A 53,378-nucleotide genomic window follows, 5' to 3' on the forward strand; every position below is an offset into this window, starting at 1 on the left:
CAGTTGAATTGGCTGAAACAGTTGAAGGTTATATCCGTGTAGCTGACATCTCTTCAGAACGCATCGAAGATGCATCTACTGTATACTCAGTAGGTAATGCAATCGAAGCTAAGTTCATGGGTGTAGATCGTAAGAACCGTTCTATCAGCTTATCTATCAAAGCGAAAGATGAAGCTGAACAGAAAGAAGCGATTGCTACTTTGAACAAGCAAGATGAAGTTGTAATGAGCAGCGCAATGGCTGAAGCTTTCAAAGCGGCTCGTAAGTAATCGAAAATCGTCTGTTGTATGGGGAATTCCTCCCCATTAGGCGACTGTGTTTGGCTTGATAATATGGGATAGCTAAGATGACAAAATCTGAACTTATCGAAAAACTCGCCACTAGGCAGTCGCAACTGTCGGCGAAGGAAGTGGAAAGTGCAATCAAAGAAATGTTGGAGCAAATGGCAACAACATTAGAAACCGGTGATCGTATAGAAATCCGCGGATTTGGTAGTTTTTCACTTCACTATCGTGCACCACGTATGGGTCGTAATCCAAAAACAGGCACCTCTGTTGATTTGGAAGGCAAGTATGTACCGCACTTTAAGCCGGGTAAAGAACTGCGCGAACGTGTCGATGTTGTTAATCCTTGATTAATGACTGAATAAAAAGCCTCCTTTTGGAGGCTTTTTTATATCTAATGACAGTCAATGCTGGTCAGCCCAGTAAATTTCTTGGATAATCATTATATTGATACACCTTCATGGAGAATAGCGTGAGATCATTTATTGTTGTTGTACTCGTTGGATTGTTGTTTGTTTTAGCTTTATTATTTGGTGCTAAAAATGAACAAGTCGTCACTTTAAGTTACTTTATTGCTGAAGGGCAATATCGTTTGCCTATAGTACTTGCCGTGGTCTTTTTCTGCGGGTTTATTCTCAGCTGGATATTTGCAAGCTACCACATCATTAAGCTAAAACTTGCGTTGCGTAAAAGTAACAAAGCCCTTAAAAAGTTTACCGCTGTAGAGGCAACCAGTGTTGCTTTAACGCCTAAGGATCAAGTCGTCTAGTATGCTAGAAATCTTGTTCTTGTTATTGCCTATCGCTGCCGGTTACGGATGGTACATGGGACGACGCAGTATTCGTCATAGCGATAGCCAGCAGAGTAAAAAATTAAGCCGAGATTATTTTACTGGGTTTAACTTTTTACTGTCTAACGAGTCTGATAAAGCGGTTGATTTATTTATCAGCATGCTTGATGTTGACGATGAAACCATCGACACCCATTTATCGTTAGGTTCGTTATTTCGTAAACGGGGTGAAGTAGACCGTTCAATACGTATCCATCAGAACTTGATTGCCAGGCCCAGCTTGACCAACGAGCAACGTGACATCGCGATGATGGAGTTAGGTAAAGATTATATGGCCGCTGGGTTTTATGACCGCGCCGAAGAAATCTTTAGCAACTTAGTCAGTCAAGATGACCACAGTGAAGAATCAGAAACACAACTTCTGTTAATCTACCAAGTGACTAAAGAGTGGCAAAAGGCCATCGATATCACTAAGCGTCTACCTCGAAAACGCCAACAAGTGCTTAAACACACCACGGCACATTTTTATTGTCAATTAGCTGATGAAGCCAATAACGACGCTGACAAAATCAAAAAATTGCACCAAGCGATTAAACAAGACGCTCAATGCGGTCGGGCTTGGTTAACCTTAGCTAAAATTTATCTTGATGCTGGTCAGTTTGAGTTATGCAAGCAGGCGATCCAACAGCTGAAATTGGCCGATATTGATTTATTTGCTGATGCCGTTTCAATTGCAAAGCAAGTGTATCGAGACACCCAAGATCCAGAAGGTTTTAACGAACTGCTTGCAGAGGCCATTGCCGACGGCGCAGGTGCCAGTGTGGTTATCGCACTTGCCGAGCACAAAATAAGCCTTAATCAACATCAAAGTGCTGAAACCATGATGCTCGATAACTTATATCATCATCCGACCATGAAAGGGTTTCAGCATTTAATGCAATTGCACATTAAACAAGCTGAAGATGGCCAAGCGAAACAAAGTTTATCTATGCTCGAACAGCTTGTTGAACAACAAATTAAATTCCGTCCTAGTTACCGCTGTATTGCCTGCGGTTTCCCCTCTCACGGTTTATATTGGCATTGTCCATCATGTAAACAGTGGGGCAGCATCAAACGGATCAAAGGGCTCGACGGTGAATAATTTTATCATTACCATTTAGATACCCTATAATAAAGGCATTAAAATAAGCTATGGCCGCTGGAGTTCCAATGACGAAGAAATCAATTGTAGTCGCCCTCGATTATCATAATAAAAATGACGCATTGACCTTTATTGATAAACTTGACCCAGATATGTGTCGTCTAAAAATCGGCAAAGAGATGTTTACGTTATTCGGGCCAGATCTGGTTAACGATATCCATAATCGTAACTTCGATTTATTCCTAGATTTGAAATTCCATGATATTCCCAATACGGTGGCAAAAGCCGTTACCGCCGCCGCTGATCTAGGCGTGTGGATGACTAACGTGCACGCCAGCGGAGGGCTTGCCATGATGCAGGCCGCTAAACAAGCTTTGGTGCCATTTGGTCAAGATGCACCATTGTTGATAGCCGTTACCGTATTAACATCAATGTCAGATGAAGACTTAGTCTTACTTGGCATCAATGTCCCTGTATTTGAACATGTATTGCGCTTAGCAAAACTGACTCATCAAGCTGAGTTAGATGGGGTTGTGTGCTCCGCTCAAGAAGCTAAATTGCTTAAATCATCATTTGGACAAGACTTTACCTTAGTGACACCGGGTATTCGTCCCGCAGGCAGTGATACTGGTGATCAACAGCGTGTCATGACGCCACAACAAGCTATTACAGCGGGGTCAGATTATTTGGTGATTGGTCGACCAATTACTCAAGCTGTGGATCCATTAGCAGCGCTTAAGGCTATTTATCAATCACTGCATGTTTGATCCGTTCTTGTTGTAAAAGCATCATTGAAAAAGTTATATTTTCTGTCTATGTCGTCAGCAAAATAGACTTATCTACATCAACAAAAACACACAGAAATAAGGGATGACTATGTCTGATAACACAAGGTTTGATAACACAAGGTTTGATTACACAGGTAAAAATGTGGTGGTGGTGGGTGGCACCTCTGGCATTAATCTGCAAGTTGCCATTCAATTTGCAAAAGCCGGCGCGAATGTTGCCGTTGCGAGTCGCAGTCTTGATAAAGTAAACGCTGCGGTTGCGTTACTCAATCAAGCTAATCCCAGAGCGAATCATTTAGGCGTGAGTTTTGATGTACGTGACAACGATGCGTTAACCATTGGCTTTGATAAAATCGCCGCTACATATGGGCACATTGATGTACTGGTAAGTGGCGCGGCGGGTAATTTCCCAGCCAGTGCAGCAAAGTTATCTAATAATGGTTTTAAATCAGTTATTGATATTGATTTAATTGGCAGTTTTCAAGTATTAAAACAAGCCTATCCACTGTTATCACGTCCCAACGGCAGCATTATTCAAATTTCAGCCCCGCAAGCGTATATCGCGATGCCGTTGCAAGTGCATGTTTGCGCCGCCAAAGCCGGAGTCGATATGCTAACCCGCACATTAGCGCTAGAGTGGGGAGTTGAAGGGATCAGGATTAATTCTATTGTACCTGGCCCCATTGAAGATACCGAAGGCTTTAACCGTTTAGCGCCCAGTGATGAATTACAACAACGGGTCGCTAATAGTGTGCCGTTAAAACGCAATGGCAAAGGCCAAGATATTGCCAATGCGGCCTTATTCCTGGCATCTGACATGGCATCATACATCACAGGTGTCGTGTTGCCTGTTGATGGTGGTTGGTCATTAGGTGGCGCCAGCACTGCTATGACTGAGTTAGGTGACATGGCCGCAAAGCAAGGTTTATAAAACTCAACAAAATTAAAGGTAAATAACATGGCCAATGCATTACAAGATCAATTGCTTAAAGCAGGTCTTGCCAGTAAACAAAAAGTTCGTGACGTAAAAACTCAAAAAAAGCGTAATAAAAAATCAAAGATAGATGATGGTAGCGATGCATTAAAGCAACAAATCGCCGAGCAAAAAAATGCTCAAAACCTCAAAGACAAAGCCTTAAATGAGCAGCGTTTTGCTGAGGCATCTGAAAAAGGTCAAGTACGAGGATTGATCACTGAGTTTTCTAAATTCGCTATTACTGTGGGCAAAGATGCCGAGATTAAGTTTAACTTCACCTTAGAAAACAAGATCTATTCCGTTTATATTACCGATAAAATTCAAGCTGATTTACTTAACGGCACCTTGGGCATTGTCCGTCATGAAGAAAAAAGCTACATAGTGCCGCATAAACTGGCAGAACGAGTCAAGTTACTGGTACCACAATGGTGTGGCTATTTATGGGATAAAGCCGCTAAAGATTCAGTAGAGCAGGTGAGTGATGCCGACGATCCTTATGCTAACTACGCCATCCCTGATGATTTAATGTGGTAAGCATTATCCCCAAGACTCCTTAACATGCTTGTTTCAGAGCTCCCATAGGGTAACTTAACAAGGCAGTGATTAAAGAGAATGGTTACTGCCTTTTTATTATCACTATTGCTAAATCCCAAGTCCAAGAACTTAGGTTATACAGCTTAGGCTATAGAACTTAGGCTATAGAACTTGGGTGATAGAAGTGAAGCATCCTCGAAAGACGAAATCCGCCTAAAACCTAGCAGATCGCAGGTTGCTCTAGCTACCGAAAGTGGCCTATTCCTAGAATCTTGAACACTGTCACTTCTCGACATGCTGGTTCCTGTATATCGAGGTTGTTAGGTATAGACTGACAGGGTGTTTATTGCTGCCGACTTTCACTTTAATAATATTAAAATAGTTGTAGCAAAGGCTAGGCAAGTAAACGATGTCTCATTTATAGATTACCCTTTTTTTATCTTCCCTATTGGCATTTCTGCCTATATTAATTTTTACTGCCATTGGCTTTGCACCAATACTCATTCAGCTACACTCATAAGGATAATGACAGTCCATACTGAATGGCACTTCGGAGTTGAATTCGGGAGGGTTAACCACTTGATACCAAGAATGACTTCAATCTGTTCTTAATGACCATTGATGATGGTTTCTTGCTTAGCTTCAGCCCTAGGGACCACTCATATCTTATAGGTTTTGGTTCATTGTTTGACGTATTTTGGCGCCATTCGCCTAGGTCCATTGCTTATTATCCGTTTTACTATCACAGCAAACATCGGATAATACAGCGTTTTTTTGCAAAGAATACGCATTCCACAACGAATATCGTCATAGCAGGATCCTGTTTGTTACACCGAGCCAGCGCCATGATGGCCTTGACGTTGAAATACTAAGCAAACCAAAAGCGTTGTATCAGGAAAAAGAAATGAGCATGGTGAACTATGGTCAAAAGAGAACGACGGACAAAAGATGAGTGGAACGGCCAGACAATTGGTGAACTTGAGTTAAATCCAGAGCGGCACAAAGAAGTTACTTAACAATATAGCCAACAACTGCCATAAAAAACACCACTAGTTCGGATCTTTTTTGTATTTTTATAAAGTGGCTATTATTTCATCTTTTAGCCCTTCTTTGAGTTCTACCATTTTCGTTAACCGAAGATCTCTTTAATATTCAATGTGGTCAATGGGTTATGTATCAAATGAATATTATGTCTTATCATCTTTTATAATCATCATTCGTTTGTAGAAATCTAGGTGAATTATTAACTCAAATATTACATTTGTATTTTTTCGATTACATCACAAACTACGATCGCCTCCTGTGTCAGAATAGGGTACTTATTTTTCAAAAAATCATAGAATTATAGAATAATATGAGATGAAAAATATGACGATTTAATAATGGATAGAGAATTTTAAAATTACATAATATTATTTAGGAGGGGGAACAAAATGACAATACTATATTACGATTGCTTTTCAGGAATAAGCGGCGACATGAATCTAGGAGCAATGGTAGATGTAGGAGTCGATTTTGAATATCTAACTGAAATGCTAAATAAATTATCAGTCAAAAATGAATTTTATTTACATAGATCCAGAAAACAAAAAATGGGAATAGAAGGAACAAAGATTGATGTGATTTTAAATAAAGAAAATCATGAACATACCAATCATTCACATGAAGCTAAACATACCCATCATCATTCACATGAAGCTAAACATACCCATCATCATTCACATGAAGCTGAACATACTCATCATCATTCACATGAAGCTGAACATACTCATAATAATAATAACGCCGATGATCACCATCATAAACACCAACATAGAAATCTAGAAAGTATCAAGAAAATAATTAATGATGCTCCATATAATAAAAATATAAAGACGTTAAGTATCAATATGTTTATGGAGGTGGCTAAAGCAGAGGCCAAAGTTCATGGTAAAACAATTGAGGAGATTCATTTTCACGAAGTTGGAGCCGTCGACTCAATAGTTGATATTATAGGTGCCGCAATATGTTTTGATTATTTGAATGTTGATAAAATTATTTCATCCTCTGTAGAACTAGGAGGAGGTTTTGTAAAGTGTGCTCATGGGGTTATACCTGTACCGGCACCTGCAACTGTAGAGATTTTAAAAAATACTCCTGTAACATTGGGGAAAGTTAATTTTGAAACAACGACGCCTACAGGAGCTGCAATATTAAAAGCTAATGTAAATGAATTCACAAGCAAATTGAATTTTAATATTATAAAAACAGGATACGGATTAGGGACAAAAGATTTTGATATTCCAAATATGCTCAGAGTCTATATTGCAACGGAAATTGAAGAAGAAATTGGTAAATCAAGTACTGTCAAAGAAGAAAATAACGATTTTGATATAGAAGAACAAATCATTATCGAAGTTAATATAGATGATATGAATCCTGAGCTGTATGAAGCTATTGAAGAAAAGTTATTTGATAACGGTGCCCTAGATGTATATAAAACAAATATATTAATGAAAAAAAACAGACCTGCTATAAAACTTACCGTGTTAACTACAGTCGAACTTCTAAACAAAATTGAAAATATTTTATTTATGGAAACAACTACTCTAGGAATTAGAGAGTATCCTGTAAAAAAGAAGATGTTAAAAAGAACTTTCGAAAAAATCCAAACTAAATTTGGAGAGGTGGATATTAAAAAAGGTCTTTTGAATGGCAAGGTTGTTAAAATAAAGCCTGAATATGAAACTTGTAAAAAATTAGCAAAAATAAATAACGTTTCTATTTTGGATATATATTCAGAGGTGTCAACGTTAATTAAGTAAGAGACGATTATGAATAAAGGTAGAATATATCAAGACGTGTCAGATTCAATTTTTATGGAGAAGGTTATGAGTGAAAAATATATAGAATTAGTTAGTTATTTAAAAGGGTTGAAAAGAGTATTAGTAGCATTTTCAGGTGGTGTAGACAGTACTTTTTTGCTAAAAGCAGCTAAAGATGCGTTAGGCGATAATGCAGCCGCCGTCACAGTAAATTCACCATATATCCCAAGCTGGGAAATAGAAGAAGCAAAAGAATTTACAGAAAAAATGGGAATAAAACATGACTTTATTAAAGTTGGGATTATAGATGAAATAAAAAATAATCCTAGCGATAGATGTTATCTATGTAAAAAAGCTTTATTTTCTATGATTAAAGAAAAAGCTATAAATGAAGGTTTTGATTATGTAATCGATGGAACTAATCTTGATGATATAAAAGATTACCGCCCTGGAATTAAAGCCTTAAATGAATTGAAAATTGTAAGTCCTCTACTGGAATGTAAAATCACAAAATCTGATGTTAGGGAAATGTCAAAGGATCTCAACCTTTTGACTTGGAATAAGCCGGCCGGTGCATGTTTATTGACAAGAATTCCTTTCGATACGAGGCTAGAAATTGATGATATTAATAGGATAGAGAAAGCTGAAAAGTATTTAAGAGATAAAGGTATTGCTGCTGTAAGAGTCCGTTCTCATGGAGATCTGGCAAGAATTGAAATAGACCCAACAATAAGAGATCAATTATTTAATACAGATTTTCTAGATGAGATATCAAGAAAGTTAAAAGAATATGGGTTTAAGTACGTAACTATAGATGCAGCAGGTTATAAAATGGGAAGTTTAAATAGCTAAGGGGTATTTTAAAATGACTGAAGTTGAAATTAAAAAAATATTAAACGCAATTAAAGATAGTGATTTAAGTGTTGATGATGCTTTTGATAATCTAAAAGAACTTCCATTCAAAGATCTAGGTTTTGCTATGATAGATAATCATAGAGAGATCAGAGTAGGTTGTCCTGAGGTGATCTACGGTGGTGGTAAGACTACTGAGCAAATAAGAGAAATTATTAAATTTATGCTTACCAAAAAAAATAATATCTTAGCAACGAGAGTAGGCGATGAAGTATATGAAGCTGTAAAAGATCTCGATCCTAGATTAATGTATAACAAATTAGGACGAACTATTACCCTCGAATTAAATGCCATTAAAAAGACAGAAGATTATATTGCTATTATATCAGCAGGAACATCCGACATTCCTGTGGTTGAAGAAGCAAAAGAAACAGCTCTTATTCTTGGAAATAAAGTAAAAATTATAAATGATGTTGGTGTAGCCGGAATACATAGGCTTTTTTCAAAATTAGATGTGATTAGGAAGGCAAAAGTTATTATAGTTGTTGCAGGCATGGAAGGAGCTCTTGCTAGTGTTATAGGTGGACTGGTAGAGAAACCAATCATTGCTGTTCCGACAAGTGTAGGATATGGAGCCTCACTAAATGGAATCGCTGCACTACTATCAATGCTCAACAGTTGTGCTAGTGGCGTCAGTGTTGTGAATATAGATAATGGATTTGGTGCTGCATATAATGCAAGTATCATCAATAAATTGTAATGTAATGTTAAAATATGTGACGGTGTACTTAACAATACTTATTGCTATAGTTTACAATTCGTTAGTTTAAAAATATTACTTTTTATTTATTAGGAGGATTTACTTATGTTTCAGAAAATAAAAATGCCTTATGCTAAGAAAACTGTAGAGATTTCAATAGAAAAAAAATATCTTCAAGCAGTATTAATACCACAAACTGACGAATTTGATCCAAAAATGACTCAAGAAGAAATTGTTCTAAAATCTTTAGAGAATCCGATTGGCACAAAAAAATTATCAGAATTAGCCGTCGGAAAGAATAAAATTGTATTTGTTACCAGCGATCACACAAGACCACTTCCTAGTAGAGTAACTGTTCCATTGATATTAAAAGAGATAAGGAAAGGTAATCCAGATGCTGAGATAACTATTCTTATTGCTACAGGATTTCATCGACCTACTACTAGAGAAGAATTGATTTATAAAATGGGAGAAGAAGTAGTTGATAATGAAATAATTTGTAATCACATATCAACTAACGATGAAGATCAAGTATTTATGGGTACTCTGCCTTCTGGAGGTGACCTTTATTTAAATAAATTAGCTATGGAAGCTGATTTATTAATAGCTGAAGGATTTATCGAAGCCCATTTCTTCGCAGGATTTTCAGGTGGAAGAAAAAGTATATTACCAGGCATAGCTTCAGCTAAAACAATAATGTATAACCACAACTCAGAATTTATAAGCAATCCTAAATCTAGAACTGGGAACCTTGAAGATAATCCTATCCATAAAGATATGATATACGCAGCTAAACAATCTAAATGTGCATTTATCCTAAACACTGTAATCAATGGTGAAAAAGATATAATTGGATGTTTTACCGGAGATATAAGTGAAGCACATCTCGTAGGGTGTAAATTTGTTGATGATTTAGCTGCTGTAAAGAAAAATATTGCAGACATTGGCGTAACAACAAATGGCGGCTATCCTCTAGATCAAAATATATATCAAACTGTCAAAGGGCTAACTGCTGCTGAAGCCACTACAAGAGAAGGTGGAGTATTAATCGCACTCTCATCTTGTGTTGATGGACATGGAGGAGAAGGATTCTATAATAGTGTCGCATCAGCAAAAAATGCTAATGAAATTTTGGAAAAAGTAGCTAACATCAAAAAAGAAGATACTCTTCCTGACCAATGGGAATTTCAAATTTTAGCAAGATTATTATCTAAATATACAGTTATAATTGTAACTGATGAATGTGACCCTAAAATAATAACAGATATGCATATGGAGCATGCCTTTACTTTTGATGAAGCATTAGAAAAAGCGAGATCAATTGTTGGTAAAGAAGCAACAATTACAGTGGTTCCAGATGGCGTGGCTACAATTGTAAAATAAATAGCACTGCTTTATATTTTATATAAACCTCAACATTAATGTTGAGGTTTTTTTATGAGAAAAACAATAAAAAATATATCTACTATCGCAACAGGTTTAATTTTTTCCAAACCCAAAGCATTAAGAGGTAGGTAGATGATATCACCAACTAACCGCTTATTTTTATTCCAGGATATCAATTTTCTTTTTGAATATAATGATTTAAAAGATTAAAAGATGCGGATGTCGTGCCTTGTATGACTGAGTACATAGGGTAACAGGCATTCCTAGCGGAACAGGTCGTCAAGGATTTAACCAGAAAATCTGCAGACGCAGCACGGGAACCATCATGATTAACTGCAAGATAGCATTCCACTTACCCAGAAGCTGCGTCCGACGTCACGTCAACTACACCTTGTCTTGTCATCAGCGACCAGAATTCAACTAACGACGGCAGGCCTAGGTTGGATTATTTATTGTGGTCCCACATTACATTGGATTCCCCCTTGACTGCAGCCCTGAGCAATTCGAGTAAAGGCATGGCCCGATGCGACAGACTGACGGTCGGTGCGCCGTTATCGTCTTCCTCGTCTTTCATAGATGCTTTTGGCTCTGGCAACTGCTCGAGCGCAGCCTCCAGACTCACCAGCGCTGGCTGAACATCTTCTGCATAAAGAGCACTGGGAACCGTACCGCTGTGCCCCATCATTTTAAGCAGCCGAATCGCCACGTCACCAAACATCGTTATGTCCCCGTAGGCAGGACTGGAAAAAGTTACTAGCATAATTGCTTCCTCTCTATTGAGTCGTTCACTTATTGGGATAGCTTCAGCCCTCCAATACTACAATTGGATTACAGCATCTTTGCGCACCTATTATCCTCTCAAGTTTGACAGTCTTTAATGGACTTGCGACTTAGACAGGTATTAATAGGTTGCTCTTACCGTTTATGCTGCATCATTGTTGTAAATAGGTAAAGCTATTCATTTTTTTGGTGTCACGAGTTAACTTGGTAAATTCAATTTTTAAATTGAGGTGTTGTACCCAAAGCTGATACAAGGTTGTGATTAAGCATGGAGGAATTAAACAAATTAAGATAGAGGAATAATAAGGAAATATAATGAAAAACAGATCGGTACCGCTGTGATCGCCAGCGCTATTTGCATGCCAAGCATGGCCACGCTAGAGGTCGATGTATACATGGGTATCGATTAACACACCACGACACTAGCCAATACTAATTCAATCACAACAAGTGCGGATGGGCCGAATATCGAGCCACGATATAGAGGTTTACACAACATTGTTCATTACTACTATCAAGACGGTAGCCGCGCGGGCACCTGCGTGAGCCGTTTTCTTGCCACCATGCGGCACTTATGTCGTTGCCACTGAACATCAAGATCGAGTACTTGTGTTCGCGCACCGCGCCGTTGTTTCAAGTCTTTTAGTTTTATGCCTACGCTAAAGATCCTGTCTATGAAGCAAGGCGCAGTTCACCGGATGCTTACGCATGTTTTAGTGGTGAACGTTCATCAACATGACCGTTAGGTGTTATTCGGTAGGATCATAATTAATCTTGTTCTAATTCGGGATGTACCTGCTTTGCCGTTAACGCAATCACTTGTTGGCAATATGCTAAGTGATGACGAATCGTATCGAGGTATTGTGATGCTTGATAGTCAATTAGATACCAATTACTGGCTTGAGTTTCTGGGTATTGGTTATAAAACAACGACTCGGCCATGATTAAGTCGCTTTGGTTGGCGTAGGTTAACCATTGCACGCTGGGTAAATTACTCAGTGCGGCTAACAATGCATATTGCACATCAAGATTGTCTGGTTGCTCAGTGGTCACTTGCAGGGCTAAACGCTGGGCGACGACAAACTTCGGATCGGTGTTATCGGGCGTTAATACTTGATTTTGACGGCGGCGGACTGCATCACTTAATAACACTTCAAATGGGTTAATTTCAACGGGCTCTGTCGTATTATCGTAAGTAAATGCAGTCGTTGCATCATCTACAAACAATTCTGGCCACTGAATATTATTGCTGGTGAGTTGCAAACCTAAAGCAATACGACGCTCACCTAACCAATTATGCACCATACAAGGTAAATACTCAGAAGAAGGCATTTCTGCGGGTCTTGCTAATGAAGGTAACAAAGACATACGTTGTACATTGACCTGTTTTGCTATCAGCGCCATTAATAAAATAGTCACCAATCCAGAAGAAGGCCAACACTTAAGTTGCGGGTCGAGTGTTTCACTCACTTCGGTTAACAATGACACTAATTGATTGTTATCTGGGCTGTTACTGACAACGAAGGCTTGACGTGAGCCTAGATAAGGGCCGTTACAAATATTAATCACCTTATCGGCCTCATGTTGAGTCCCGTTAAAAATGAAAGTATGTCCAATTTGGGCTGGCTGCCAATCACCCATTGAATTGCCTATGACAGTGACCTGCTGATAGTGCTCAGATAAAGCTGATGATGGGCCGTGTTCTTCATTAGGTGTATGCATAAAAGTGCGGTTCACTATTGTTAAATATCAGGGCTGTTTATCTCTCGTGTTCGATGCGGTGAGTAAGGTCAACAGATCTTAATCAAATAAGGTGCTAATTCTGTGAGCTAAGTAGTAATTGTAACTCATTGGAACCTTATTGGGTTGAGAAACATAAACTATCGGCATTAAGGTTTGGCACGAGTCGACATGGGTCAAATTATGGTTAGATAATTGCTAAAAAGCTTTTCCTTTTGTGACACTTTAGTATAAATTAAAACAACTGTTTTAATTATTCGTTTAAGAGACTCTTATGAACCCATACCAAGCCCCGTTAAAGGACATGCAATTTTTATTGGAACAGGTATTTGATGCACAAGCTACGTGGGAACAGCTTCCTGCTATGGCAGATGCTGTCGACATGGATACCGCACTCGCCATTCTAGATGAAGCCAATAAGATCAGCCGTGATCTGCTTCACCCTTTAAATCGCAGCGGTGATGAGCAAGGAGTGGTTCATAAAGGCAACGACATTATTACCCCTGATGGTTTTAAGGAAGTGTATCAGCAGTTTTCTGAAGGCGGTTGGGTCGGTCTATGTGGTGAGCCTGACTTTGGCGGCATGGGTATGCCCAAAATGCTCGGTGTATTAGTTGATGAAATGGGCTATAGCGCCTGTAACTCATTTACTTTGTACAGTTCACTTACTGCAGGTGCTGCATTGTGTATTAATGCTCATGCAAATGATGAGTTAAAACAAACTTATTTACCCAATTTATATACTGGCCAATGGGCTGGTGCAATGGACATGACCGAGTCTCACGCAGGTTCAGATTTACGCGGTATCCGCACCAAAGCAGAACCTATTGATGATGGCAGTTATTCGATTACCGGCAATAAGATTTTTATTACCGGAGGCGATCAAGATTTAACAGAAAACGTGATCCATTTAGTCTTAGCCAAACTGCCTAATTCAAAAGGTATTTCATTATTTTTAGTGCCTAAAATCAGCGTTAATAGCGACGGTAGTTTAGGTGAAGCCAATGGGGTGACGGTAGGGTCTATCGAACATAAGATGGGTCTTAAAGCGTCTGCTACTTGTGTGATGAACTACGAGAATGCCAAAGGCTTCTTAGTGGGTGAGCCCAATCGCGGTTTAGTGTGTATGTTTACTATGATGAACTACGAGCGTTTAGCGATTGGTTTGCAAGGTTTAGGTAACTCGCAAGCGGCTTATCAAATGGCCAGCGATTATGCCAAAGATAGGTTACAAGGCCTTGCTGCTGAAGGTTCCGCAACCGGTGCAACGTCAGATGCGATTATCGTCCATGGCGACGTGCGTCGTATGTTACTCACTATTCGTGCGCTGACAGAAGCGGGCCGTGCGTTATCGGTTTATACCGGTAAGCAGTTAGATTTAGCCAAATATGCTAGCGGCGATGTGCAAGCTAAAGCAGCAAAATATGTTGGTTTACTCACTCCGGTATCAAAAGCATTTTTAACAGATCGCGGACTAGATGCCACCATAATGGGCCAGCAAGTATTTGGTGGTCATGGCTATATTCGCGAAACGGGTATCGAGCAGTTTGTACGTGATACCCGCATTGCGCAGATTTATGAAGGCACTAACGGTATTCAAGCGATTGATTTCTTAGGGCGTAAAGTTACCGGTGATAACGTGGCAACCTTGACGCAATTTGCGGCTGAGGTGAATGCCAGTCTTGCAGGCTTAACTCACCCAAGTGTTGAGCATAAAGCCATGGTAAACCAAGTGTTTGATGAGTTACTGACCACAGCTAACTACATTAACGCTAACAAAAAATCACAACCAGCATTAGTTAATGCTTGTGCCGTCGACTTCTTAGATGCCTTTGGTTACGCGGTATACGGTTATTTTTGGTTATTGATGGCTGATAGAGCTTCAAACCATGAAGACCCGTCTTTTGCTGCTCAGAAGCAGTTTGTGGCTGATTTCTATATGGATAAGTTGTTATCAAAAGCTCAATATCATTTATCACAAGTTAATCAAGGTGATAAATCGATTATGGCCATGCCAGCAGAAATGTTCTAACGGTTTTATTTGGATTGTTCAGCTACAAAAAAAGCCTTCATTTGAAGGCTTTTTTTATCAGTGGCGTTATCTCATGGTTCATCATTGTTACAAGCTATGTTGACGCAATCCATCCTGACGCCAACTATGTCAACGTCGGATTGTGTAAATGATGTCGATAAAAATGATGGCTGTGCCGCAATAACTGCTTAGTCATAACGACCTAGCATGACCATCCCGTCATGATTATTAATCTAACCCGAGACTGATTATTCTCTCAAGTTGTGGTTACTTAGTCCGTTTCCAATAAACAAATGCCACGATAGCCACTAACATAATTGCTGGGCTGAGCTGAGCGAAATGATGAAACAAGCCCATGCCACCATGTCCCTCATGTGCCATCGCAATAGTTGGCATAGTGGCAAGGATAAAGGCAATTGATAAATATTTCATGGTGTAGTCCTTCTTTTTTTAAAGTTACTCGGGTTATTAGGTTAGGGTATTTTAATATTACTATTAGTTAAAAACTTACGTGTCCATAACGAGTTGCATTAACATCATGTCCTCACCGTCAATCACTTTGGTGTGATTTGACTGGCAAACGGGGCAAATAATAGTTCGTTCATCGACTTGCGATTGCTGTTGGCATTGATTGCACTGCAAAACTAATGCTTGAATATTGATGATTAATTTTGCCTGGTGACAAATACTGTCTAATTTAAACGTTTCAAACGCTTGAGACAGTAGGGCTGGCTCAACGCCACTTAACACACCAATTTTCAGTTCAACTTGCTCAATCCGTGTGGCTTTATGTTCCAAAGCCAGTGCTTCGCATTGTTCCATTAGTGACATCACAATCGAGTATTCGTGCATTAACAGATCCTTGGCAGTAATTCACCTTGCGGTAAATCTAAATAGCGACTGCTACCCCAAGGCGTCTGCAACACCACTTTGCCAGGATGACTCTCAGTCACTTGGCCAATAATAGCGGCGTGTTCGCAGTGGCCATATCGCTGCATAACTTCAATTGCGCCTTGGGCTATATCCATTGGCAGCGCCATAATAAAGGTGCCCTCATTGGCTAAGTCAAAGGGTTCAAAGCCAAATAACTCACATAAGCCTTTCACTTCGTCACAAATAGGAATGCTGGCTTCCTCGACGTTAATGCCAATCTGCGACGCTTTAGCCCACTCATTTAACACTGCAGATAATCCACCTCGTGTGGCATCACGCATTGCATGCATTTTGATATTGGCAATCAACAGTTGCTCAACAATGGGCCATAAGGTATCGCAGTCACTGCATAAGTCAGACTCAAGCGTTAAGCCATCACGGGCCATTAAAATTGCCGCGCCGTGGCGGCCAATATCTCGAGAAACAATAATGGCGTCGCCCACTTGCAAATTACGTGCTGAAATATCGGGATTTAAAATACGGCCTACGCCAGAGGTGTTAATAAATAGTCCGTCGGCACAGCCTTTAGGCACCACTTTAGTGTCGCCACAGACAATTCGTGCGCCAGACTTATGTAATTCAGCGGCCATGCTATTGACTATGGTGTTGAGGTCATCCAGCGGAAAGCCTTCTTCAATGATAAAACTACAACTTAAGTATTCTGGTTGCGCCGCCATCATGGCTAAATCGTTTACGGTGCCAGCAATCGCTAATTTGCCGATATCGCCACCGGCAAAAAATAACGGTGACACGGTAAACGAGTCGGTAGTAAAAGCAATGTGACCACACATGTTCAATTTGGCCGCGTCTTCTTGCGAGGTCAAAATAGGATTATCAAAGGCTTTAAAAAACAGATCGTGAATGAGTTGATCCATTTCTTTACCGCCACCACCGTGGCTTAGTTGAATTGTTTTTTTAGTTGGCATGACTCACTTCTCCATAGCGGTAATAGGCATTACACGCGCCTTCCGAGCTCACCATACAGCTGCCAAGCGGTGTTTGCGGTGAACAGCCTCTACCAAACACTTTGCAGTCTTTAGGGTTAGCCAATCCACGTAAAATATCGCCACACATACAGGCTTTATGATCATCAATTTCGGTTGTGGGTAAAACTTTGACATAAATGCGCTCGGCATCGCGATGATGATATTCAGGGCGCAGTGTCAGTGCCGAATTAGCAATAGGACCTAGTCCGCGCCAACGAAAGCTATCACGAACCATAAAATATTTGTCGACGAGTTGTTGAGCGGCTAGGTTGCCCTCATAACTCACGGAGCGACTATATTGATTATCAAGTTCAGCTTTGCCGGCGACTTTTTGGGTCACAATTCGTAAAATAGACTCCATAACATCCACGGGCTCAAACCCTGATACCACCACAGGTGTTTGATATTGATCAACCGTAGATTGATAGATTTTGGCACCGCTAATCACGCTCACATGCGCCGGACCAATAAACGCGTTCACTTTACTGCGACTATCAGACATCACTGCATCAATGGCAGGTGGCACTAGCACATGGTTAATATGAAATAACAGATTATCAATTTTCAACGCTTCAGCTTGTGCCAATAAGGCGGCGGTCATTGGTGCAGAGGTTTCAAAACCAATGGCAAAGAAAATGACCGTTTTGTCAGGGTTATCTCGGGCAATCGTTAAGGTATCCAATGGATCGTATATTGGCCTAATATCGCAGCCTTTAGCGCGAAACTGCGCCAAGCTGCCCATTGAACCCGGTACTCTGATCATGTCGCCTAAGGTCACTAAAATGGTATCGGCTTGAGAGGCAAGGGTGGCCGCATGGTCAATTCGCTCTTTGGGCATAACGCAAACAGGACAACCAGGACCATGGATAAATTTGATGTTGTCTGGTAATAGCTGTAATAAACCGTACTTCATAATGGTATGGGTATGACCACCACAGACTTCCATAATGTTAATTTGATCGTCGGTTTTGGCCGCTTCTTGAGCAATCAATTGCGCTAAATGACGAATAGTCTGTGGATCACGAAACCCTTGGTAAAAGTCATTAAGCGTAATCATTATTCTGACTCCAATTGCATTTCAGTAATAATTTGTCGATACAACTCGAGGCTTTCCTGGGCATCATTGTGGTCAATTTTATTCATCACAAAGCCAATGTGGATTAATACAAAGTCGCCTAGTTCTAGTGGGTCGCTTATTAAATGGCAACTCACTTGACGTTTAACGCCAAGAGTATCAACTGTCACTGTTGCATCGTCATGAATTTCAACTACTTTTGATGGTACGGATAAACACATAACTAATATTCCTTATGTTCATCAAACCATGTGGCCAAGGTGTTCATTGAGTCAGAATCTTTCACTGACACAACTAATAACTCAACATTAGGGTTTAATTTACTTAACTGTGCTTTGGCCTCATCAATACTAAAATCAAAGTAAGGTAGCAGGTCAGACTTAGTGATAACGACTAAATCTGCTCGGCGGAACATTACCGGATACTTCTCAATTTTGTCATCACCTTCCGGCACTGATAACAACACAATATTTTTATGAGTGCCGACATCGTAACTGGCTGGGCACACAAGATTACCCACATTTTCAACGAAACAAATATCAACATCATCTAAATTGATGTGATGCAGTGCGCCGTGAACCATAAAAGCATCAAGATGACAGGCTGATCCGGTTTGAATTTGATAGGCGTTAATGCCTTTGGCAATTAAGCGGTCGGCGTCGCGTGAGGTTTCAAGATCGCCTTCAATTACGGCATAGCGTGCATCAAGATATTCATGTAAACATTCTAAAAGACTGGTTTTACCGCTGCCTGGGCTACTCATTAAATTAAAGGCGCTGACCTGATGAGCCGCAAAGTGATCACGATTGTGCTGCGCTTCTATATCATTTTTATCCAATATTTTATGAATAACAGCTAAGGTCTTTTTATCATTAAGCTGAGGATTACTATGAATAGTATGCTCATGATCATGAGTAATTGAACAGCCGCAGTCTTTACACATAATATATTCCTTAACCTTATTTGTTATGATTATTAACTAGTGTCGGTGAAGTGGTTAAAGGATTCTTTGATACACATCAGCTTTTGCAACAAAGACAGAGAACAACACGGTTGTTGAGTAAATAATGTGAGCGGCGCCGCAATTTATTGTTAGTGAACACTCGTAATGTATTCTTCAAGGTGCTTAAGCAGCCGATATGCCTAAGCCATATGATGAATGGCATACCACAATTGACCTAAAGCAATCCCGCCGTCATTAATAGGTATATGACCACTGGGTAAAAATTGCCGTTCACCGCGTCGACAATCATCAATGCACTGGGAGAGTAATGTTTTGTTTTGAAATACACCGCCACAAAACACCTGCGGTAACTGCGGATATTGTTGACCGATGTGATCAAGTTGCTGGCTGATAGCATCAATAAAATGCCAGCATACTTGCTGTTTAATGTAGGGTGTCTGTGAGTGGTTTATCGCCAGGTTCACCAATTGAGTAATAAAGTCACTGCTGTGCCATTGAATGGGCTCAGGATCATTGTGGCTGACGGTGTTGAGCCTTATTGATAAAGGCTGCCGTTTTGGATGATTGCTATAGTCATTGGCTGCCGTTTCAATCATCATGCCTGCTTGGCCTTCATACTGCGAACTGCCAATAAAGTCTAATGCGACAGCAAGGGCATCAAATAAGCGCCCAACTGAGCGGCATTCAATGCAATGGCTGTTGTTATGCCATAACTGGTATAAATTAGTGACAGTTTTCTTGCCCTCATTTTGTATTGCGGCAATGGGAAGCGCTAGCACCTGTTGCAGTGTCATCTGTTCAAATAATAATGCCAGCAGGATCCTAACAGGGTGCTTAATGGCTTGTTCACCGCCAATGAGCTTAAATGAACTAAAGTGCGCCACAGTGGTAAAACCGTTAACATCAGCCAGCATCACTTCGCTGCCCCATAAAACGCCGTCATCTCCCAAGCCTGTGCCATCAAAACTGAATCCTAATACTTGATCCGTACGCTGGTGCATTGCCATAACCGACAACACGTGGGCGAAATGATGTTGTATGCCAATACAGTGCGATTGCGGCAACTTATGCTCAGATTGGTAGTTTACAGCCCATTGGGTTGGCGCATATTGTGGATGATTATCATGCACAATATGGCTAGGGTTGAAGTCATACAAACGCTTAAAAGTGGCTAAGCTTTGAGTGAAATAGTGCTGAGCTTCAAGACTGAATAAATCACCAATGTGTGGCGACACAATCAAATTATCGGCAAAACCAAAGGCAACGGTGTTTTTTTGTTGTGCACCGACTGCCAATACACTGTTTTGGCTGTCTGATAGCATGGGGGAGTGAAGATTAATGGTTAGCGGCGCATAGCCGCGGGCCAATCGAATAACTTGAACTTGCTCGTCAATCACTTGCACCACGCTGTCATCACAGGCATTAATAATGGGTCGGTTATGGTCGAGGATCCCATTGATCACGTGGCCTAAATGCTGCTCTATCTCAGCGATATTACCGATAATGGGTTCACCACTGCGATTGGCACTGGTTGCCACAATGGGTTTGTTCAAGCGTTGCATTAATAAATGGTGTAATGGTGTGTAGGGCAAAAACACCCCAAGTCGATCAATACCAGGCGCGAGCAATGGACTCAATTCGATATCACTATGCTGACGTTTTTGCATCAAGGTAATCGGTTTCTCTGGGCTGGTTAATACCAACCATTCTGCTTCAGTGCCACTGACACATAATTGTGCTTGGGCTAAGTTTCTCACCATAATGGCCAATGGTTTGGCCGGACGTTGCTTACGTTGGCGTAGCGCCATAACGGCATCATTATTCGTGGCATCGCACACCAAATGGAAGCCGCCTAAGCCTTTAATGGCCACAATTCCGCCACGGTTTATCATTTCAACGGCCTGTTCTAAAGGCATTAACATAGATGAATCATAAAGAAATTCGGCGCTAGCATTGATGACGCTAAATGATAATTGTGGGCCACAATGTGGACAACTAACCGGTTGGGCATGATAGCGTCGATTGAGCGGGTCGGTATAAGCATCGCGGCAATTATCGCACATGACAAAGTCAGCCATGGCGGTGTTGCATCTGTCATAAGGCAGGGCATTAATAATAGTATAGCGCGGACCGCAATTGGTACAATTAGTAAACGGGTACTGATAGTGGCGATTATGAGGGTCGTTAATGTCATCGAGACAATCTTGGCAAATACTCTTGTCTGCCGAGATGGCCACTTTTGCATGCTCACCTGCAGAAATATGACTATCGATAATACTAAATCGGTGAAATATGCTTAATTGAGGTTGATGAGTCAGTTCAATAGCATCAATCCGTGCTAATGGCGGTGGCGAATGAGTTAAGGTTTCAATAAACTGCTCAATGATCTCACTGCGTCCCTGCAGCACAATCGTCACCCCAAGATGATTATTCAGTACGCTGCCGACTAAATTTAATTGGTGTGCGAGACGGAACACAAAGGGCCTGAATCCGACCCCTTGTACAATACCTTTAACAATAATGGTAACTTGTTGTGCTGGTTTCATAACAACCCTATCTCATACAAGGATAAGCAACAGCTGATATACTTAAGATAGCTCTTATCCACGACGTTGTTTGAGATATAACCCACCTATTGCGATATTGACACCATCAAAATCCAATAATGGATTGACCATCAGCGGGAAGTTTTTACCAATTCGTAATTGCACTCGATCAGTTAACACTGGGTTGGCAAATTCACTGCCAGCAATAATCAACTGTTTTATGCCAATATTTTGATCTAAATGTTCTATCCAATGGCTTAAGTAGTCAGCGAACGAGTCATGAAATGCAAAGGCTAACTTGGCTAAGTTAGTTTCCCCTGCTAACTTGAAGCTCATTAATGTGCCAAGGGTTTTACACCAATTAAGGCTGCGATGTGCAGCACCTTTGGTGAGTGGGAAATCAATTCGTGGTGCATTGTTGCCATGATGCGACATCGCCAACGCGATAAATTTATCTGCAAGTTCTGTTACCGTGACTCGCTGAGCTGTTTCTACCGGATAGGCGCCAATGATTAGGGTGGCGACCGCCATTAATTGTGACAGTGCCCCATCGTCTGCCTGAATGTGCAAATCCAATAATTGGTTATACTCGGCTGGAAATAACTGTTTAAATTTATCCAACAGACTTTTTTGCGGTGACTCAGACAAAGACTGACAGATCTCATAGCCCGATAACGGTAGCTCAGGCATTTCAAAAAATAAATCGGCCTCACTTTGGCTGTCTAGAGTGACAATTTGGCAAGCGTTGCGTTGGCTGAAATACAATACCGCAGCATGTTTTACAAATTGTGGTTTATTATTTTTTTTAGTGGAATGACATCGTAATAGCGCCGCATTTAACGCACACAAGCTAGTGGATATAGGTGCACTCTCCTCACTTGAATTCTTTGCAGTTGCACTGACTAACCTTGATGATGCCGGCTCGATGGGACTAACTTGCCATGCTATTGATGTTTTGGTGGTGTTAGCCGTAAACGTATGTTGGTCATCTTGGTAATGATTTTTATCGTGTAAGCAGGTCACGTTAGTGGGTAAAGGTATCGCGCCATTGCCTAGGGTGGTAATGGGTAACCAATGTTGATTAATACTCGCCAAACGCAATGGTTTATCGACAAGGGCATCTCGGCTGGTATGTGGATCAATATCGGTAGTGACATGCACCCAATTGATGCCTTTTTGGCGTAGCACTTCCGTGAGTATGACTAACAAACGATTTTCGGCAAATTGAATTTCATACAACGGCGCCAATAAACTGGGATGATCGCTACTTGGTCGTACTCTAAGTAATGGTTTTTCGATACTAGATAAGGCCAACACTTGGCTGTCATTAACGATAAAATGGCTATTGAGCGAATTAGGATTACAGATCAATATTCGTGGCCGTTGGTATTGAGCGGCTTGGTTTTCTGGCAATACAGCCTGTGATGATGTTGTGCCTTGAACGTCTGCATTTGGTTGAATTACAGGCGTTAATATTTTTGTTGGTGGCGTTAACCACAAGGTTAGCCCAAGAATAGGCAAGGGGAGCGATTTATCCGCGATTAAGCGGTTTGTCATTGTGGTAATGTCAGTCTGAGTTAATGATTTTTCATCACGGCTCAGCTTTTCATGACCCATACAGTGAGAACACTGCAGATTAATATCACCAAAAGAAGACTGTTGATTATCGCCAAATTTAGGTTGGCAATGCTGGCAAAAATACAGCGGCAACCCAGAATAGTTCGATTTAATATCAAACGGCTTATGCAGCCCACTGTGCTGTTCAATGCGTTCAATATGGGTGTCGAGTAGCCAAACGGATAATAAAAAATCATTGGCGATATCATCGGCAAACGCTTCTAATTCGGCTTGTGTGGCAAAGGCTTCAATAAAGTAACGTATATGATCCGTTTTAGGATCAAATACTTTACCAATGCTTATATTAAGCTCATTGCGATCGAGATATTGATTACACAAGTGCTCATACAAGGGCACAGGGCGTTGACATACAAAATCAAATCGAATGTTATGCATCGACATAGCAACCTCGCTTATAGGCATCAGGAATAACTTGATCAATGGTAATATCATTCACAATCTGCAGGCTAAACCCTAAGCTGGTCAAATGAGCTAACAGAGCGCGTTCCATCACCGGAATGGCGGCATGTAAATCTGGAGTGAGTCCCAAAATCATTGGTTCTATGACGGTTGGGGTCACGCCTAATACAAACGTTTGCGGCCTATCACCGACAATATCCATCATGTTGAGTGTTTGCAGCATTTCCACTTCATGAGCACTACCTTGCCAATCGATTTCTGCAGGGGCGTGATCAAAATCGAAAAAGTACACTTCACCCGGAGCAACACCGACACTATTGACCGTATCGACCACAATTAGCTGGTCGTACTGGCTTATCATCGGAATAAGACCTTGGGCTAAGGTGCCACCATCAACAATATCTACATTGTCTGTTGGGTGGCTTAATTGGTATTTATCTTTGATATAATTGACAAAATGTACGCCGACTCCTTCATCGGCGTACAATACATTGCCTATACCTAACAGCAATATTTTTTTCACAATGATTAACTCACCTTATTTATGATCTTTGTGATAATCATAGCCAGAAACAATTGAATCGACTGAATTATGTTTAAAGCGAATACCTGCCCACACCGCCATATACACATGGATCACTACAAAAATAATGAAGGCCCACGTTAAATAATGATGATAAATCCGCAGTGGTGCTAAACCACCACAAAGAGCCGTTATCCATGCCGATACATCGCCAAGCATTCCGCCTACACCTAAGTGGTACACATTGGCGTAAAGCACTAAGCCTGTGATGCAAATAATCAACGCAACAAACGAAATGGCCACATAGGTCATAAACTGTAATGGCCCGTAAACCCCAGCTTTGTCTAATTTACCCATCCAAAGATAAGATTTTAATTGCGCAATCCAGCTTTTTATACTCAACACATCTTTAAACGAACGTCTTTCGATGTTATTTCGACTAAAGAAAAACAAGTAAAAACGCACAAAGGTAATGCTGGTCAGCAAAAATCCGAAAATGATATGAGCAAACCGGATCCAACCTTGCACCAATACATCTGAGCTAGCAGGCGCCACTAAAAATGGCCACGAGATATAAAACCCAGTGATCACTAATACCAAAATCGACAGCGCACGCAGCCAGTGAAATATTCGAATCGCTGGAGTAAATATCAACTGCCTATTATGGGTTGCAATATGTTCCATACTTTTATCCCTCCTACTCTATTACCTCTGATTAAAACCCATTTGGATCAATTTTAAATTGACCTAAAGTGTGTTTCTTGTAATCCATCACGTGTACTGAACACGCCATACAAGGATCAAAGGAATGAATAATGCGAATGACTTCTAATGGCTTGGTTGGATCTTCAAGTTTCAAACCAATCAACGAGGCTTCATAGGGACCCATTTTACCGTTAGCATCCACAGGGCCTGCATTCCAGGTAGTGGGAACCACAGCTTGGTAGTTTTCAACTTTGCCATCTTTAATGCGGATCCAATGACTTAACGTACCGCGAGGTGCTTCAATCATCGAATAACCTTCATAAACGCGATCTGAATCAATCTCAGGTTTAACGTAAGTTGATTCATCCGACTGCATATTAATCAGTAAGGCATCAAAGGTTTGTAAACTGGCTTGACCGACTAACACGGTTTGTAACATGCGTGCAGCAGTACGACCTAAGGTGGTAAATAGCGCTTCAAGCGGCAAACCAGTGCGAGCTAATAAACCATCTACCGCATTGACCACAGGTTGATTACCGCGCGCATAGTTAACTAATAAGCACGCTAATGGACCCACTTCAATCGGTTCGTCTTGATAACGCGGTGATTTAACCCAGGTGTATTTACCATCACCATCAATAGTCGGCAACTTGCCATACACAGTGTCGCGTTCAATAAAGCCAGTGTAATCAGGAATGGTGGTTCCTTCATACGGATGTTGAGGGCCATCAGCTTTATACCAAGCGTGGGTAACATCTTCTTTAATTAAGCTTGGGTCAATGTCCAATACATTGGCTAAATCGCCGTTTAAAATGACGCCCTGGTTAAATAAATATTCACCATCGGAGGTAATAAAATCTTCACCACTCATGAAGCTGTTAACATTCACGCCACCAAGCACGCTCGGTTCAGTGCCAAACGCTTCCGCCGCCATCACAATATCAGCTTGATAAGCTCGCTCAATAAAGTCTTGAACAATAGCGTGTTTTTGTTTCCACTCTTGTAAACGCGCTGGGCTTAACATGTCACGTACTGAGGTCACGCCGCCCACAACAATAGACTGTGGATGTGGTGATTTACCGCCAAAAATAGCCAACATTTCAGCAGCCACACGTTGTACTTCAAGTGCTTTTAAGTAATGGGATAGTGCAATCAAGTTTTGTTCAGGGCTAAAACGATAAGTACCATTGCCCCAATATGCATTGGCAAAGGGCCCCAGTTTTCCGGTTTCAACTAAGCCTTTAACCCGTGCTTGTACGGCTTTGAGTTCACCTTCACCGGCAGCAATCGGCGCATCAGAATATTTCATCGCCACTTGAGCGGCTAGTGCTGGGTCAGCACTCAATGCCGATACCACATCCACCCAATCTAAGCCGTGTAAATGGTAAAAATGCACGATATGGTCATGCATGTATAGCGATGACTGCATAATGCTGCGCAGGTATTTAGCATTAAGAGGGATCTTAACTCCGAGGGCATTTTCTACCGCTTCAGTACCGCAACGATAGTGCGAATAGGTACATACGCCACAAATACGCTGCACAATTAAGCCCACATCCATTGGAGTACGGCCTTTTAAAATAACCTCAATACCGCGCCATAAGGTCGACGAAGACCAAGCTTTAGTAATGACATTATTATCATCAACTTCAACTTCGACACGTAAATGGCCTTCGATGCGGGTGATAGGGTCAATAACGACACGTTTACTCATGATTACTCCTCCAAAGGCTTAACAAAGACGCTAGCAACTGCATGAGCGCCAATACCGACAACGGTCGCGCCTAAAATGACCGCACCAATGGTGTCAGCTGTGGCATCAACGCCATGTAAAAGTTGGCGTCCGAGTGGTTTTTCAAAATCAGCCATATCATCCCAGAAATTCGGTTCAGAACACCCCATACAGCCATGGCCAGCTAACACAGGCCAACTCGTGTGATGGTTAAATCGTTCAGTAGGGCAGTTGTTATAGGTATAAGGGCCTTTACAGCCTACTTTGTATAAACAGTAGCCGTCTTTTGCGCCTTGGTCGCCAAATTCTTCCACAAACTCGCCCGCATCAAAGCGGCCACGACGTTCACAGTTATCATGTACCCGAGCGCCATAAGCCCATTTAGGACGATTAAACATGTCCAGAGCAGGTAACTTACCGAACATAATGTAATACATTAATGTACCGACAATGTTCTTTTCACTCGGAGGACAACCGCCTAAGTTAATCACCGGCTTATCGACAACTTCGTAAACACCTTTTGCACCAGTGGGATTAGGCGCAGCGGCTTGTATACCACCAAAGGCTGCGCAAGTACCTACTGAGATAATGGCCGCGGCGTTTTCTGCCGCTTCTTTAACAATGTGCAAGCCAGTGTGGCCTTTACAACCAACGGTTAAAAAAGTGCCGTTATTGGCAGTGGGGACTGCACCTTCAACCGCCAATAAATAGCGACCTTTGTAGGTTTCCAGTGCGTGTTCTAGATTTTCTTCAGCTTGCCAACCGGCGGCAGCCATCAGAGTTTCGTGATATTCGAGCGAGATATGATCGAAAATCAAGGTGTCTAGGTTGGGCGAGTCGCTACGAATTAACGACTCGGAGCAGCCTGTACATTCTGCCAAATGTAACCAAATTAGCGGCACTCTGTCGGCTAATTCAGCTGCTTCGGCAACCAAGGTACTAAAGGGTAGGGGCAAGGCAAACATTGCGGTGACCGAGGCGGTCCATTTAATGAAGTCTCTACGAGTTATCCCGCTATTGGTCATTTTTTCTTCTAATGACACGGGCTGACGTTGGGCAAATTGGCGCAAATAATCAAGGCGTTCTTGGCCTTGTTTATAAAGGGCTGCATGTGTGTCCATGTTGATACCTTATGCTTAAGTTAGCTCAATAGCTAAAAAATAGTTGCAATCTATCGGCATCAATATTAAAACGCGGTTAAAAAACGGCTTTGATGTAAATCAACTTGGGGATATTTACTCACTATAAGTAGGGTCTTAAAGTCAGATTTTTGATGTTGATCATGTTATTTAAGAGAATTCGTGACAAATAGTCTCGGATTTTCATTATATAGAGCCTGTCATCGGGTACTTCTGCGGGTGATAGTGTCGAAACTTGATTGTGTAGAGACCATCAAGGTTGGCCAAAAAACGATCTTGCTGCTATGGGGGAACACAACAAATGGGGAAACACAACAAATGGGGGGAATTAGAAACAATGAGAGTAAAGATAGAGAGTACAAATAGACATTCAACGAATCAGATAACACTTAAGCATTTATCCAAAGGAGGCATTTGGATGAACCGTCTAAGGATGAGTGAACAGCTAAGTCATTGTGAGCAATAGTGTTAATTAGTGTTAATTGTGGGAGACACTAACTCTTAGAATATTTGATGTAAATAAACAGTGACAACAGAATAACCCCGCCACCAATGAGCTTTTGCATTTCAACGACCTCATCAAGAAAACTGATAGACAGTATTAATGTCCAAATGGGCTCTAAAATCATGATCAGCGAAGCGGTTTCAATTTTAACGTTAAACTGGCCGACAGTTTGGAGCAAATAACGCACACTGGTTGCGATAACCGTTGATACCGCAAACCAAAATAGTACATGACCATTAATCTCAAAACGTTCAGGTGAAACCGCAGCCATAAACACACTGCCTACAATGCCCACCATGAATAATTGTACGCAGATGGATGTTAACGGTTTTATATTGGTCAAGACCCGCTTATTCAACACAAAATGCAATGACAGCAGTGCCGATGATAATAAGAAAAACCACTGGCTATTATCAACTTGCCAGCCAGTTGTGATGGTCAATAACATAATGCCTATACAAGTAATAGGCAGCGATATCCAAAACATGCGGTTAGGTTTTACTTTGAATAATAGCCAAGAAATAAACGGGGCAATAATCATCGCCAAGCTCATGATAAAAGCACCTTCAGACAAAGTACTAGAGATGGTAATCGCGTGCACCCATACTTCAATCGAAGCAGCTAATGCCATGCCAACGCCACCAAGCGCGGCAATTTGCTTAGGCCTGAGTGCAAAAATCTGCTGATAACAAAATGGCAATAAAATCAGACTCGCCATTAAGAAGCGAGCAGCAATAAACACCTCTCCAGGCATCTCTAAAATAACAAGTTTGGAGGATATCCATCCCACAGCGGCAAGCATAGTGGCCAGTAATAAGAATAGTTTGCCGCGCAATGCTTCTGTTTTCATTAAACAGTTAGTTCCAGCTGAGGGATGGGAAAAGGGGCAAGGCTCTTGGTCAGTCGCAATGATACGAGAAAACCAAAAGAGATGTCGTGATAAATAAATGATATATACGTATGAAGCGATACCAACCTAAGGTCAGAATCGCTCACATATTAACTCAACTAAACAGTATGATTACTATTAGCTTGGGCTGTATTCTGGGTAATCAGTATACCCGCGTTCAGCACCACCAAATAATGTCTCTGGGTTGTGAGACGCTAATGGATAGTTATGCTTAATACGGTTTACCAGATCTGGATTGGAGACAAATGGTCGGCCAAAACCAATCATATCTGCTACACCAGCATCAATGGCCTGAGATCCATTTTCGCCGTTGTAACGTCCCGCATAAATAAGCACACCTTTATAAACGTCGCGAACCGTATCTTTAAATACTGTTGGCGTCTCTGGGGCATCATCCCAATCTACTTCAGCCACATGGATATAGACCACATTGAGGCTATTAAGTAATACAGCCGCGGCAATGTAGGTGTCTATCGGTGTTGCATCAACAGTACCATTTAGCGATGTGAATGGCGCAAGACGAACGCCAACACGATCAGCGCCAATGGCCTGCGTCATTGCGGCAACCACTTCGCCAAGAAAACGCAAGCGGTTTTCAATACTGCCGCCATATTCATCGGTACGATTATTCGCTTCAGAATCGATAAACTGGTTAATCAAGTAACCGTTAGCGGCGTGCAGTTCTATGCCATCAAAACCGGCTTCAATCGCATTTAACGCTGCTTGACGATACTCGCCAATCACGTGTTGAATGTCAGCTTTAGTCATTTCGCGGGCTACTACCACGTCAACAAAACCGGGTTCGTTACCGTTATCAACAAACACTTTTACATTTTCTGCCTTTAGTGCGGAAGACGAAATAGGTTGTTGACCACCGATATTATCAGGGTGAGACACTCGACCAACATGCCAAAGCTGGGCGAAGATAGTGCCATTTTGTGCATGAACCGCTTTAGTGACCTTCTGCCATCCGGCAATTTGTTCTGCAGAATAAATACCAGGCGTCCATGCGTAGCCTTGGCCCATTACTGATATTTGGGTGCCTTCTGTAACAATAAGACCTGCTGATGCTCGTTGAGCATAATATTCAGCCATCATCTCATTGGGGACATTACCCGGTTGGGTTGAGCGCGAGCGCGTCATTGGCGGCATAACAATACGATTGTTTAAAGAGAGTTTACCGAGCTGTATTGGTTGAAATAGTGCATTGTTCATTCTGTATTCCTCTTTACTTGCTAATTTGGATAAGTTCAATTTGGTATCCATCAGGATCGACGATAAAGGCGATGTGGGTTGAGCCACCTTTTACCGGTCCTGGTTCACGGGTTACTTTGCCACCGCGTGCTTTAATGTCATTACAGGCACTATAAATATCCTCTACACCCAGCGCAATATGACCAAAAGCATTACCATGGTCATACTCATTGGTATCCCAGTTATAGGTTAATTCAATTGTGGTGCTGTCTGCTTGAGTGCCATAACCCACAAAAACTAAGGTGTAGCGGTAGTCTTTGTTTTCGGTTCTTTCTAGCACTTTCATACCCAGCACATTGATATAAAACTCAATTGATTTTTCTAGGTCAATGACCCTTAACATAGTGTGTAAAAATTTCATAAATTTCTCTTTAGACCGTCTATTTTGACCGTCACGTTAAAACGCATCACTGAGCTCGAAAGGAACAGTATACGTTGTGCGTATTGATGATGAGTTGTTGCCGATGGGAACAATATACGCTGAAACAATGAGAACTTTAAATTATGATAGTTTATCATTTTAATAATATTTTGTTATTAATTGGCTGCGAACAATGAAATATCAAATGCTTTGCTACAAAAATTTCAAAAATAGTTTTGCCTCAAAAATGATATAAAAACAGAAAACCAACAATGTGATCACCCTCATAGTACAAGTGCAAACTGCCTTTAACATCACTAATAACCTCGAAAAAACCGCTCATTTTTGCGCATTTCCCCACGATAATACACAGTCCCATTAATTAGTTTTTATTAATTAAAACAGTATAGTAGCTTGTTTTTTATTTCTGCAAAAGAGTATTGCGCCAGTTGCGTTGAAGCATCAATGAAGCCGTGATGAAATATTTTGGTCAAATAAACATTGGGAAGCATTATGAAAACCAGATTAACCATTGCTGCGATATTACTTGCAGCTATTTCGATGCCCGTCTTATCGGAGACGGTAAAACAAGAAGTACCGCAAGCCATTCTACCTATGCACGAAACATCCAAGCCGATTACGTTTGATCACTTGCGTCACGCACAAGTGGAATGTACTCAATGCCATCACCAAAACGAACAACGCGCAATGAGCTTTACCTCCTACAAATGTGCAAGCTGTCACTCTACCGCGAAGAAAGACAAGTCTGAAGATAACGCTTACTTCAACATCATTCATGGTCGTAAAGCACTGCCGGGTGATCTTGGAACTCGCTGTATGTCTTGTCATATCAAAGAGCAAAAGACCAGAAGTAAAGACAAGCCTAGCTTAACTGGATGCACAAATTCCGGCTGCCATAAATAATAATTTGAATTGAGGTAATTATGAGTATCGACCGTCGTACATTAATAAAATTTATGGGCATTGCTGCTGCAAGCGCATCAACCACAGTCGCATTTGGTAGTAATGCAAGCAGTGCAGCTCCCGTGTCTACACGCAAACTATTTGAAGAAGTTAAACTAGGCACATTAACCCTAAAAAACAGACTTATCCGTTCTGCTACGTCTCAGTATCGCGCCACTGTCGATGGTGATCCTACTGAAGATTTGATGCGCGTCCATCGCGAACTCGCTCAAGGTGGAGTTAGTCTTATCATCACCGGTCTGACTTACATAATGAAGGACGATCAATATGGCCAAGCGGGTACGGGCTTATATGATGACTCTCAGATCGATTTATATCAAAAAGTGGTCAAGAATGCCCACGATCATGGCGCTAAAATAGCTGTACAGTTAGCAATGGTTGGCCCACAGAGTGACTATCGTATTGACCACCGCGTAGTCTATGGCGCATCTAAAGTGCCACACCCTATTTATGGCACAGTGCCAAATAAAGTCATGACTAAAGATGACATTAAATTTGCCATTCAATCATTTATCGATGCCGCTCTCAGAGCTAAAAAAGCGGGTTTCGATGCCATTGAATTGCATTTCGCTCACAATTATCTAGTGAGTCAATTCTTATTCCCTTACTACAACGATCGAACCGATGAATACGGCGGCCCAATAGAAAACCGTGCTCGGTTTGCGTTTGAAATTTTAGAAGCCGTTCGTGGCGCTGTCGGTGCTGACTACCCAATTATTGCCAAGGTTCATGGCCGTGATTACTTGGGCAGTCAAGCGGGTGGTAATACTCAAGATGAAAACCTATTTTTCATTAAAGGCTTAGTTAAGCGTGGTATTACGGCATTGGATATCAGTGGCGGTAATAAAGTGCGCGGAATGGGGGAGTTTCATCCTGAGCTTCAGGACGAGAAAGACCAATCCTATTTTGCCGATGATGCTAAATATATCAGCGAACATGTTGATGTTCCAATGATGGTGACTGGGGGCAATCGCTCACCACATCTAATGGAAAAAATCCTTGCTGAAGTTAGCAATATTGAAGCATTTGGTTTTGGTCGAACCATGTTATCTGAGCCTAATCTAGCCAACAACTGGAAACAAGATCCAAACCACAAGCCACGCTGTTTGTCGTGTAACTGGTGTATCGCCAACTATGGCACTCAAAAATCGCAATGTGTTCTCAATGTATCGCGCGCCTATATCCCTGCCGGGCATTAACTATTTAACCAATTTATTGAGTTGGTTTACCTAATTGACCGCATAAAAACTAATAACTCAGTGCGGTCATCAACATTATTGATGGAAATATTAACGATGAACAAAACAAAAATATTTACCCTACTTGCTACCGCAACAATGTTAAGCAGCCCGGCTATCGCTGAAGATAATTATGATATTGGCGGCATGGTGCGCGCAAATTACGTCTATGTGGACTATGACGATGCATCTCAAGATAAACTCGGTGATATGAAATTTGAGGTTGCTGCAATTTCGTTTAACGGCGAAAAAGACGATTTTGGTGTCTCTATGGAATATCGCTTGAGAGCTGATTTTGATGCGATTAAACATGGTTTTGCTTACTACAGCCCTAATGAAAGCACCACGATTAGAGCGGGTATCGCCAAGGTTCCATTTGGTAATATAGGCTATATTTCTAATAGTTATTGGCTAAGTTTACAGTATTACGTAGGCTTTGAGGATGACTACGACGCAGGTTTTTCTGTTCAGTACGATGGCGATGGTTACCGCACCGATGTGGCTTTCTTCAAAGGTGCTGAAAACTCTGCATCATTAACCAATCGGTTTGCAGCCGATCTTTACACTGGTAATATTAATGGCACTGAGTACACCGCAGAGGAGTCAAATCAAGTTAACTTACGTCAATCCTTCTTTGTTGACACTTTTGGTATAAAATCTACTATTGGTGCATCGGTTGAGTATGGGCAAATGTACGACAATGCTACCGGTAATAATGACAATCGTTATGCATATGCCGTCCATTATGACGGTACAATGGATGCGTGGAATGTGCAGGCTCAGTACCTGAAATACCAATTTGATACCGCCACATCGGATCAAAATGCCGTGGCAATGAGCGTATGCGGTGGAGCTTATGAGATTGCATCAGAAGCCTCTGCAGTCACCGTCAATGTATCCAGAAAGCTTACCTCTGCTTGGGGTGATTTAAAAATCTACAACGACTTTAACGTATTGATGCCTGAGCAAGACGACTTCGATAATAGCTATCAGAACGTTACCGGTATCAGTGTTGCAAACGGGCCACTCTTTGCCTGGTTCGATTTTATTGTGGGCAAGAACATGCTTTGGTCTTCACGTAGTAATCATGTTGGCTTGCAAGATGCCTTTGGCGATTGGGACAAAAAAGTAAACATCAATCTTGGCTACTACTTCTAAGATAACAGACATAGGCCAGTCCATGCGATTGGCCTAATTACTTGATAGGGTAGACATACTCGATAGGTTACACCGATGACAAAAGAAAAGATGTTGAATGAGTACGTAACCTTAGACGAGCTGCGGATTTTATTAGCTGTCTATAATTCAGGTTCTATAAGTTGTGCCTCTGTTGATATTGGTGTCATGCCGTCAACAATCAGCCGCAGCCTGTCGAGATTAGAAACTAAGCTCGGTACATCATTAATAATGCGTAACACCAGAAAGATTGAATTTACTGCGGATGGACTGAAGTTACTCGCCCACGCCAAAGAGATCACCGCATCAGTGAACAACATTGAGGATGAATTTAGATCTAATGGTGCGACGCCATCGGGTACCTTACGGATTAATGGTGCATCACCGGTATTAGTTCACCTCATCAGCCCCATTCTAAAGAAGTATTTAACCCAATATCCACAGGTCAATATTGAGTTACAAAACAACGAAGAGATAATTGATATTATTGAGAAGAAAGTAGATATTGCGCTGCGCGTCGCGCCACTGACTGAAAATAGCTATCAAGTTACTCACATAGGCTCGAGTAAACGACGTTTATTGGCCAGCTCAGAGTATCTTCGTCAGTATGGCTTTCCTAACTCAATAGAAGATTTAAACAATCACATATTACTCGGTCTTGAAGGCCCCTCGATCCTTAACACATGGCCGATTGAAGATGGTAAAAGCCACAACCTTCGGGTTTCTCCCCGTGTTGTAGCTTCTAGTGGTGAAGTGTTAAGAAAAATGACCCTGTCTGGCACAGGTATAGCGTGTATCACTGACTTTATGACCAAAGCAGATCGTAATAGCGGCAAGTTAATTGAGGTATTAAAAGATCAAACAATTGATGAAAAAAGAGAAATCAGTGCGGTGTGCTATCGCGGAACAAGCTCCTCTATCAAGGTGTTATCCTTTATTGAATTTTTGAAAAAGGAGTTACCCAGCCTACTATAAGCCTTAATATTGATTTGCTATCAAAGCATTACCAATGCAACGCGTTACCAGTCAACATTAAGGGTTTGTTGAATTAAGCCGCTATGCGGCAGGGAAAGATAAACAACATCTTGATTGTGTTAATGTCAATATAATGAACTGTCGATTTAATTAATGTTACCAATCTATGCTGGTTAACATACAGACATCATAACAATATCAAGGATAAACAAGTTAAAACAATATCTTATCTATTTAAACCTTTAATGCAAGTCGCGGGCAAACATCAATGCGCATTATCTAATGTTTAGGTGTATATCGGTCAATTTGTTAGCTATTTGCGTAACATAAACATCATCACACCATATTTGCACACTAACAGACGCCCAAATCTCGAACCAAGGTATAAACGCATTGCCCACAAAACAGTTAGTGATTTGCTGTACGGATTGACGGGCTGATTAGAACGGCAGTTGCTCACCGCTAACATCATAAAACTGACCGGTATTGTGAATAGATAAATTGTTAATCACTTTGATAATCCCAAGCGCGGAATCATTAACCTTTACCTGTGCAGCGCTGCCGCCCATATCAGTTTGCACCCAGCCAGGATGAACAGAGACCACCGCGACATTATCATCAACAAGTTCTGTCGATAAATTGATGGCTAGCATATTGGCTGCGGCTTTAGACATTCGGTAACCATACCAATCGACACCTTGTGGTTGTGATAGCGATCCCTTAGAAGACGAGATAATCGCTATTTTGCACAAACGTGTTTTATTCAATAGAGTTAGTAAACAATGGGTTAAAAATAATGGCCCGAGCGCATTCACTTTAAAACACATTTCAGCGTCAGCATAATCGATAGCATGGATACTGTAATTATCTCGATCTAAAAAGCCCGCATTATTAACAATTAAATCGAGACTTATATTTTGCTGACGGAGCTTATTCGCTAAGCGATTGATTGTTTCAGGGCTCGTGATATCCATTGATTCAATGGATAATTTGTCAGTAAACTGAGCCTTTAACGACATAAGATCAGTCTTTGTCGCGTCATCTCTACAGGTTGCTATGACGCTGCAACCGTTGACAAGATATTGCTCTGTTAACGCTAGACCAATGCCTCTATTCGCACCGGTGATTAATACCACTTCACTATTCATTAAAAACCTCTAAATCGATTGTTTTATCTAATTTTCTGATAACTTCTTCTGATAACTTCTTCTGATAAATATTGATGTAAAATATTGATGTAAAATATTGATAAATATTATCTTGTCGTTGTGCCATTGTGGATGTAAATCGAAATGTTTATTCTGTGCTGCGATAGATAGAGTAATACCAACAATGCGGCAGTATTACGATCAACCACAATGGCTTAGTGATCATTGTCATGCTCTGCTTGTTCCTCGTATACTTGCTCTGAATTCATAAGCTGGTGGCTGTAAATGGGCGTTCAACATACTTGCGTGAACTACCTTGCTCAAACGACTTGTTCAAACGACTTGTTCAAACGACTTAGCTCAAATGACCAGCTGCGAAGTAACTACTTGGACGTTGCAGCAATGCTTAATGTATTGAGAGCAGCCGATATTTTGTTGATAACCTTATCGCAGCCGGCAATATTATGACGCAGTTTAATGTACTTCGGGTTGTTATACGACAGCCAAACCTTGTTATCAACATCCTCGCTAATCAATACCTTTTGTGGCAAGTCAATTGCGACAAGTTGGTTACACTGCATCAATTGGGTACCGATGTTAGGATTTCCGAAAATTATCACTTCAGTTGGCCTCAGTGCTAAGTTCACTGCGGCGGCATTTTTTTGATGATCAATTCGGGAAAAAACCGTAAACCCTTTATCTTTTATGATTGTCTCAAACCTATCTGCCGTTTCTTTGGCCGAGTAATGGCTTTCAACAGTGATAAGGCTCTCTAACGCGTAAGCATGAGTCGAAGCGAATAAGACGGCAACGGCTAAGCAAATATTTCTAATCATAAAGTCACCTATTAGGTATGTTTGATGAATAGTGGCACTTCGGCATAAAACGCGGGCACAAGCAGCGTTATAAAAATAGTGATAAATTCTTAGCTCAGCATTTATTCTACGCGAGCACGATTAATATGAGTTAAGTTATGAGCTAAGTTATGAGCTAAGTTATGAGTTAAGTTATGAGTTAAGTTTCAGGCCACTTTATCAGCGCGTCCCTAATTTAACAGCAGTACCCAAAGTCATTATTTTGGACGAACCATCCATAACGTCCCGGCCAGGAATAGTTTCTGCCGTGGTATAAATCATAAATCCGCCATAAAAAATTAAATTTAAACCATCGTACTGCGAACAGGCTTAAATAGGAATTCAATTAGTGATACTTAAGTGCCCCCCCAATACTATTGTTTACTCTTTAGGCTATCGCAATAAAGAGTCGCAATAAAGAGTCGTAATGTAGAGTCGTAATGTAGAGACGTAATGAAGAGACGTAATGTATACGATCCATCTAGTGCTGGTGGACGTAATATGCACCAATAAATTAACCTACTGATTATATATTGGTTTTTATTTAAACAGTTTCACGCAACAATGCGTAAATATGCATTTAAATGAATGGAAGTTAAAAATCTGTGCCGGGTAAGACTTTTATTTTTGCATAAACAAGAATATTTATTCGATTATTATGTGAGGCTAAGCCTTTTGGTTAAGGTGAGTATAGTGCCGTCATTTGGACTGCTCTTTAGACCGCTTTTCGGCATGTTTACGCTATAGACATGGTATGCACATGTTGTAAACTCAGCATGCTTTTTTTGTTTTACTTCGAGGTATGTTTGGCTTCACATCATTCTTTGCTTAATCATCAACGTCATTTTGAACGTATAGGGCCTGACTATCGTAATAGCGATTCGGTCAGTTTTCTCGACATCAAGCATACCTTTGGTTTGCAGCATATCCGTGTCGGTAAATGGGTTAATCGAGAAGAGTCTGCGCTTGCGGCAAATCTAATTTTTGATTCGTTAGCCGACTTAGCCAATATTCTAGGCGTGCCACCTGAGCTCATTGGCTTACGTGGCAGTTTACGCTTTGCCTTTGGTCATGGTGGCCAAAAGGGGGTTCAGGCACATTATTCACCAGCATATCGTGAGCTAGCCTTAGCTAAAAATGCCGGAGCAGGGGCGTTAGCCCACGAATTTTGGCATGCGTTCGATCATTACATTGCCGACAAAATGTTTATTGATGACAGTCTGTTGAGCCCAGATGCCTACATGAGCGCTGCTAATCGATATGCTTGTGCCACCGATCATTGGCTTGCCGACAAATCGTTAATTGCTCATCCACTTAACCAGCAATTATCCAAATTATTCGAAATCACCTTTTTGAATGCCAGCAGCCAAGAGCCACACGGTTCTTTACTCGATGCTTCTTTACCAGATGTATCCTCATCACATGCTTCCTTACCACATGAGTACGTGCGGCGCTCAATCGCATTAGATAAACTGCAACGCAGCCAATATTTTGCTAAACCTACCGAAATGATGGCTCGCGCCTTTGAAGCTAGTATTGAAATGTATTCACAAGCCAATGCCGATATAGCTAACCCTTACTTAGTCAACAGCACTATCAACTCCCCCTTAGCCAAACACGGCGCTTATCCAGACGCACAACATTGTGCTGAGATTTACCAAGCCCTATTGGCATATTTTGAACCTTTGGGAATAGCGTTTGATAAGCAGAACGGGTAAATCAGCCCAGAGTTGAATGCACAGTCTCGAATGAGAGAAAAGACCTTGAACGAGATAAATAGCCCAGAGTTGAATGTATAGTCTTGAATCCAATAGCCTTGAGCTAGATAAGCACTGAACTAAATGATCACTGTCATGAGATCGTGCAACTACACATCAAGTTTAGATAATAAAAAAGGCCCAGCTTAATAGCTAGGCCTTGGCGTTTTAGATTGGTAAAGGTATTGAAGCTTATTGCTAACGACCCATAATAAATAGCTTATATCTACCTTGAAGAATAACGTTAATGGCTTGCTTATAACCCATTACTCAAAACCCATTACTCAAAACTAATTATTCAAAATTAATTGCTCAAAATAATTGTTTATAAAGAATGGCCTGTTAGCTAATGGTTTACTGTTTTTTATAAACCACGCCGTCTTTCATCACAAAGGTGACGTTTTCCATTAAGCTGATGTTATCCAGCGGATTGCCGTCTACGGCGATAATGTCGGCCAAGAAACCCGCTTTGATCTGGCCTACATTATCTTGTTTTAGCAGTGCGGCACTATTTACCGTCGCGGCCTGCAGGGCTTGAATAGGCGTCATACCAAAGGTCACCATGCGTGAAAACTGTTTACCATTGTCTCCATGGGGATAAATAGCCGCATCTGAACCAAACACCATCTTGGCGCCGGCCTTAACGGCTTTTCTAAAGCTGTCACGCTGGGCTTGTGACACTTGTTTTTCTTTATTGATATTGGCTTCTGGTACGCCATTGGCCGCGCCAAAGGCGAGGGTGTATTCAGTGTTGTAAATATCGCAAGACAAATAAGTGCCCGCTTTCAATGCCATGTTAATGGCTTCATCATCCATAAAACTACAATGTTCAATGCTGTCGATACCCGCGCGTATCGCATCTTTAATGCCGCTAGTACCATGGGCATGTGCGGCGATAACAAGGCCGCGCAGATGGGCTTCATCCACTGCAGATTTGAGCTCTTCATAGGTCATTTGCTGGGCGCCAACTTGGGTGCCTTTAGAAAATACCCCGCCAGTAGCACAGACTTTAATCGCATTGGCACCATATTTAATGTTTTCACGTACTTTAGTGCGTACTTCCCAAGGGCCGTCGGCAACACCTTGAGCTTTAGCGTGGGCTTCTGGTGCGGGGAAGTTATCATCGCAATGTCCGCCGGTAATGCCAATTGCATGTCCTACAGCCCAAATGCGTGGCCCAGGAATTTCGCCAGCATCTATTCCATCGCGAGTAGCAATGACGGAATAACCCGATGCGCCTAAGTCTCGCACTGTGGTAAAGCCTGCAAGTAAGGTTTTCTGGGCATTTTTAACCGCTTTAACGGTTTGTCTTGGCACTGAATAATTCATCGACTCTAAAAAGTTATCTTCAGCATCGCCAGATAAATGCACGTGCATATCCATTACCCCAGGCACCAGCGTTTTACCCTTGAGATCGACCAAGTTGTAATCGGCTTTATTGGTGATGTTTGCAGCGGTGGTAACCTTAATTATTTGATTGTCTGATACGATAATCGCAGCATCATTAACACTTTTACCTTTAGCAACGTCGATATAAGCATCGGCTAAGATCAGCGTGTCTTGGGCAATCGCTGGAGTCATAAAAGTGGTACCTAAAACTAGGCTAAGGGCGAGTGGAATTGCATTAATCTTGTTAATTTTTAGAGGCATGGCTATTTTTAAAATCCTTTGTTGTTATTGTTAGGAGCCGACATTGTTTATTTTGCATCGTACTAGGAATAGCCAGCCCTTTCTCTGCTTAAACGTCTGTTTGCACATAGCTTAAAAAGCATACGAGCGATAAATACTCGATTTTACAAAGCATATTAACAACTTGTTAACGTTACACGTAATAATTTGTGTATCAATTTGTATTAGCAGATAGTAATGAAGGGCTGTTTTAGCGCAATTGCACGAGCAATAATGAGGGTGAATAATGAAGCCATGCTCGAGTTGCTTCATTATAGGTGTCCATCATTTAACCAAAGTCAGACTCATCCAGTACCTGCTTTAAGCGCGCAAAAGTGTTCATGGTTTCATTGGCCGTCATTGGTGGATAATCAAGGTTATTGGCGTTTAGTTGATATTGGCCATCAGCCAACTTTGTCACTTTTCGCAGTAAATATTGATTGTCTCCTGCAGTATCTTGGATTTCGATTGCCATAATTTGTCCGGTAATCGAACCTGCATTGATAGGTGTAACCCGTTCTAATAACAGTAAATCACCATCACTAATTTGATTCTTACCGCCATTCATAGAGTTGCCACTGGCTGGCGCGATAAAGTAGATGGATGGATCTAATCTACTAAAGCTATCGTTTAATTGTCGGGTCTCAAAGTAGTCATCTGTTGCGGTTTTAAAGTGACCACAAGCGATTTTTAAATCCGGATAAAAGTTGAGTGATGGTTGCGCGTCTTTTGTAACATCTTTGGTAATAGCAACTACAGAATCCTGATTGTTATTAGTCGATTCTACGGTATTCATTTTGGTTTTGGTTTTGGTTAAGCGCTGGCTATAACGTGCGAGTAGTAATTGGCTCAACTCACTCATACTACGAGTGACGGTTTCAATATCCTCAACAGCAATATCCACATTAGCGTGTAAACAATCATTTTGAACCACAAACCAAGATTGAATATCAGACTTATCCTGTTTACATAAAAACGTAATTGGATTGTCTAACCAATACTTACGCCACTGAGGAGACTGAGCATTAATTTGCTGTAAATCAGCTTTAACATCTTGGGTCCACAATTTAGGATAACGTTTAAATACTTGCCAACTTTTGACACACAGCGAGTCAATACTAGGCGGTGTGCTTAAGCCGTCTAGTTCGATGAAAGCCTCAAGTAAAATGGCTTTAAAGCACTTGCTCATTGTGGCTTTTTCAACCCCTCTACTCAGAAATATCAAATATGGCGTTAACGAAAGTAATGTTTTGTCTTCACGTTCTTGGCTCAATACCAATTCAAACCAACTATCATTTTGCTTGGTCATTTTACTCCAAACATAACCACTGTGATAAAACTCGGTGGCAGTAGGGCGGTGACCTAAATCATCTTTGAGTAATTGGTATTGTTGATCTGCTTTGGTGTAATCAAGTTTTAACTGTTGCCAAAAGTCGACCAATTCGGGATCGATATTGATTAAGCACTTAGAATCGATTTCAGGATTGTTAAGACGCTTAATCGCTTCATTGGCATTTGCTGTTTGTAATAACGCCATTGGACGATTTAAAAAGCTGATGTGATTACCAATAAAATCGATAACAGACACAAAGGTTTTATTGGTTTCGGGTGATGTGCGTAATCCACGACCTAATTGTTGTAAAAACAGTATTTTAGACTCGGTAGGGCGTAAAATTAATATAGTATCGATTGAGGGTAAATCAGTACCTTCATTAAATAAATCGACTGAAAATATCACCTCTATTTCTCCCGAGTTTAATTGGCCAAGCGCTCCGCCGCGTCTAACTTCTGAGCCGCTATGCACCGACACGGCTTTAATACCACGGGTAGAAAACCACTTCGCCATAAAGTCGGCATGAGCTTTAGAGACGCAAAATGCCAAGGTGCGTTGCTGCTTGTGTGTTTGCCAATGACCAAACACGTGTTTAGCGCGCTTTTGTGTAGCAAACTGATTCATTAATTGTTGCGGATCAAACTTACCATTGCGCCATGGCAACTCTCGGTAATCGACCGTTTCGTCTTTAATACCTTGGTAATGAAACGGTACCAAAATACCCGATTCAATTCCGTCGATTATGTTTTTTTCAAACACCAAATTATTATCACATAACGATAGAATATCAGCTTGATCGGTACGCTCTGGCGTGGCGGTTAAACCGAGTAAAAACTGCGGCGTAAAGTGGTTGAGTAATAACCGATAACTGACGGCGCCAGCATGATGAAACTCATCAACAATGACGTAGTCGAAGTGAGCTTGATCTAGTTTATTAAGATATTCCGGTTTGCCTAATGTTTGAATCGATGCAAATACAATGTCCGCATCAATGACTTTGGTTGTCGCATTAAAATGACCGCTCACCATATTAGGCAACAAGGTTTTAAAAGTGCGCTCTGCTTGGAGTAATATTTCTTCGCGGTGGGCGACAAACAACACCTTTTTTGCGTTAAATTGCTGAACATCAAATGCAGCTAACCATGTTTTACCCATGCCCGTGGCTAATACAACCAGTCCCTTGGATTGCTTAGCTAAACGGGTATCCGCTAATGCGATTAAAGCTTGTTCTTGGGCCGAATTAGGTACTGGTTCTTCTGGCTCTGTTTCATGAACAATCGATAAGGGTGGTTTAAATAATTTACGCTTTTGGGCATAGTCGTTGATGAATGCATTACTAAGATCGATTGCCTGCGAATGATTAAAAATTTGTAAAAACTGCTCACGGATATAGCTAAATTCTTTAGGATCTTGATCCGGTAATAAATCGTGGCGCAAGCACCATTCAAATGCGTGGGTAAATGCCGCTTTACTGATGTTATTTGATCCAATGAAGGCACACCCTACATCTGTCTGTCCTGTTTGTTGCTGGACAAAAATATAGGTTTTCATGTGAAAGCTTTGATGATTTTTGCAGGCAAATATTTTGGTTTTAGCGCCGCGAGATTGCAAAATCATTAAATGGCGTAGGGCAACCGGATCGGTAATCAAAAGATAGTCAGAAGTGACAATTGAAATGCTGGCATTGCGCTCTAGCGCATCGGATAAGGCATCAAAAATTAAATCTAGACCCGATTGCTGAATGAACGAAACCGACATTTCAATACTGGTTGCGCGGTTGATTGCTTGTTGTAACTTGGGTAAAAAAGGGTCATCCAAGCCACCGCTGGTTAATACAGGTCCTTCTGCTAACTTCATTGTTGTATCTCTACATTATTGCTTTGATTAAGATGGCATTGAGCCATTTTTCATTTTCACGATCAGGGCGCACATCTGCGGTCACCCAAGTCTGGTTAATGACTAAATTTGTTTGTTGTAACCATTGCTGCAATCGTGACTCATCAGCATCGGTAAAAAAACGGCCATTATGACTTCGCTCTTGATCGCCATATTTAAACGAGCAATAAAACACGCCACCATCTACCAGTGTATTGGCCAAAATAGCAAAGGTGTTGGGTAGGTCTGTGGCGGCAACATGCAGTAATGAAGCGCAAGCCCAAATGCCAGCAAAGCGTGGTTGCTGCTCAAGCTGCTCAAACTGACAAACACTGACAGACTGGCCAATGTATTTTGAGGCGGCTTTGGCTAATTGGGCACTGGCGTCAATAGCGGTCACATTATAGCCCAAACCAATAAATGCTTTACTGTCACGGCCAGAACCACATCCCGCATCTAATATGCAGCTGCCAGAGGAGAGATGATGTATAAAAGGTTGGTACAATTCACTCATATCTGCATTGACGGTTGATTCAAAAAAGTCTTGTGAATGTTGGTCGTAAAATTCGATGGTGGACATGAATAAGCCTATGATTAATATTGTTTAAGTTTATCTGCAATCTTGTGTTTATGATTGTCTCAAGAGTTTACTTTTTGAATTTGGAAGCTTTGTTAGCACCCCAAATAAGCACTTAATAATCGACTTGCTGAATCACCTTTATAGCCACTTCTCCACGTCCTTTTTTAGACGGTACTCGATGTCCGGTGTCGGCGTTGGTTTTCATGGTTTGAATAAACTGATTCATTTTCGGCCCAATGCTGATGTGCAAAGATCGGTCTTTGCCATAGTAATATAGGCGATCAAACTTAATATTTTCACAAATCCACAGTGCGACTTGCTGCATATCGACTTGTTTGCCGTCATTGTTCTCGTTATGGCTGTCGAGCAGGGTGAAGTCGCATGCTGCGCCTAAACGGTCGCAGATAATTTTTTTATTTTGATTGAGTTCATGGGAGCAATGTTGATCAAGCTTTGGCGCAATATGAGGATTGCGATTTTTAGCAATTTTTCTCACCAGCTCTGGCGAACAAAAACCATAAGTGAGCGCTATTGGCCCGAATTGATCGACGATTGGGTCAAGTATTTGGGTGGCTAGTAAACTGAGGGCGCGCCAAGTGTCTGGTTGCAATGGCAGATTTTCAATTTGATGTTCGATAGCCGTTGAACCGCAGTTTATTAACGCTGCGTAGGTAAAATAGCGGCTCGCTTTGCCATTGATATTATAGGTAAACAATCATCATCCATTATCTGTGTTCAATTGGGGGTAACAATACCGTGTATTGATTACGCTGACTAGATTGAACTGCTAATCACGATGATAAACCTATGAAATTGTGATTGAGAATGAACATAATCAGCAGTGTCCGGCTGCCATCGCTAAATGCTATAAGTCTGAAAAACGCAGAATAGAGGCTCGTAACGGATTTATCGATGTGATCAGTAAAAGAATGAGGTGTTCAAACTCATTTTTGAACATAAAAGGCTTAGCACTAAAGCGTTAGAGGACAATCTATGGGGTTGATGATAGTTGTTGCTAGTTGTTAATAGTGGGTGTTGATAATCGGTCCGGTCGCGATTGGGTTTTTAGTTCAATTCTTATGGAGATTTCAGATTATTTAACCTTAACGCAAGATGATAAACCGTTATCAAACAGCTCTTTGAACGGTAAATGAAGTTGTATCAACTCACATGTGCTGCCTGCTGCCGCTACGATTGCGATTGTCGTTTCTGTTATCAAAAATGAACTTTTGCAAAATAACGTTAACAAGTGAAAGGTTAAATATTGATCACAATTTTAACATCACTATCATGCAACGTGATCAAACCCGATAAATCAAAATATCTAAGATGTTATAGTAACTCATTGATTTATAAACAGAACGTTACTCGGTAAAGTGGGGCGTTAACTTACAATTTCTTGTTGCTAGGCGAATATATGTTAAAGGATTTACGATTAGGATTAAAAATAGGCTTAAGTTTTTTTGTGGTTTTAGCCCTTCTTTCGGTAGTACTCGGTGTGGGTATTATCGCACTTGAAAAAGCGGATGAAGGGATCACTCGATACGAAGGTCTCGCGAGAGAAACCAATTTTTCAGGGCGCTTGCAGGCGAATATGTTAATGGTTCGGATGAATGTGTTGGGCTATCTCGACACTCAAAATGACAATAATTTAACCCAATATAAAGCCTACCTTGATAAAATGGATACCTTCTTGGTTAAGAGTAGAAAGGAAATCCAACAACCAGAACGTGCGCAAATTATAAAGAGCCTTGAGACATCGATAACCAAGTATAAAAATGCTTTTTCTAGCGTCGTATCATTAACGGAACAACAAAACAGCATACTTAATGACCAACTCGTGCCTCAGGGAGAGGTGATGGGAGAGGCTATCGCTGCAATAATTAAGTCGGCCTATGATGATAATGATGCCAAAACCGTTTATAACGCCTCCCATGTTCAAGAGAAATTGTTATTTGGACGCTTGTACGTTGTCAAGTTTCTGAAGTCTAATACTCAGCAAGATTATGGTGTAGCTATCAACTCGATGGACACTAAACTGGTAGAAGAAGCAACCGAGCTAAAACAATACTTATCAAATCCTACTCATAAATCACTATTATCTCAATTTTTAACGGCGCATCAGAAATATTTACGAGGCCTTAATGATATTCATCAGCTTATAAAAGACAAAAACGAACTCATTAATAATACACTGAAAAAAATTGGCCCGCAGGTGGCGAAAAGTGTAGACGACGTAAAACTGTCTGTTATGGCAGAGCAAGATATATTGGGCTCTGAGATAAAAACAAATACTAATGACAGTATTAACCTCACTCTGATTCTGTCTTTTGTTGCCATTCTTATGGGCTCCATTGCGGCGTATTTGTTGACTATCGCCATTACTCGTCCAATAAGTCAGGCAGTTAAGGCCGCTAATCTACTGGCAAAGGGCGACTTAACCATCGAAGTAACAAGTTCAAGCCGCGATGAAACTGGGCAGTTACTCGCATCCATTCAAGGGACAGCCACTAACCTGAGAAATATTATTGCGACCATATCAGGCGCCAGTATTGAGCTTGCATCCGCCTCACAAGAGTTGGCGGTGGTGACAGAGCAGTCAAGCCAAGGGGTGGTAAACCAGCAGACTGAAACAGATTTGGTTGCAACCGCAATGAACGAAATGGCTGCGACGGTTAATGATGTTGCTAGTAATGCTAGTAATGCGGCTGGTGCGGCTAATCAAGCAGACAATGACGCGAGTAGTGGTAGCCAGGTGGTTGAAAAAACGATTTTAGCAATCAATACCCTTGCTGACAGGGTTAATGAGTCTTCTGAGAAGCTAGGTGAAGTCGAAGACGCAACCCTTAATATTGTTAAAATCTTAGATGTTATTCGAGGGATTGCCGACCAGACTAATTTACTGGCACTCAATGCTGCAATTGAAGCTGCCCGTGCTGGTGAGCATGGACGCGGCTTTGCCGTCGTGGCCGACGAAGTTCGCTCACTTGCTCAGAGAACCCAAGGGTCTACCCAAGAAATCCAAAATATGATTGAGCAGCTTCAGGCAGGAACCCAAAGCACGGTAGCGGTAATGACCCAAGGGAGAACTCAAGCGGCAGAGAGTGTGGATCAAGCCAATGAAACGGGGCGTGCATTACAGGCCATTACTCAGGCTATCAGTGTGATTAATGACATGAATATTCAGATTGCAAGTGCATCCGAGCAGCAAAGCTCTGTTGCAGAAAGCATTAATGAAAATGTGATTAATGTAAAGCATATTGCCGAAGAAAATGCGGTAGCTGCAAACCAGACAAGAGCCTCTGCTGGTGAGATTGCACTTTTATCTGAACAGCTAAAAGAATTGGTCGATCAATTTAAGATTTAACTATGATTTATTGATAAATAAGCGCGTCTCTGTGATGCGCTTATTTATCTTTCTTAACCATTCTTAGTCTGATTGCCTGCAAGTCAATTAGTAAGAGGAAATTGATATTTTTGACATTATCACACCGATATCATATTGGATATTGACCACCTTATGGTTGGTTATTATCGGCATTTGTCTGCTAAAACGTAGACAATTAACAACCCTTGATGGGTCTGTTGGCGGAGCGGTTGCCGTTCTCCTCATTATCCTTGGCATTGATGCCGTCAGGACCATCATTGAAAGTGTCTATTTAGGGTTGTATTTTACCTCACTGTACGGGCTGATCCCAAAAGCTATCAACGAGCTGTTGTCGCAACCCTCTTGGCTCATTATTCCCCAATTAATCAATGTTGCTGCTGGCTTGCTGGTCATCTGGCTTCTCCTCAAGCGTTGGTTACCAAGCAAACTGGCTGAACGTGAACAAACATTGCGCGCTCTTGATAAAGCGAAAACAGCATCCGTTAATAACGAAAGGTTGTTCAGCTCAATTTCTAATTGTGTTACCGACGGCTTTATTTTCGCAGACCCAGAGCGCCGAATTATATCGATAAATCAGGGAATGGAACTTTTGTTAGGGTATTGCTCTGATGAGCTTGTGGGAAAAAACGTATCGATTATTTACGCAAGCAATGAAGAATATGAGCGACAAGGTCTAATGTATTTTAATCTCGCTGCTGGTGAGAAACTCAAACCTTATGAAGCTAATTACCGCCACAAGGACGGCGGGATCGTTGTTGGCGAAACCAGTCGAATTATGATTAAAGATGTTGATGGCCAAATTCAGGGCTATATGGGCTTCATTCGCGATGTCACCGACCGCAACAAGACCGCGATGAAATTACAGGCGAATCAGGCGGCACTGTCGCACCATATTCAGAATACGCCGCTCGGGTACATTTCACGGGATATAAACTCAAATTGTATTGAGATAAACAAATCAGCCGAAGCCATATTCGGCTACTCCGCCGACGAAGTCAGGGGGCATTGTCTATTAGACCTCTTGGTGCCTGATGAAGGTAGAAATGATATCGAAAATGTTATTAAGTCATTGTTAAAAAGCAATAAAGACTCCATCAGTATTAATAAGAACAAGACCAAAGATGGCCGGACCATCATCTGTGAATGGCACAATACTCCGCTTGTCAGTGAGCACGGTGAGGTCATCGGGGTGACATCATTAATCCAAGATGTTACCGAAAATAGGCGTACCCAAATAGCTTTGGAAGAGACCGAGAAGAAATTTCGGGAGCAAAGCCAACGTTATGCTGAAGTGATTTGGGGCGCCAATATTGGCACCTGGGAATGGAATGTACAGACAGGGAAAGCCTCGTACAATCAACGCTGGGCCGAGATGTTGGGTTACAGTCTTAAAGAGCTTGAACCCATTGACAACAACACTTGGGAGAAACGAGTTCATCCCGATGATATACATAATACCAATGAATTGCTAAAGCGTTGTTTCACGAATGAGACAGATACTTACGAATGTGAGTTTCGGATGCAGCACAAGGACGGCAGCTGGGTCTGGATCCTCGATCGTGGGCGGGTAGTTGAGTGGACGAAAGATGGCAAGGCGGTGCGAATGTCAGGCCTACATCAAGACATCACCAAGAGTAAGCAATCTGAAGACGCGCGCAAACTTGCCGCCAGCGTATTTACCTACGCCAGAGAAGGTATCATCATCACTGATACCAAAGGTGTCATCATAGACGTTAATGATGCTTTTAGTGATATTACCGGCTACGAACTCAGTGATGTGATAGGACAAAATCCGCGAATGCTAAAATCGGGACTTCATTTACCAGAGTTCTATAAAGAAATGTGGGCCACGTTGCAACAAAAAGGTTATTGGACGGGGGAGGTCTGGAACATGCGTAAAAATGGTGAGGTTTATCCGCAGATACTTACCATAAGCTCGGTACTCGATGATATTGGCGTGGTGCAAAACTACGTTGCCCTATTTAACGATATTACTGCGATTAAAGAGCATCAGGGACAATTAGAACGTATTGCTCATTATGATATGTTAACAAACTTACCTAATCGTACATTATTGGCAGACCGTCTAACCCAGTCAATGAAGCACAGCCAACGTCAACAGTCATTATTAGTGGTCGCCTTTGTTGATTTGGATAGATTCAAAAAAATTAATGATACCTACGGTCATATCGTTGGTGATGAATTATTAATTGTGGTCTCATCTCGCATGAAGGAAGCCCTACGTAATGAAGATACGCTGGCTCGTATAGGCGGGGATGAGTTTGTCGCTGTGATTGAAAATATACATACAATGGCGGATTGTGAGCCTATCTTAGAGCGGCTATTGCTGGCTGCATCGGATCCTGTGGTAGTGGGGGGCGTTAGACTGGAAGTATCTGCCAGTATTGGTGTCTCAATTTATCCACAAGATGACGTCGATGCAGATCAACTCATACGCCATGCCGATCAAGCCATGTATGTTGCAAAGCAACAGGGTAAGAACCGCTATCGCTTGTTTGATTCTGCACATAATACCGCAATAGTTAATCAACATGGAGAATTGGAGCGCATACGTAAGGCATTGGATGGGAATGAGTTTTTACTTTATTACCAACCTAAGGTCAATATGAAAACAGGGGAAATGATTGGCGTTGAAGCATTAATTCGTTGGCAATGCCCCGAGCGTGGTTTAATCGGCCCTAACGAGTTTTTGCCTGTCATTGAGGATCATGTTCTCAGTATCGCGCTAGGCGAATGGGTCATTGGTACCGCACTGAGTCAAATTAAGGCGTGGCAAACGCTGGGGTTGAATATTGCCGTCAGTGTCAACATTAGCGCAATTCAATTACAGAGTGATGATTTTGCCACTCGTTTGGCTGAGTTATTGGCCGCATTCCCCGAGATTGATCCTAGCGCTTTAGAATTAGAAGTCCTTGAAACGAGTGCAATAGGTGATTTGTTGCAGGTTTCTGAGACCATGCACGCCTGTATTAAGCTGGGGGTTAATTTTGCATTAGATGATTTTGGTACGGGTTACTCTTCATTGAGTCACCTCAGGCGTTTGCCCGCGAGTTTGATTAAGATAGACCAGACCTTTGTGTGTGATATGTTGATTGACTCCGATGACTTGTCGATTGTCGAGAGCGTGGTGGTATTGGGCAAGACATTTAAGCGTGACGTTATTGCCGAGGGAGTAGAAACCATCGCCCATGGTGTTGCATTATTGCAATTAGGCTGTGAATTGGCACAGGGGTATGGGATTGCGAGGCCGATGATGGCTAAAGATGTTCCTCAGTGGGCGGCAAACTGGCAGCCAGATGTTGCGTGGCGACAGTTTTGCCATCCTAAATTAGTCTCCGCAAATTAGTCTCCGCAAATTAGTGTGGGTCAGTGCGAATTATGAGATAACAATCAGGACATTTCGGACTTGATACCGTGCAGAAACAGCACTGTATCAAGTAAAACCACGAGTAAATAACCTATACTTGGCCTCTCGGCGTAGATTGACATATTGTTGCCTGGGGCACTGACCACAACTTCCGATGACCAAAAAAGACGATTAAACAGACAGTAGACAAGATAAAAAACTAAAGGGGGTTTACTCATTTAGGGGCGTGCGACAAGAACTAGCACCAACATAAACGTGTTTGAGTTAACGCTCGTAAAGTGACGGTTTGTATTAGGGAACGCATGCCAATGTGATATGTACTAACACTTTCAGTAATAGCTGAAGAAATATCGTTATTGTGCCAATTTTGGAAAACGAGATACTTTTAGAATGTCAAATTAAGGGCGGAGAAGAAAGTTAAAAAAAAAGGTTACACTTACCCCACTTGTTACTGACCCCACTTGTTAAGTCGTTGGATGGGTTTCAAGTAGTCCTACTGTTTATTCAGCTTAGCCAACTAGCATCGGGCTTCCAGTCACTTATCCACGCAGGAATATCACTGGCAGGCATTGGTTTGGCAATACCATAACCTTGTGCTAATTCACAGCCTAGTTGTAATAGTGCGGTGCCGTGTTCAATCGTTTCAACGCCTTCAGCAATCACGTCACGTTTGAATGATTTAGCTAAGGCTATCACGCCTTCAACAATGGCTAAATCATCAGCGTTACTCAACATGTCTCTCACAAAACTCTGGTCTATCTTAATCAAGCTGGCAGGTAATCGTCTAAGGTAAGTCAGGGACGAATAGCCTGTGCCAAAATCATCTAAAGCAAAATTTACGCCGAGGTTCATGCAGTCATTCATGATGGTTGAGATATGATGCACATCCTCTAAGGCACTTGTTTCTAACACCTCTAGCTCTAAATAGCGCGGCTCAACATTGGGGTGGGCTGCTAGCAGAGTCGTTAGCCTCTGTGTAAAGTCAGGCTGCTGTAAATGTACAGCCGCAATGTTCACGCTAGTGCTTACCATGAGATTAACCCCCATTGCTTGCCATTGGCTGATTTGTGTCAATGCGGTATCAATAACCCATTCACCTATTTCAATCATCATGGTGTGATTTTCAATGACAGGCAAAAACTCGATTGGATTTAATATTCCTCGCTCTGGATGTTGCCAACGAATAAGCGCCTCGACCCCCACCACAGTTCCTCTCATCATATTAACTTTAGGCTGATAATAGAGTACGAATTGATGATTATCTAATGCGCAGCGAATAGCTTCTAGACTTTCCCGTTGCACTTTAATCGCATCATCTTGAGCTGTATCAAATAAATGATAACAATTCTTACCGGATTCTTTAGCCATATACATAGCTTGATCGGCATGCCTCATAAGTAGGTCTGCATCCACATCATCTCGCGGATAGAGGGTGACGCCAATACTGGCTGATATATTAAATATTACACCACCCACGGTGACAGGATCTGACGCTGCCAATAATAATCGCTCTAATACAGGCTCACAATCTTCGACTTTAATTAAATTGGCTAATACCGCCACAAATTCATCACCGCCAATACGGCCTAAGCTATCACTTTCACGTAGCGCCTCTTTCATACGGACTGAGAGTGCAATAAGTAGTTCATCCCCCATATCATGCCCATAGGTATCATTTACTGTTTTAAAACCATCTAAATCTAGGAATACGACAGCGAGAGACTGCGCGTGACGACGGCATTGCAACATGGCTTGAGATAATCGGTCTGATAGTAAAACACGATTTGGCAGATTGGTCAGCACGTCGTAATGGGGAATATGCTCTAATTCGTCTTGATGCGCTTTCATCGGGGTGATGTCGGTAGCTAAGGATACATAATGGGTCGTAATACCGTGTACATCACGTACTGCACTAATTGTTTGTAATACAGCATACACTTCGTTATTTTTACGGCGATTCCAAACTTCGCCATACCAGTAACCTTCTGTGAGTAAGGTTTGCCACATATTAGCGTAAAACTCAGGTGATTGACGTCCAGATTGGAGAATGCGAGGGGTTTGTCCAATAGCCTCTTCGCGGCAATAACCTGTGATGGATGTGAATGTGTCGTTGACTTCGATAATGCTAGCTTTAGCATCAGTAATCATAATGCCTTCTCGGGCGTGAGTGAATACCTTGGCGGCAAGCACTAACTCATTGGCGCGCTTTTCTTTGTCTGCGTTGGCAAGAATTAACTCGTCTGCTCGCTTATCCTTTTCTTTGTTTTGAAAGGCAAGTTCTATGTTGGCAATAGCTAACTCATTGGCGCGTTTTTCTTTGTCTGCGTTGGCAAGAGCTAACTCGTCTGCTCGCTTATCCTTTTCTTTGTTTTGAAAGGCAAGTTCTATGTTGGCAATAGTTAACTCATTGGCGCGTTTTTCTTTGTCTGCGTTGGCAAGAGCTAACTCGTCTGCTCGCTTATCCTTTTCTTTGTTTT

At 41.5% G+C, this 53,378-nt stretch carries 42 protein-coding genes and 2 pseudogenes (1 of these 44 only partly in view); 20 read left to right on the forward strand and 24 right to left on the reverse strand.

Translation table 11 applies throughout. From position 1 onward, the window contains the following. The 12 genes and pseudogenes from rpsA to larA form a co-directional block, all read left to right on the forward strand. Positions 1–269 carry the end of a 30S ribosomal protein S1 gene (gene rpsA / locus AAEZ02_RS06300; RefSeq protein WP_101031218.1) on the forward strand. 1,399 nt of this gene lie to the left of the window's left edge, so 269 of the gene's 1,668 nt are visible here — the last part of the coding sequence; its start codon lies off the left edge, out of view; it ends in the stop codon at positions 267–269. Positions 270–346: 77 nt separating this feature from the next. Next, complete coding sequence (gene ihfB, locus AAEZ02_RS06305; protein ID WP_124013091.1) at positions 347–634, forward strand: integration host factor subunit beta; 288 nt, start codon at positions 347–349, stop codon at positions 632–634. Between the two features lie 122 nt (positions 635–756). Then, positions 757–1,053, forward strand: coding sequence for a lipopolysaccharide assembly protein LapA domain-containing protein (locus AAEZ02_RS06310; protein ID WP_124013092.1), 297 nt, complete (start codon positions 757–759; stop codon positions 1,051–1,053). 1 nt (position 1,054) lies between these two features. Beyond that, entirely contained in the window at positions 1,055–2,215 is a 1,161-nt protein-coding gene (lapB, locus tag AAEZ02_RS06315) for a lipopolysaccharide assembly protein LapB (protein ID WP_124013093.1), read from the forward strand. A gap of 68 nt (positions 2,216–2,283) precedes the next feature. Then, the gene (gene pyrF, locus AAEZ02_RS06320) at positions 2,284–2,982 is read left to right on the forward strand and encodes an orotidine-5'-phosphate decarboxylase (protein WP_124013094.1); all 699 of its coding nucleotides are present in this window, start codon (positions 2,284–2,286) and stop codon (positions 2,980–2,982) included. A gap of 109 nt (positions 2,983–3,091) precedes the next feature. Further along, positions 3,092–3,934 (forward strand): SDR family oxidoreductase, encoded by an 843-nt coding sequence (locus AAEZ02_RS06325; RefSeq protein ID WP_124013095.1) that lies wholly within the window; start codon positions 3,092–3,094, stop codon positions 3,932–3,934. Between the two features lie 27 nt (positions 3,935–3,961). Further along, positions 3,962–4,513, forward strand: a complete 552-nt coding sequence (locus tag AAEZ02_RS06330) for a DUF2058 domain-containing protein (RefSeq protein ID WP_101031230.1) — start codon at positions 3,962–3,964, stop codon at positions 4,511–4,513. 784 nt (positions 4,514–5,297) lie between these two features. After that, positions 5,298–5,529 (forward strand): annotated as a pseudogene (locus tag AAEZ02_RS06335) (IS3 family transposase); the annotation flags it as partial. A 417-nt stretch (positions 5,530–5,946) separates the two neighbouring features. After that, on the forward strand, positions 5,947–7,317 hold the full coding sequence (gene larC, locus AAEZ02_RS06340) for a nickel pincer cofactor biosynthesis protein LarC (protein ID WP_124013096.1): 1,371 nt from the start codon (positions 5,947–5,949) through the stop codon (positions 7,315–7,317). Between the two features lie 9 nt (positions 7,318–7,326). After that, positions 7,327–8,169, forward strand: coding sequence for an ATP-dependent sacrificial sulfur transferase LarE (gene larE / locus AAEZ02_RS06345; RefSeq protein WP_206191850.1), 843 nt, complete (start codon positions 7,327–7,329; stop codon positions 8,167–8,169). 13 nt (positions 8,170–8,182) lie between these two features. Further along, a complete protein-coding gene (gene larB / locus AAEZ02_RS06350; protein ID WP_351075040.1) occupies positions 8,183–8,929 on the forward strand; it encodes a nickel pincer cofactor biosynthesis protein LarB in 747 nt (248 codons plus the stop codon). Between the two features lie 105 nt (positions 8,930–9,034). Beyond that, positions 9,035–10,312 (forward strand): nickel-dependent lactate racemase, encoded by a 1,278-nt coding sequence (gene larA, locus AAEZ02_RS06355; protein ID WP_101031232.1) that lies wholly within the window; start codon positions 9,035–9,037, stop codon positions 10,310–10,312. Between the two features lie 448 nt (positions 10,313–10,760). Here larA and AAEZ02_RS06360 read toward each other — a convergent pair whose 3' ends face one another. Together AAEZ02_RS06360 and AAEZ02_RS06365 are read right to left on the reverse strand one after the other, a co-directional pair. Continuing rightward, complete coding sequence (locus tag AAEZ02_RS06360; protein WP_124013098.1) at positions 10,761–11,075, reverse strand: DUF1840 domain-containing protein; 315 nt, start codon at positions 11,073–11,075, stop codon at positions 10,761–10,763. A gap of 788 nt (positions 11,076–11,863) precedes the next feature. Continuing rightward, positions 11,864–12,817: a hypothetical protein gene (locus tag AAEZ02_RS06365; protein WP_124013099.1), complete on the reverse strand. Its 954-nt coding sequence runs from the start codon at positions 12,815–12,817 to the stop codon at positions 11,864–11,866. A 292-nt stretch (positions 12,818–13,109) separates the two neighbouring features. Between AAEZ02_RS06365 and AAEZ02_RS06370 the strand changes: the two genes are divergently transcribed. Further along, entirely contained in the window at positions 13,110–14,867 is a 1,758-nt protein-coding gene (locus tag AAEZ02_RS06370; RefSeq protein WP_124013100.1) for an acyl-CoA dehydrogenase C-terminal domain-containing protein, read from the forward strand. Positions 14,868–15,134: 267 nt separating this feature from the next. Here AAEZ02_RS06370 and AAEZ02_RS06375 read toward each other — a convergent pair whose 3' ends face one another. The 15 genes from AAEZ02_RS06375 to gloA all read right to left on the reverse strand — a co-directional run bounded on the left by AAEZ02_RS06375 (position 15,135) and on the right by gloA (position 30,537). Further along, positions 15,135–15,299, reverse strand: a complete 165-nt coding sequence (locus tag AAEZ02_RS06375) for a hypothetical protein (protein WP_164839476.1) — start codon at positions 15,297–15,299, stop codon at positions 15,135–15,137. Positions 15,300–15,374: 75 nt separating this feature from the next. Next, positions 15,375–15,719: a hydrogenase maturation nickel metallochaperone HypA/HybF gene (locus tag AAEZ02_RS06380; RefSeq protein WP_101031240.1), complete on the reverse strand. Its 345-nt coding sequence runs from the start codon at positions 15,717–15,719 to the stop codon at positions 15,375–15,377. Beyond that, positions 15,719–16,726 (reverse strand): hydrogenase expression/formation protein HypE, encoded by a 1,008-nt coding sequence (hypE, locus tag AAEZ02_RS06385; RefSeq protein WP_124013101.1) that lies wholly within the window; start codon positions 16,724–16,726, stop codon positions 15,719–15,721. The genes AAEZ02_RS06380 and hypE overlap by 1 nt, the downstream gene beginning before the upstream one ends. Next, entirely contained in the window at positions 16,716–17,843 is a 1,128-nt protein-coding gene (gene hypD, locus AAEZ02_RS06390) for a hydrogenase formation protein HypD (RefSeq protein WP_124013102.1), read from the reverse strand. Before hypD ends, hypE begins: the two co-directional genes overlap by 11 nt. Beyond that, positions 17,843–18,082 carry a HypC/HybG/HupF family hydrogenase formation chaperone gene (locus AAEZ02_RS06395; protein WP_351122315.1) on the reverse strand — a complete coding sequence of 80 codons (240 nt, stop codon included), beginning with the start codon at positions 18,080–18,082 and terminating at the stop codon, positions 17,843–17,845. Before AAEZ02_RS06395 ends, hypD begins: the two co-directional genes overlap by 1 nt. Positions 18,083–18,084: 2 nt before the next feature. After that, entirely contained in the window at positions 18,085–18,804 is a 720-nt protein-coding gene (gene hypB / locus AAEZ02_RS06400) for a hydrogenase nickel incorporation protein HypB (RefSeq protein ID WP_101031248.1), read from the reverse strand. Between the two features lie 200 nt (positions 18,805–19,004). Beyond that, positions 19,005–21,371 (reverse strand): carbamoyltransferase HypF, encoded by a 2,367-nt coding sequence (gene hypF, locus AAEZ02_RS06405; RefSeq protein ID WP_351122318.1) that lies wholly within the window; start codon positions 21,369–21,371, stop codon positions 19,005–19,007. A gap of 54 nt (positions 21,372–21,425) precedes the next feature. Further along, positions 21,426–23,390, reverse strand: a complete 1,965-nt coding sequence (locus AAEZ02_RS06410; protein WP_124013104.1) for a NiFe hydrogenase — start codon at positions 23,388–23,390, stop codon at positions 21,426–21,428. Further along, a complete protein-coding gene (locus tag AAEZ02_RS06415; protein WP_124013105.1) occupies positions 23,377–23,931 on the reverse strand; it encodes a HyaD/HybD family hydrogenase maturation endopeptidase in 555 nt (184 codons plus the stop codon). Before AAEZ02_RS06415 ends, AAEZ02_RS06410 begins: the two co-directional genes overlap by 14 nt. 15 nt (positions 23,932–23,946) lie before the next feature. Beyond that, positions 23,947–24,615 carry a Ni/Fe-hydrogenase, b-type cytochrome subunit gene (cybH, locus tag AAEZ02_RS06420; protein WP_101031256.1) on the reverse strand — a complete coding sequence of 223 codons (669 nt, stop codon included), beginning with the start codon at positions 24,613–24,615 and terminating at the stop codon, positions 23,947–23,949. Between the two features lie 31 nt (positions 24,616–24,646). Continuing rightward, the gene (gene hyaB / locus AAEZ02_RS06425; protein WP_101031258.1) at positions 24,647–26,350 is read right to left on the reverse strand and encodes a nickel-dependent hydrogenase large subunit; all 1,704 of its coding nucleotides are present in this window, start codon (positions 26,348–26,350) and stop codon (positions 24,647–24,649) included. Positions 26,351–26,352: 2 nt separating this feature from the next. Next, complete coding sequence (hyaA, locus tag AAEZ02_RS06430; protein ID WP_124013106.1) at positions 26,353–27,489, reverse strand: nickel-dependent hydrogenase small subunit; 1,137 nt, start codon at positions 27,487–27,489, stop codon at positions 26,353–26,355. Between the two features lie 512 nt (positions 27,490–28,001). Beyond that, positions 28,002–28,862, reverse strand: a complete 861-nt coding sequence (locus AAEZ02_RS06435) for a DMT family transporter (protein ID WP_124013107.1) — start codon at positions 28,860–28,862, stop codon at positions 28,002–28,004. Between the two features lie 177 nt (positions 28,863–29,039). Beyond that, positions 29,040–30,137 (reverse strand): alkene reductase, encoded by a 1,098-nt coding sequence (locus AAEZ02_RS06440; RefSeq protein WP_124013108.1) that lies wholly within the window; start codon positions 30,135–30,137, stop codon positions 29,040–29,042. A 13-nt stretch (positions 30,138–30,150) separates the two neighbouring features. Then, the gene (gloA, locus tag AAEZ02_RS06445; protein ID WP_101031265.1) at positions 30,151–30,537 is read right to left on the reverse strand and encodes a lactoylglutathione lyase; all 387 of its coding nucleotides are present in this window, start codon (positions 30,535–30,537) and stop codon (positions 30,151–30,153) included. Positions 30,538–31,050: 513 nt separating this feature from the next. Here gloA and AAEZ02_RS06450 point away from each other — a divergent pair. From AAEZ02_RS06450 to AAEZ02_RS06465, 4 genes are all read left to right on the forward strand, one after another. After that, entirely contained in the window at positions 31,051–31,461 is a 411-nt protein-coding gene (locus AAEZ02_RS06450; RefSeq protein ID WP_101031267.1) for a cytochrome c3 family protein, read from the forward strand. Between the two features lie 20 nt (positions 31,462–31,481). Next, positions 31,482–32,720 carry an NADH:flavin oxidoreductase gene (locus AAEZ02_RS06455; protein ID WP_124013109.1) on the forward strand — a complete coding sequence of 413 codons (1,239 nt, stop codon included), beginning with the start codon at positions 31,482–31,484 and terminating at the stop codon, positions 32,718–32,720. A gap of 96 nt (positions 32,721–32,816) precedes the next feature. Then, positions 32,817–33,917, forward strand: coding sequence for a putative porin (locus tag AAEZ02_RS06460; protein ID WP_124013110.1), 1,101 nt, complete (start codon positions 32,817–32,819; stop codon positions 33,915–33,917). Positions 33,918–33,992: 75 nt separating this feature from the next. Further along, positions 33,993–34,910, forward strand: a complete 918-nt coding sequence (locus tag AAEZ02_RS06465; RefSeq protein WP_124013111.1) for a LysR family transcriptional regulator — start codon at positions 33,993–33,995, stop codon at positions 34,908–34,910. 440 nt (positions 34,911–35,350) lie between these two features. Here the strand turns inward: AAEZ02_RS06465 and AAEZ02_RS06470 are convergent, their stop codons facing one another. Beyond that, positions 35,351–36,058 (reverse strand): SDR family oxidoreductase, encoded by a 708-nt coding sequence (locus tag AAEZ02_RS06470; protein ID WP_124013112.1) that lies wholly within the window; start codon positions 36,056–36,058, stop codon positions 35,351–35,353. Positions 36,059–36,441: 383 nt separating this feature from the next. After that, positions 36,442–36,894: a DUF302 domain-containing protein gene (locus tag AAEZ02_RS06475; protein WP_124013113.1), complete on the reverse strand. Its 453-nt coding sequence runs from the start codon at positions 36,892–36,894 to the stop codon at positions 36,442–36,444. 824 nt (positions 36,895–37,718) lie between these two features. Here AAEZ02_RS06475 and AAEZ02_RS06480 point away from each other — a divergent pair. Then, positions 37,719–38,630: an LPD1 domain-containing protein gene (locus AAEZ02_RS06480; protein WP_351122327.1), complete on the forward strand. Its 912-nt coding sequence runs from the start codon at positions 37,719–37,721 to the stop codon at positions 38,628–38,630. Positions 38,631–39,023: 393 nt separating this feature from the next. Here the strand turns inward: AAEZ02_RS06480 and AAEZ02_RS06485 are convergent, their stop codons facing one another. The 4 genes from AAEZ02_RS06485 to AAEZ02_RS06500 all read right to left on the reverse strand — a co-directional run bounded on the left by AAEZ02_RS06485 (position 39,024) and on the right by AAEZ02_RS06500 (position 44,840). After that, positions 39,024–40,319 (reverse strand): Xaa-Pro dipeptidase, encoded by a 1,296-nt coding sequence (locus AAEZ02_RS06485; protein WP_124013115.1) that lies wholly within the window; start codon positions 40,317–40,319, stop codon positions 39,024–39,026. Positions 40,320–40,626: 307 nt separating this feature from the next. Next, positions 40,627–43,527, reverse strand: a complete 2,901-nt coding sequence (locus tag AAEZ02_RS06490; protein WP_351122330.1) for a DEAD/DEAH box helicase family protein — start codon at positions 43,525–43,527, stop codon at positions 40,627–40,629. A 10-nt stretch (positions 43,528–43,537) separates the two neighbouring features. Further along, a complete protein-coding gene (locus AAEZ02_RS06495; protein ID WP_124013117.1) occupies positions 43,538–44,125 on the reverse strand; it encodes a class I SAM-dependent DNA methyltransferase in 588 nt (195 codons plus the stop codon). Positions 44,126–44,237: 112 nt separating this feature from the next. Beyond that, a complete protein-coding gene (locus AAEZ02_RS06500; protein ID WP_124013118.1) occupies positions 44,238–44,840 on the reverse strand; it encodes a hypothetical protein in 603 nt (200 codons plus the stop codon). Between the two features lie 702 nt (positions 44,841–45,542). Between AAEZ02_RS06500 and AAEZ02_RS06505 the strand changes: the two genes are divergently transcribed. Both AAEZ02_RS06505 and AAEZ02_RS06510 read left to right on the forward strand, forming a co-directional pair. Next, positions 45,543–47,492 carry a methyl-accepting chemotaxis protein gene (locus AAEZ02_RS06505; protein WP_351122335.1) on the forward strand — a complete coding sequence of 650 codons (1,950 nt, stop codon included), beginning with the start codon at positions 45,543–45,545 and terminating at the stop codon, positions 47,490–47,492. A 142-nt stretch (positions 47,493–47,634) separates the two neighbouring features. Then, a complete protein-coding gene (locus tag AAEZ02_RS06510; RefSeq protein ID WP_351122338.1) occupies positions 47,635–50,880 on the forward strand; it encodes a PAS domain S-box protein in 3,246 nt (1,081 codons plus the stop codon). A gap of 525 nt (positions 50,881–51,405) precedes the next feature. Here AAEZ02_RS06510 and AAEZ02_RS06515 read toward each other — a convergent pair. Then, positions 51,406–53,094: pseudogene (locus tag AAEZ02_RS06515) on the reverse strand (putative bifunctional diguanylate cyclase/phosphodiesterase); the annotation flags it as partial. Positions 53,095–53,378 lie beyond the last annotated feature (284 nt).

Source organism: Shewanella sp. T24-MNA-CIBAN-0130, from assembly GCF_040310185.1.
GTDB classification, from domain to species: Bacteria; Pseudomonadota; Gammaproteobacteria; order Enterobacterales; family Shewanellaceae; genus Shewanella; species Shewanella psychromarinicola.

Coding starts and splice junctions, on each gene's coding strand:
- ihfB (WP_124013091.1), top strand. CDS start 347: ATGACAAAATCTGAACTTATCGAAAAACTCGCCACTAGGCAGTCGCAA.
- lapB (WP_124013093.1), top strand. CDS start 1,055: ATGCTAGAAATCTTGTTCTTGTTATTGCCTATCGCTGCCGGTTACGGA.
- pyrF (WP_124013094.1), top strand. CDS start 2,284: ATGACGAAGAAATCAATTGTAGTCGCCCTCGATTATCATAATAAAAAT.
- AAEZ02_RS06325 (WP_124013095.1), top strand. CDS start 3,092: ATGTCTGATAACACAAGGTTTGATAACACAAGGTTTGATTACACAGGT.
- AAEZ02_RS06330 (WP_101031230.1), top strand. CDS start 3,962: ATGGCCAATGCATTACAAGATCAATTGCTTAAAGCAGGTCTTGCCAGT.
- larC (WP_124013096.1), top strand. CDS start 5,947: ATGACAATACTATATTACGATTGCTTTTCAGGAATAAGCGGCGACATG.
- larE (WP_206191850.1), top strand. CDS start 7,327: ATGAATAAAGGTAGAATATATCAAGACGTGTCAGATTCAATTTTTATG.
- larB (WP_351075040.1), top strand. CDS start 8,183: ATGACTGAAGTTGAAATTAAAAAAATATTAAACGCAATTAAAGATAGT.
- larA (WP_101031232.1), top strand. CDS start 9,035: ATGTTTCAGAAAATAAAAATGCCTTATGCTAAGAAAACTGTAGAGATT.
- AAEZ02_RS06360 (WP_124013098.1), bottom strand. CDS start 11,075: ATGCTAGTAACTTTTTCCAGTCCTGCCTACGGGGACATAACGATGTTT.
- AAEZ02_RS06365 (WP_124013099.1), bottom strand. CDS start 12,817: ATGCATACACCTAATGAAGAACACGGCCCATCATCAGCTTTATCTGAG.
- AAEZ02_RS06370 (WP_124013100.1), top strand. CDS start 13,110: ATGAACCCATACCAAGCCCCGTTAAAGGACATGCAATTTTTATTGGAA.
- AAEZ02_RS06375 (WP_164839476.1), bottom strand. CDS start 15,299: ATGAAATATTTATCAATTGCCTTTATCCTTGCCACTATGCCAACTATT.
- AAEZ02_RS06380 (WP_101031240.1), bottom strand. CDS start 15,719: ATGCACGAATACTCGATTGTGATGTCACTAATGGAACAATGCGAAGCA.
- hypE (WP_124013101.1), bottom strand. CDS start 16,726: ATGCCAACTAAAAAAACAATTCAACTAAGCCACGGTGGTGGCGGTAAA.
- hypD (WP_124013102.1), bottom strand. CDS start 17,843: ATGATTACGCTTAATGACTTTTACCAAGGGTTTCGTGATCCACAGACT.
- AAEZ02_RS06395 (WP_351122315.1), bottom strand. CDS start 18,082: ATGTGTTTATCCGTACCATCAAAAGTAGTTGAAATTCATGACGATGCA.
- hypB (WP_101031248.1), bottom strand. CDS start 18,804: ATGTGTAAAGACTGCGGCTGTTCAATTACTCATGATCATGAGCATACT.
- hypF (WP_351122318.1), bottom strand. CDS start 21,371: ATGAAACCAGCACAACAAGTTACCATTATTGTTAAAGGTATTGTACAA.
- AAEZ02_RS06410 (WP_124013104.1), bottom strand. CDS start 23,390: ATGTCGATGCATAACATTCGATTTGATTTTGTATGTCAACGCCCTGTG.
- cybH (WP_101031256.1), bottom strand. CDS start 24,615: ATGGAACATATTGCAACCCATAATAGGCAGTTGATATTTACTCCAGCG.
- hyaB (WP_101031258.1), bottom strand. CDS start 26,350: ATGAGTAAACGTGTCGTTATTGACCCTATCACCCGCATCGAAGGCCAT.
- hyaA (WP_124013106.1), bottom strand. CDS start 27,489: ATGGACACACATGCAGCCCTTTATAAACAAGGCCAAGAACGCCTTGAT.
- AAEZ02_RS06435 (WP_124013107.1), bottom strand. CDS start 28,862: ATGAAAACAGAAGCATTGCGCGGCAAACTATTCTTATTACTGGCCACT.
- AAEZ02_RS06440 (WP_124013108.1), bottom strand. CDS start 30,137: ATGAACAATGCACTATTTCAACCAATACAGCTCGGTAAACTCTCTTTA.
- gloA (WP_101031265.1), bottom strand. CDS start 30,537: ATGAAATTTTTACACACTATGTTAAGGGTCATTGACCTAGAAAAATCA.
- AAEZ02_RS06450 (WP_101031267.1), top strand. CDS start 31,051: ATGAAAACCAGATTAACCATTGCTGCGATATTACTTGCAGCTATTTCG.
- AAEZ02_RS06455 (WP_124013109.1), top strand. CDS start 31,482: ATGAGTATCGACCGTCGTACATTAATAAAATTTATGGGCATTGCTGCT.
- AAEZ02_RS06460 (WP_124013110.1), top strand. CDS start 32,817: ATGAACAAAACAAAAATATTTACCCTACTTGCTACCGCAACAATGTTA.
- AAEZ02_RS06465 (WP_124013111.1), top strand. CDS start 33,993: ATGACAAAAGAAAAGATGTTGAATGAGTACGTAACCTTAGACGAGCTG.
- AAEZ02_RS06470 (WP_124013112.1), bottom strand. CDS start 36,058: ATGAATAGTGAAGTGGTATTAATCACCGGTGCGAATAGAGGCATTGGT.
- AAEZ02_RS06475 (WP_124013113.1), bottom strand. CDS start 36,894: ATGATTAGAAATATTTGCTTAGCCGTTGCCGTCTTATTCGCTTCGACT.
- AAEZ02_RS06485 (WP_124013115.1), bottom strand. CDS start 40,319: ATGCCTCTAAAAATTAACAAGATTAATGCAATTCCACTCGCCCTTAGC.
- AAEZ02_RS06490 (WP_351122330.1), bottom strand. CDS start 43,527: ATGAAGTTAGCAGAAGGACCTGTATTAACCAGCGGTGGCTTGGATGAC.
- AAEZ02_RS06495 (WP_124013117.1), bottom strand. CDS start 44,125: ATGTCCACCATCGAATTTTACGACCAACATTCACAAGACTTTTTTGAA.
- AAEZ02_RS06505 (WP_351122335.1), top strand. CDS start 45,543: ATGTTAAAGGATTTACGATTAGGATTAAAAATAGGCTTAAGTTTTTTT.